Annotated in this window: 53 protein-coding genes and 3 tRNA genes (1 of these 56 running past the window's edge); 16 read left to right on the top strand and 40 right to left on the bottom strand. The window is 64.4% G+C overall.

What is annotated here, in order from left to right; all coding sequences use genetic code 11:
* Positions 1-97 precede the first annotated feature (97 nt).
* Positions 98-835, top strand: coding sequence for a hypothetical protein (locus QJT78_RS16810; protein ID WP_244433235.1), 738 nt, complete (start codon positions 98-100; stop codon positions 833-835).
* Between the two features lie 13 nt (positions 836-848).
* On the opposite strand, the gene mtnK is transcribed toward QJT78_RS16810, so the two are convergent.
* From mtnK to QJT78_RS16940, 26 genes are all read right to left on the bottom strand, one after another.
* Positions 849-2,135: an S-methyl-5-thioribose kinase gene (gene mtnK, locus QJT78_RS16815; protein WP_028149066.1), complete on the bottom strand. Its 1,287-nt coding sequence runs from the start codon at positions 2,133-2,135 to the stop codon at positions 849-851.
* An 89-nt stretch (positions 2,136-2,224) separates the two neighbouring features.
* Complete coding sequence (locus tag QJT78_RS16820; RefSeq protein ID WP_028149065.1) at positions 2,225-2,572, bottom strand: hypothetical protein; 348 nt, start codon at positions 2,570-2,572, stop codon at positions 2,225-2,227.
* Between the two features lie 95 nt (positions 2,573-2,667).
* Positions 2,668-2,943, bottom strand: coding sequence for a DUF1467 family protein (locus QJT78_RS16825; protein WP_038943027.1), 276 nt, complete (start codon positions 2,941-2,943; stop codon positions 2,668-2,670).
* An 11-nt stretch (positions 2,944-2,954) separates the two neighbouring features.
* Positions 2,955-3,359, bottom strand: a complete 405-nt coding sequence (mce, locus tag QJT78_RS16830; RefSeq protein WP_028149063.1) for a methylmalonyl-CoA epimerase — start codon at positions 3,357-3,359, stop codon at positions 2,955-2,957.
* A gap of 41 nt (positions 3,360-3,400) precedes the next feature.
* Positions 3,401-5,071: a ribonuclease J gene (locus QJT78_RS16835; protein WP_028149062.1), complete on the bottom strand. Its 1,671-nt coding sequence runs from the start codon at positions 5,069-5,071 to the stop codon at positions 3,401-3,403.
* The gene (locus tag QJT78_RS16840) at positions 5,071-5,877 is read right to left on the bottom strand and encodes a biotin--[acetyl-CoA-carboxylase] ligase (protein WP_028149061.1); all 807 of its coding nucleotides are present in this window, start codon (positions 5,875-5,877) and stop codon (positions 5,071-5,073) included. The genes QJT78_RS16835 and QJT78_RS16840 overlap by 1 nt, the downstream gene beginning before the upstream one ends.
* A gap of 1 nt (position 5,878) precedes the next feature.
* Positions 5,879-7,315: an NADH-quinone oxidoreductase subunit NuoN gene (nuoN, locus tag QJT78_RS16845; RefSeq protein WP_028149060.1), complete on the bottom strand. Its 1,437-nt coding sequence runs from the start codon at positions 7,313-7,315 to the stop codon at positions 5,879-5,881.
* Between the two features lie 22 nt (positions 7,316-7,337).
* A complete protein-coding gene (locus QJT78_RS16850) occupies positions 7,338-8,846 on the bottom strand; it encodes an NADH-quinone oxidoreductase subunit M (protein WP_028149059.1) in 1,509 nt (502 codons plus the stop codon).
* Positions 8,847-10,925 carry an NADH-quinone oxidoreductase subunit L gene (nuoL, locus tag QJT78_RS16855; protein ID WP_028149058.1) on the bottom strand — a complete coding sequence of 693 codons (2,079 nt, stop codon included), beginning with the start codon at positions 10,923-10,925 and terminating at the stop codon, positions 8,847-8,849.
* 8 nt (positions 10,926-10,933) lie between these two features.
* Positions 10,934-11,242: an NADH-quinone oxidoreductase subunit NuoK gene (nuoK, locus tag QJT78_RS16860; protein WP_008547737.1), complete on the bottom strand. Its 309-nt coding sequence runs from the start codon at positions 11,240-11,242 to the stop codon at positions 10,934-10,936.
* Positions 11,239-11,877 carry an NADH-quinone oxidoreductase subunit J gene (locus QJT78_RS16865; protein WP_028149057.1) on the bottom strand — a complete coding sequence of 213 codons (639 nt, stop codon included), beginning with the start codon at positions 11,875-11,877 and terminating at the stop codon, positions 11,239-11,241. Before QJT78_RS16865 ends, nuoK begins: the two co-directional genes overlap by 4 nt.
* Positions 11,878-11,886: 9 nt before the next feature.
* On the bottom strand, positions 11,887-12,375 hold the full coding sequence (gene nuoI, locus QJT78_RS16870; protein WP_028149056.1) for an NADH-quinone oxidoreductase subunit NuoI: 489 nt from the start codon (positions 12,373-12,375) through the stop codon (positions 11,887-11,889).
* A gap of 14 nt (positions 12,376-12,389) precedes the next feature.
* Positions 12,390-13,457 (bottom strand): NADH-quinone oxidoreductase subunit NuoH, encoded by a 1,068-nt coding sequence (nuoH, locus tag QJT78_RS16875; RefSeq protein ID WP_028149055.1) that lies wholly within the window; start codon positions 13,455-13,457, stop codon positions 12,390-12,392.
* Positions 13,458-13,461: 4 nt separating this feature from the next.
* Positions 13,462-15,537 (bottom strand): NADH-quinone oxidoreductase subunit NuoG, encoded by a 2,076-nt coding sequence (gene nuoG, locus QJT78_RS16880; RefSeq protein WP_028149054.1) that lies wholly within the window; start codon positions 15,535-15,537, stop codon positions 13,462-13,464.
* Between the two features lie 5 nt (positions 15,538-15,542).
* The gene (nuoF, locus tag QJT78_RS16885; RefSeq protein ID WP_014494861.1) at positions 15,543-16,868 is read right to left on the bottom strand and encodes an NADH-quinone oxidoreductase subunit NuoF; all 1,326 of its coding nucleotides are present in this window, start codon (positions 16,866-16,868) and stop codon (positions 15,543-15,545) included.
* Positions 16,869-16,883: 15 nt separating this feature from the next.
* Positions 16,884-17,084 carry a hypothetical protein gene (locus tag QJT78_RS16890; protein ID WP_028149053.1) on the bottom strand — a complete coding sequence of 67 codons (201 nt, stop codon included), beginning with the start codon at positions 17,082-17,084 and terminating at the stop codon, positions 16,884-16,886.
* A complete protein-coding gene (nuoE, locus tag QJT78_RS16895; RefSeq protein ID WP_028149052.1) occupies positions 17,084-17,695 on the bottom strand; it encodes an NADH-quinone oxidoreductase subunit NuoE in 612 nt (203 codons plus the stop codon). Before nuoE ends, QJT78_RS16890 begins: the two co-directional genes overlap by 1 nt.
* A gap of 10 nt (positions 17,696-17,705) precedes the next feature.
* The gene (locus QJT78_RS16900) at positions 17,706-18,668 is read right to left on the bottom strand and encodes an FkbM family methyltransferase (RefSeq protein WP_028149051.1); all 963 of its coding nucleotides are present in this window, start codon (positions 18,666-18,668) and stop codon (positions 17,706-17,708) included.
* A complete protein-coding gene (locus QJT78_RS16905) occupies positions 18,668-19,864 on the bottom strand; it encodes an NADH-quinone oxidoreductase subunit D (RefSeq protein ID WP_028149050.1) in 1,197 nt (398 codons plus the stop codon). The genes QJT78_RS16900 and QJT78_RS16905 overlap by 1 nt, the downstream gene beginning before the upstream one ends.
* Positions 19,865-19,866: 2 nt before the next feature.
* Entirely contained in the window at positions 19,867-20,478 is a 612-nt protein-coding gene (locus QJT78_RS16910) for an NADH-quinone oxidoreductase subunit C (protein ID WP_028149049.1), read from the bottom strand.
* An 11-nt stretch (positions 20,479-20,489) separates the two neighbouring features.
* Positions 20,490-21,077, bottom strand: a complete 588-nt coding sequence (locus tag QJT78_RS16915) for an NADH-quinone oxidoreductase subunit B (protein WP_038943028.1) — start codon at positions 21,075-21,077, stop codon at positions 20,490-20,492.
* Complete coding sequence (locus QJT78_RS16920; protein ID WP_007603535.1) at positions 21,068-21,433, bottom strand: NADH-quinone oxidoreductase subunit A; 366 nt, start codon at positions 21,431-21,433, stop codon at positions 21,068-21,070. The genes QJT78_RS16915 and QJT78_RS16920 overlap by 10 nt, the downstream gene beginning before the upstream one ends.
* 248 nt (positions 21,434-21,681) lie before the next feature.
* Complete coding sequence (locus tag QJT78_RS16925; protein ID WP_038953082.1) at positions 21,682-21,912, bottom strand: hypothetical protein; 231 nt, start codon at positions 21,910-21,912, stop codon at positions 21,682-21,684.
* A complete protein-coding gene (locus QJT78_RS16930; RefSeq protein ID WP_049807573.1) occupies positions 21,912-23,048 on the bottom strand; it encodes a PepSY-associated TM helix domain-containing protein in 1,137 nt (378 codons plus the stop codon). The genes QJT78_RS16925 and QJT78_RS16930 overlap by 1 nt, the downstream gene beginning before the upstream one ends.
* Before the next feature lie 22 nt (positions 23,049-23,070).
* On the bottom strand, positions 23,071-25,323 hold the full coding sequence (locus QJT78_RS16935) for a TonB-dependent siderophore receptor (RefSeq protein WP_038943029.1): 2,253 nt from the start codon (positions 25,321-25,323) through the stop codon (positions 23,071-23,073).
* A gap of 175 nt (positions 25,324-25,498) precedes the next feature.
* Entirely contained in the window at positions 25,499-26,014 is a 516-nt protein-coding gene (locus tag QJT78_RS16940) for a MarR family transcriptional regulator (RefSeq protein ID WP_038943030.1), read from the bottom strand.
* A 183-nt stretch (positions 26,015-26,197) separates the two neighbouring features.
* Here QJT78_RS16940 and QJT78_RS16945 point away from each other — a divergent pair, with 183 nt between their 5' ends.
* From QJT78_RS16945 to pepT, 6 genes are all read left to right on the top strand, one after another.
* Positions 26,198-27,385 carry an aromatic ring-hydroxylating dioxygenase subunit alpha gene (locus QJT78_RS16945; RefSeq protein WP_028149046.1) on the top strand — a complete coding sequence of 396 codons (1,188 nt, stop codon included), beginning with the start codon at positions 26,198-26,200 and terminating at the stop codon, positions 27,383-27,385.
* Between the two features lie 116 nt (positions 27,386-27,501).
* Positions 27,502-28,803 (top strand): MFS transporter, encoded by a 1,302-nt coding sequence (locus QJT78_RS16950; RefSeq protein ID WP_281460267.1) that lies wholly within the window; start codon positions 27,502-27,504, stop codon positions 28,801-28,803.
* Positions 28,804-28,946: 143 nt separating this feature from the next.
* Complete coding sequence (locus QJT78_RS16955; protein ID WP_028149044.1) at positions 28,947-29,150, top strand: hypothetical protein; 204 nt, start codon at positions 28,947-28,949, stop codon at positions 29,148-29,150.
* 159 nt (positions 29,151-29,309) lie between these two features.
* Positions 29,310-29,386: transfer RNA gene (locus QJT78_RS16960), tRNA-Asp, on the top strand.
* 185 nt (positions 29,387-29,571) lie between these two features.
* Positions 29,572-29,916, top strand: a complete 345-nt coding sequence (locus QJT78_RS16965) for an HU family DNA-binding protein (protein WP_049807574.1) — start codon at positions 29,572-29,574, stop codon at positions 29,914-29,916.
* Positions 29,917-30,020: 104 nt separating this feature from the next.
* On the top strand, positions 30,021-31,271 hold the full coding sequence (pepT, locus tag QJT78_RS16970; RefSeq protein WP_028149042.1) for a peptidase T: 1,251 nt from the start codon (positions 30,021-30,023) through the stop codon (positions 31,269-31,271).
* 164 nt (positions 31,272-31,435) lie between these two features.
* On the opposite strand, the gene QJT78_RS16975 is transcribed toward pepT, so the two are convergent.
* On the bottom strand, positions 31,436-32,152 hold the full coding sequence (locus tag QJT78_RS16975) for a cation transporter (protein ID WP_028149041.1): 717 nt from the start codon (positions 32,150-32,152) through the stop codon (positions 31,436-31,438).
* A 187-nt stretch (positions 32,153-32,339) separates the two neighbouring features.
* Between QJT78_RS16975 and QJT78_RS16980 the strand changes: the two genes are divergently transcribed.
* From QJT78_RS16980 to QJT78_RS17000, 5 genes are read left to right on the top strand one after another with little or no spacing between them, the layout of a single operon-like run.
* Positions 32,340-32,702, top strand: coding sequence for a hypothetical protein (locus QJT78_RS16980; protein ID WP_028149040.1), 363 nt, complete (start codon positions 32,340-32,342; stop codon positions 32,700-32,702).
* A gap of 55 nt (positions 32,703-32,757) precedes the next feature.
* A complete protein-coding gene (gene ihpA / locus QJT78_RS16985; protein ID WP_038943032.1) occupies positions 32,758-34,032 on the top strand; it encodes a divalent metal ion exporter subunit IhpA in 1,275 nt (424 codons plus the stop codon).
* Positions 34,029-35,006 (top strand): divalent metal ion exporter adaptor subunit IhpB, encoded by a 978-nt coding sequence (gene ihpB / locus QJT78_RS16990; protein WP_028149038.1) that lies wholly within the window; start codon positions 34,029-34,031, stop codon positions 35,004-35,006. The genes ihpA and ihpB overlap by 4 nt, the downstream gene beginning before the upstream one ends.
* Positions 34,999-38,211, top strand: a complete 3,213-nt coding sequence (locus QJT78_RS16995; RefSeq protein WP_028149037.1) for a CusA/CzcA family heavy metal efflux RND transporter — start codon at positions 34,999-35,001, stop codon at positions 38,209-38,211. Before ihpB ends, QJT78_RS16995 begins: the two co-directional genes overlap by 8 nt.
* Positions 38,212-38,213: 2 nt before the next feature.
* Positions 38,214-39,188, top strand: coding sequence for a cation diffusion facilitator family transporter (locus tag QJT78_RS17000; RefSeq protein WP_028149036.1), 975 nt, complete (start codon positions 38,214-38,216; stop codon positions 39,186-39,188).
* A gap of 211 nt (positions 39,189-39,399) precedes the next feature.
* Here the strand turns inward: QJT78_RS17000 and QJT78_RS17005 are convergent, their stop codons facing one another.
* Both QJT78_RS17005 and QJT78_RS17010 read right to left on the bottom strand, forming a co-directional pair.
* Positions 39,400-40,260, bottom strand: a complete 861-nt coding sequence (locus QJT78_RS17005) for a methyltransferase domain-containing protein (protein WP_028149035.1) — start codon at positions 40,258-40,260, stop codon at positions 39,400-39,402.
* Positions 40,261-40,439: 179 nt separating this feature from the next.
* Entirely contained in the window at positions 40,440-40,631 is a 192-nt protein-coding gene (locus QJT78_RS17010) for a hypothetical protein (RefSeq protein ID WP_014494837.1), read from the bottom strand.
* Between the two features lie 448 nt (positions 40,632-41,079).
* Between QJT78_RS17010 and QJT78_RS17015 the strand changes: the two genes are divergently transcribed.
* A tRNA-Val gene (locus tag QJT78_RS17015) sits at positions 41,080-41,156 on the top strand.
* Positions 41,157-41,248: 92 nt separating this feature from the next.
* Here the strand turns inward: QJT78_RS17015 and QJT78_RS17020 are convergent.
* From QJT78_RS17020 to QJT78_RS17045, 6 genes are all read right to left on the bottom strand, one after another.
* Positions 41,249-41,653 carry a GFA family protein gene (locus QJT78_RS17020; protein ID WP_038943038.1) on the bottom strand — a complete coding sequence of 135 codons (405 nt, stop codon included), beginning with the start codon at positions 41,651-41,653 and terminating at the stop codon, positions 41,249-41,251.
* A gap of 69 nt (positions 41,654-41,722) precedes the next feature.
* The gene (lon, locus tag QJT78_RS17025; protein WP_038943039.1) at positions 41,723-44,146 is read right to left on the bottom strand and encodes an endopeptidase La; all 2,424 of its coding nucleotides are present in this window, start codon (positions 44,144-44,146) and stop codon (positions 41,723-41,725) included.
* Positions 44,147-44,470: 324 nt separating this feature from the next.
* Positions 44,471-45,742, bottom strand: a complete 1,272-nt coding sequence (gene clpX, locus QJT78_RS17030; RefSeq protein ID WP_014494834.1) for an ATP-dependent Clp protease ATP-binding subunit ClpX — start codon at positions 45,740-45,742, stop codon at positions 44,471-44,473.
* Between the two features lie 462 nt (positions 45,743-46,204).
* Positions 46,205-46,837, bottom strand: coding sequence for an ATP-dependent Clp protease proteolytic subunit (locus QJT78_RS17035; RefSeq protein WP_014494833.1), 633 nt, complete (start codon positions 46,835-46,837; stop codon positions 46,205-46,207).
* 401 nt (positions 46,838-47,238) lie between these two features.
* Positions 47,239-48,600, bottom strand: a complete 1,362-nt coding sequence (gene tig, locus QJT78_RS17040; RefSeq protein WP_028149033.1) for a trigger factor — start codon at positions 48,598-48,600, stop codon at positions 47,239-47,241.
* A 174-nt stretch (positions 48,601-48,774) separates the two neighbouring features.
* Positions 48,775-48,859: transfer RNA gene (locus QJT78_RS17045), tRNA-Leu, on the bottom strand.
* A gap of 154 nt (positions 48,860-49,013) precedes the next feature.
* Between QJT78_RS17045 and QJT78_RS17050 the strand changes: the two genes are divergently transcribed.
* Positions 49,014-50,330 (top strand): multicopper oxidase domain-containing protein, encoded by a 1,317-nt coding sequence (locus QJT78_RS17050; protein ID WP_028149032.1) that lies wholly within the window; start codon positions 49,014-49,016, stop codon positions 50,328-50,330.
* 4 nt (positions 50,331-50,334) lie between these two features.
* On the opposite strand, the gene QJT78_RS17055 is transcribed toward QJT78_RS17050, so the two are convergent.
* Complete coding sequence (locus QJT78_RS17055) at positions 50,335-50,772, bottom strand: GNAT family N-acetyltransferase (protein WP_038943040.1); 438 nt, start codon at positions 50,770-50,772, stop codon at positions 50,335-50,337.
* Entirely contained in the window at positions 50,772-52,271 is a 1,500-nt protein-coding gene (locus tag QJT78_RS17060) for a bifunctional ADP-dependent NAD(P)H-hydrate dehydratase/NAD(P)H-hydrate epimerase (RefSeq protein ID WP_028149030.1), read from the bottom strand. Before QJT78_RS17060 ends, QJT78_RS17055 begins: the two co-directional genes overlap by 1 nt.
* Positions 52,272-52,654: 383 nt before the next feature.
* Between QJT78_RS17060 and QJT78_RS17065 the strand changes: the two genes are divergently transcribed.
* Together QJT78_RS17065 and glnA are read left to right on the top strand one after the other, a co-directional pair.
* Positions 52,655-52,993, top strand: a complete 339-nt coding sequence (locus QJT78_RS17065; protein WP_007603495.1) for a P-II family nitrogen regulator — start codon at positions 52,655-52,657, stop codon at positions 52,991-52,993.
* 152 nt (positions 52,994-53,145) lie between these two features.
* Positions 53,146-54,555 (top strand): type I glutamate--ammonia ligase, encoded by a 1,410-nt coding sequence (gene glnA / locus QJT78_RS17070; RefSeq protein WP_028149029.1) that lies wholly within the window; start codon positions 53,146-53,148, stop codon positions 54,553-54,555.
* A 113-nt stretch (positions 54,556-54,668) separates the two neighbouring features.
* On the opposite strand, the gene QJT78_RS17075 is transcribed toward glnA, so the two are convergent.
* From QJT78_RS17075 to QJT78_RS17085, 3 genes are all read right to left on the bottom strand, one after another.
* Positions 54,669-55,805 (bottom strand): asparaginase, encoded by a 1,137-nt coding sequence (locus QJT78_RS17075; RefSeq protein ID WP_080586557.1) that lies wholly within the window; start codon positions 55,803-55,805, stop codon positions 54,669-54,671.
* Between the two features lie 81 nt (positions 55,806-55,886).
* Positions 55,887-56,648, bottom strand: a complete 762-nt coding sequence (locus QJT78_RS17080; RefSeq protein WP_028149027.1) for a slipin family protein — start codon at positions 56,646-56,648, stop codon at positions 55,887-55,889.
* Positions 56,645-56,954, bottom strand: the end of a protein-coding gene (locus tag QJT78_RS17085; RefSeq protein WP_028149026.1) for a nodulation protein NfeD. The gene runs 1,094 nt beyond the window's last position; the window shows 310 of its 1,404 coding nt (coding positions 1,095-1,404); its start codon lies beyond the right edge, outside the window — the gene reads right to left on this strand; the stop codon is at positions 56,645-56,647. The genes QJT78_RS17080 and QJT78_RS17085 overlap by 4 nt, the downstream gene beginning before the upstream one ends.

The raw sequence follows: 56,954 nt of genomic DNA on the forward strand, positions 1-56,954 counted from the left end.
CTGAAGCTCTTGCCCGGGAAACAAACTCAAACTAACAGTCCCTTGTCCTGCCTCGCGGGTGGAGGAATTTGACTGACCACACCCGGAGGAATTTGAAGTGACCCGCGGGGATCTTGACGAAACGTGGTGGGCGGTCCGGGGCCATGACACTCCGGATAATTTCGTCGAACGACTGCTCAGCATCCCCGTCGGAGCGGTCGCACGGGGCGCAGGTGCGGGTTTCGAAGCCAGGGTTTCCCAGGGCACCGGTCTGCCACTGCCCGAGAGCTGGAGCATCGCTACGGCGAAGAATTCGCCGTTCATCACGTCGGTCTACGCCGAGACCCCGCGCGATCTCGCGGCGGTGCTCGGCTTCTATCGCGCCGAGCTCGGCAAGCGTGGCTGGATCGAGACGGTGGTCGAACCGGACCGGGCCGTGATCACCTTCACGACGGCCCGTGGACCGGTCCTGCTCCGGCTTTCCCGTCAGGACGACAGGACAATCGCCGAACTTTCGCTGCGCAAGCCGGGTATCGCGAATGCCGGCCTCCTGCCGAGGCCGAGGCAGGCAAAGCTGATGCTCGGCAACAAGTCGGACGAGGCGGCGGTCATCACCGTCGCCGGCCAGACCGTCAAGCTGGCGGCGCACGCCGGCGAGAAACTGGCGCACTCCGACTCCGCCGCAGCCGAAATACCTGAAGGCCAAAAGATCGATCTGCCGCCCGGCAAGTACAAGGTCACCCTCAAGGTCGAGGACGGCATGGCCCAGAGCCGGGAGTTCGAGGTCGCGGCCAACGAGACCTGGGGTCTGCTGGCCGGCACGGACGGCGTCCTGCTGCCGATGCGGCTATATTGAAGCGCATCGGCCCCTAGCCATTCGCAAACTCCGGCATCCGGTCCCGCAGCTTTCGTGCGGCGCCGGTGACGTCGGCGATCGTCCCAAATGCCCCCGCCTCCACCATCATCGCCCGCGCGAGCCGCACGGCGCGGGCTTCGCTGATCGCGCGCTTCTTCGGGTCCTCGATCAGCTCGAAGTCGATGTTGTGGGCCAGGCCGAAGATACGGCGGAGGGTTTTGGCGGCGGCGAAGCCGACGGTGTCAGTGAATAGCCGCTGCATGTAAGCCTGCCGCTCGGCTTCCAGGCGTGCGGCGCCCTTCTCGCCGGCGAAGAGCGTGACCGGATAGGCATCGCCGGTGGCGCCAGCGCGCCAGAGATCGAGGAACTTGCGGGCGAACTCGCTCCAGACCTGCTCGACCGTCTCCAGCACCCAGCCTTCGAACGCCTGCCGTTCACCCGGCGTGCGCTCGTGACCCGCCGAGGCAAAATAGGCCATCAGGAGGTTCGCAAGCACGGCGCCGACGTCGAATCCCATCGGGCCGTAGAACGCGAATTCGGGATCGATCACGCGCGTCTGGCTCTCCGTCACCATGATCGAGCCGGTGTGGAGATCGCCGTGGAGCAGTGCCTCGGGGCTTGCCATGAACTTCAGCTTCAGGCGGGAGATCACGACGTGCAGGTCCATGTCGTCGCGCAGCTCCGCGGCCAGGCCGTCGAGATAAGGCGCGGTCCAGCGGTTCTGCTCGGCAATGCGGTAGGGATCGGTGAAGATCAGATCCTCGGTGATCTTGCAGAGCGCGTGGTTGCCGGCAAAGGCGGCGATGCCCTGCTTCTTCTCGGCCGCCGACAGGGCGAGGTCGGAGGTGAAGAACAGGGTGCGCGCCATGAAGGTGGTGATGTCGTCCACGAAACCGGGATATTGCGTTGCGGCGACCATCCCCTTGCGCATGATGATGTGGGGCTCGAGCAGCTCCATCACCGTCAGCGCCAGTGTCTCGCTGTGGTGCAGCAGGGCCGGCACGAGGCCGGGCGCGAGCTGGGCCTGCTTCGACAAGGCGAGATATTCGTAATGGGCCCGCGACAGCGGCAGCGGCCAGCTCTCGCCGACGAGGCGGACGTAGGGCAGCGCCTGCTTCACGGCGACGCCGCCGCGCGCGCCCTTGACGATGAAGACGAGATTGAGATTGCCGTCGCCGACCTCGGTGATGCTCCAGGCGGCCGGCTCGCCGCCAAGCAGTGCCTTCAGGTCGGGAATGCCCGCGAGATAGTCCCGCAAGGCCGCCTCATGCAGAATCCGGTAGTCCCCCGCGTCGGCCATGACGATCCCACCCCATGGTATTTGAGCATGATCTTATCGGAAAACCGCTTCACACTTTTCCGGATCATGCTCTTGGCATGGCCGGATCGTTACTCCCGCTCCAGGAAGCTCGAGCCGATCTCGGCCTTTCTTTTGATGGGATCGTAATCACAATAAACGCTGTCCGCCACCAGCGTGTAGCTGGCGCTGACGGTGTATTTGTCCAGCTTGACCGAGTTCAGGCCGATCACCGAGGTGCTCTTGCCCCCGTTCCACTTGAACGGCGTCGAGCTCTTGGCCTGCTCGCAGGCCATCACGGCTTCGTTGAAGACAGAGCCCTCGACGAACGCCTTCAGCGTTCGGACCTGCACGGCCATCTTCCACTCGAAATAGCCGATGACGCCAAGGCCGGCGACGATCAGCACCAGAAGCGCGATGACGATCCGCTGAAAAGTCATTCGTTTCCCCCAAAACAATATTGCCGGCAAAAATCGTCTTATTGTTTGAGCATGATCCGCTCGGAAAACCGCTGCACACTTTTCCGGATCATGCTCTAGAACGGCATTCCCATCAATTTGGACAAGCGCTCGATCGAAAGATAGCCGGCATGATAGGCCGCGATGCCGATCCCGTAGATGATCGCCGAGATGATCGTGGTCCAGATCAGCTTGCCTCTCATCCGCGTCAGGACCGGTGCGCCGGGGTCGGTGCCGGGCGCGCCGACGCCGTCCTCGTGCTGGCTGCGCACGCCGAACGGCAGCGTCAGGAACAGCGCGATCCACCAGATGACGAAGTAGATCGCAAGCGCGGTCGATATCTGGATGGCCATGATCCGGCGCCCTACGCCTGCTCGATTTCGACCAGTGCCCCGGAAAAATCCTTCGGGTGCAGGAACAGCACCGGCTTGCCGTGCGCGCCGATCTTCGGCACGCCGTCGCCGAGCACCCGCGCGCCCTCCTTCACCAGCGTGTCGCGCGAGGCGATGATGTCGACGACCTCGTAGCAGATGTGATGGATGCCGCCGTCGGCATTGCGCTCGAGGAACTTCGCGATCGGCGAGGCCTCGCCGAGCGGCTCGATGAACTCGATCTTGGTATTGGGCAGGGTCGCGAACACGGTGGTGACGCCATGCTCGGGCAGCGCGACCGCCTCCGAGATCTGCGCCCCGAACGCCGCGCCATAGATCTTCGCGGACTTGACGGCGTCCTTGGTCGCGATCGCGACGTGATTGAGGCGACCCAGCATGTTTCTTCTCCCTCAGCGCATGATCCGAAGACCATGCTCAACTACACCGTCAGGACGTGTACCAGACAGGGGGGCTTTTTGCCCCAATGTTCGTTGATGACGGCCCGGACAGCGCGTCGCACCGACTCAGCCAGGGCATCCGCATCGCGGCGGCGCGCCTTCGGCAGGCCCTCGATGGTGGAGACCACGGCGTCGAAGACGAGGTCGTCGAAGGGCTCGCCGTCCCGGTTCTTCTCGGGAATGCCGACGAGATCGACCTCGGGGTCGTCGGCAAGCTCGCCCTGCTCCGTCATCGCGACCGCGACGAAGGCGCAGCCGGAGAAAGCCATGCGGCGGCGCTCGACCACGGCGCGGGACTTGGAGTCCTCCAAGATCGTGCCGTCCTTGTAGATCCGGCCGGAGGGCACCTCGCCGATGATGCCGGGATCGCCCGGGCCGAGCTTGATCAGGTCGCCGTTGCGAACGACCAGGACGCGCGGCACGCCGGCGGCGCGCGCGAGCTTGGCATGCTCGTTCAGGTGCAGCGCCTCGCCATGGACGGGGATCAGGAGCTGCGGCTTGGTCCAGGCGATCATGTCGCGCAATTCGTCGCGGCGGGGATGGCCGGAGACGTGGACCAGATGGTCGCGGTCGGTAAGGACCTCGACGCCCTGCAGCACGAGATTGTTGATGATCGAGCCGACGGCCTTCTCGTTGCCCGGGATGGTGCGCGAGGAGAAGATCACGCTGTCGCCGCGGTTGAGCGTGATCTCGGGATGGTCGTCATTGGCGATGCGCGCCAGCGCCGCGCGCGGCTCGCCCTGGCTGCCGGTGCACAGCGCCAGCACCTTGTCCTGCGGAAGATGGCCGTAGACCTCGGGCGAGCGGAAGTTCTGCACGCCGTCGAGATAACCGGTCTCGCGTGCGACCTGCACCACGCGCTCCATGGCGCGGCCGACCACGACGACCTCGCGATCGGCAGCCCTGGCCGCGGCGGCGACGGCCTTGATGCGCGCGACGTTGGAGGCAAAGGTCGTCACCGCGACGCGGCCCTTGGCGGCCTTGACCAGGTCGATGATGGTTCGCGCGACCTCGGCTTCCGAGGGCGAGCGGCCGTCACGCACGGCGTTGGTGGAATCACCGATCAGGGCGAGCACGCCCTCCTCGCCCAGTTCGCGCAGCCGCTTCTCGTCGGTCGGGCTCCCCAGCGTCGGGGTCGGGTCGATCTTCCAGTCGCCGGTGTGCAGCACCGTGCCGGCGTCAGTGTGGATCGCCAGCGCGTGCGCTTCCGGGATCGAATGCGCGACGGGAATGAACTCGACGTTGAACGGGCCGATATCGACACGGCCGCCCGACGGCACCACCGTCACCGGGATTTTCGGCGCGTTGCGCTCGGCGGCGCATTTGGCCTCGAACAGCGCCGCGCTGAACTGCGTGGCATAGATCGGGCATTTCAGCTTCGGCCAGAGGTCGATGATGGCGCCGAAATGGTCCTCATGGGCGTGGGTCAGCACGAGACCCATCAGGTTCTTGCGTTCCTTCTCCAGAAAGCTGATGTCGGGCATGATCAGGTCGATGCCCGGCAGATGCTCCTCGTCGCCGAAGGAGACGCCGAGATCGACCGCCAGCCAGGCGCGCTGCTGGCGGTTGCCGAGGCCGTAGATCGACAGATTCATGCCGATCTCGCCGACGCCGCCGAGCGGCGCAAATACCAGTTCGTCAGGCTTCGCCATCACGCAGCTCCCACGGAGGCGGCCGAACCGAAGAACACCTCGCCGGCCGCCACCGGGAGGCGTCGGCCGTCAACGGTGCGGACGATCAGGCAGCCGGTGTCGTCGATGGTGTCGAAAATGCCTTCCAGCGTCATCGTTCCCGTGTTGATCGCGACCCGTTCGCCGAGGCCGCAGGCGCGCTCCAGCCACAGCTTGCGGATCTCCGCAAAGCCGCGGCCATTGTCCCAGATGCCGAGGAACTCGACCCAGGCGTCGGACAGCGCCGAGAACAGCTCTTCCGCGCTGATCTGGACGCCGAGCGCGGCCAACGACACGGCCGGCGTCGGCGTGCCCTCCGGCGCCGCCACGACGTTGGTGCCGATCCCGACGACGACGGCGAGACGATCGCCGATGGCCTCGGCTTCGAGGCCAATGCCGACCAGCTTCTTGCCGCCCGCGAGGACGTCATTCGGCCATTTCAGGGCGTATCTGGGCCGGTCAGGACCAAGCCGGAGCGCGGCCTCGAGGCTGACCTTCTCCAGGGCCGCCTCTTCCGCAAGCCCCGCTGCAAACCCGATGGTGGCGGCAACCGCAGGCGCAATATCGAGCACCTCGAGGACGCTGGCGGCGAGATTGCCCTTTGGCGCGATCCAGGCGCGCTGGCGGCGGCCGCGGCCGGCGGTCTGATCCGACGTCACAAACCACATCGGGCCGGGTTCGCCGGCCCGTGCGCGCTCGATCGCGTCGGTGTTGGTCGAGCCGGTCCGTTCGAAAGCGGCGAGCTTGTAGCCCGCCGAGAGTGCGCGAGGACCGAGCGCGAACCCCATCCTAAAACAGCGACTTTGCCGCGGCGGAGGCGACGCTCACCACCGGGCCCGCGAACAGTGCGAACAGGATGTTGAACAGGCCCGCGACCGCCAGCACCGTCTTCACCTCGACGCGCACCGGATCGACCTGGCCGGCCGGCTCGTCGAAATACATCGTCTTGACGATGCTGAGATAGTAGTAGGCACCTACCACGCTGGTCAGCACGCCGATGACGGCGAGCGTAAACAGGTTCGCCTTGATGGCGGCGACGAAGACGTACCATTTGGCGAAGAAGCCGGCGAGCGGCGGGATGCCCGCGAGCGAGAACAGTAGCATCGCGAACATGAAGGCGAGCAGCGGGTTGGTCCGCGACAGGCCGGCGAAATCGCTGATCTGCTCCACGGCCTGGCCGTTGCGCTTCATCGCGAGGATGATCGAGAACGAACCGAGCGTCATCGCCACGTAGATCACGATGTACATCAGGACGCCCTGCGCGCCCTCGACCGTGCCGGAGGCGAGGCCGACCAGGGCAAAGCCCATGTGGCCGATCGAGGAATAGGCCATCAGGCGCTTGATGTTGGTCTGGCCGATCGCGGCGAAAGAGCCGAGCGCCATCGAGGCGATCGCCACGAACACCAGGATCTGCTGCCACTGCGAGACGATGCCGGGGAATGCGGTCAGCGTGACGCGGGTGAAGACGGCGAGCGCGGCCACCTTCGGCGCCGAGGCGAAGAAGGCCGTCACCGGCGTCGGCGCGCCCTCGTAGACGTCAGGCGTCCACATGTGGAACGGCACGGCCGAGACCTTGAAGCACAGGCCGGCGAGCAGGAAGACGAGGCCGAACACCAGGCCGATATTCGAGACCGTCGCCGCCGCCGCGATGCCGGTGAAGCTGACCGTGCCGGTGAAGCCGTAGACCAGCGAGGAGCCGTACAGCAGCATGCCCGACGACAGCGCGCCGAGCACGAAGTACTTCAGGCCGGCTTCGGTCGACTTGGCGTTGTCGCGGTTCGAGGCCGCCACGACATAGAGCGCGAGCGACATCAGCTCGAGGCCGAGATAGAGCGAGATCAAATCGCCGGCCGAGATCAGCACCATCATGCCGAGCGTCGAGAGCAGCACCAGGATCGCGTATTCGAAGATCCGGCGCGACGGGTCCGACAGGAACTCGGTCGACAGCACCAGCGTCACCGCCGAGCCGATCAAGGCCAGTATCTTCATGAAGCGCGCGAAGTCGTCGACGATGAAGCTGCCGCCGAAGGTGACGTGCTTGCCCGCAGGCTGCGCGTAGACGAGCACGCCGACCACGACCAGCAGCAGGACCGCAAGCGTGGTGACGGTCCTGGTGGTCTCCTGCCCGCGATAGGCCCCCAGCATCAAGAGTGCCATCGCGCCGACCGCGAGAACAATCTCGGGCAGCACCGGCGCCAGTTGATAACCTGCAGTCTCAAAGCTCATGGCGATATCCTGACCTGCCCGATCACTGGAGCAGTGCGGCGGCCTTCACGGCCGTCACAGCGGTGTTGTAATTGTTGACGAGTTGCTGGACCGAGACGGCCGACATATCGAGCACCGGCTTCGGGTAGACGCCGAACAGGATGGTCAGCGCGATCAGCGGGAACAGCGTCACGCACTCGCGGAAAGTGAGATCCTTCATGCTCGCCAGCGACGGCTTGACCAGCGCCCCGAACACGACCTTGCGATAGAGCCACAGCGCATAGCCCGCCGACAGGATCACGCCGAAGGTGGCGAAGAACGCCGTCGGGATCGAGACCTTGAAGGTGCCGAGCAGCGTCATGAACTCGCCGACAAAGCCGGAGGTACCGGGCAGACCGACATTGGCCATGGTGAAGACCATGAAGGTCAGCGCGTAGAGCGGCATCCGGTTGACGAGGCCGCCATAGGCGGCGATCTCGCGGGTGTGCATGCGGTCGTAGACGATGCCGACGCAAAGGAACAGCGCGCCGGAGACGATGCCGTGCGAGATCATCTGGAACATGCCGCCGGCGACGCCCTGCATGGTGCCGGCGAAGATGCCCATGGTGACGAAGCCCATATGCGCCACTGACGAGTACGCAATCAGCTTCTTCATGTCCTCCTGCATCAGCGCGACCAGCGAGGTGTAGATGATAGCGATGGCCGAGAGCGTGAAGATCAGCGGGGCGAAGTCGTGCGAGGCCAGGGGGAACATCGGCAGCGAGAAGCGCAGGAAGCCGTAGCCGCCCATCTTCAGCAGGATCGCAGCCAGCACCACCGAGCCCGCGGTCGGCGCCTCGACGTGAGCGTCGGGGAGCCAGGTGTGCACCGGCCACATCGGCATCTTCACCGCGAACGAGGCGAAGAAGGCGAGCCACGCCCAGGTCTGCAGCGACCGCGGCACGGCGGTGTGCATCAGGGTCGGGATGTCGGTGGTGCCGCCGTTCCAGTACAGCGCCATGATGGCGAGCAGCATCAGTACCGAGCCGAGCAGCGTGTAGAGGAAGAACTTGAACGACGCGTAGACCCGGCGCGGACCGCCCCAGACGCCGATGATCAGGAACATCGGGATCAGGCCGCCCTCGAAGAACAGGTAGAACAGCACGAGATCGAGCGCCGAGAAGGTGCCGATCATCAGCGTTTCCAGGATCAGGAACGCCATCATGTATTCGCGGACGCGGTTGGTGATCGCCTTCCAGCTCGCGATGATGCAGAACGGCATGATGGCGGTGGTCAGGATCACCAGCGGCAGCGAGATGCCGTCGACGCCCATGTGGTAGGTGATGCCGGTGGCGAGCCAGTTCGCCTTCTCGACGAACTGGAAGTCGGCGCTCGACGGATCGAAGCGCATCACCAGGATCACCGACACCGCGAAGGTGATCAGCGTGGTCCACAGCGCGATCCAGCGCGCATTGCGCCGGGCCGCCGCGTCATCGCCTCGGCTGAGATAGACGATCAACGCGCCAACCAGCGGCAGGAACGTCGTGACCGAAAGGATTGGCCAGGTTGTCATTTACTGGCCTCCAAAGCCGAACATGAACCAGGTGATCAGGCCGGCGGCGCCGATCAGCATGGCGAACGCGTAGTGATAGAGATAGCCGGTCTGGATCTTCACCACGTTGCGGGTGACGTCCAGCACGCGGGCCGAGATACCGTCGGGGCCGAGGCCGTCGATGATGAAGCCATCGCCCTTCTTCCAGAGCTGATAGCCGATCCACTTCGCCGGACGGACGAAGATGAGATCGTAGAGCTCGTCGAAGTACCATTTGTTGAGCAGGAACTGGTACAGCATCGGCTGGGTGTTCGCGAGCTCGACCGGCAGATACGGCCGGCGGATGTAGAACAGGTACGACACCAGGAAGCCCAGCACCATCATCACCGTCGGCAGGAAGGCGATGGTCTCGGGGATGTGGTGCATCTCCTCGATGATGTGCGGGTTCATCTTCACGGACTCGCGGAAGAACTCCTCGACGCCGTGACCGGCGAACAGCTCCTTGAACGGGAAGCCCGCGACGATCGAGCCGACCGCGAGAACGCCGATCGGGACCAGTATCCACATCGGAGCCTCGTGCGCGGCCTCGTAGTGATGCTCGTCATGGGGCTCGCCGTGGAAGGTCTTGAAGATCAGGCGCCAGGAGTAGAACGAGGTCAGGCCGGCGGCGACGACCGTCATCAGGAAGCCGTACATCGCGAACGGATTATGCGAGGCGTAGGCGGACTCGATGATCGCGTCCTTGGAGAAATAGCCCGCCGTCAGCGGGAAGCCTGTGAGCGCCAGCGTGCCGATCACCATCACCGCATAGGTGTAGGGGATCTTGCGCCAGAGGCCGCCCATGTTGCGGATGTCCTGCTCGTGGTGCATCGCGTAGATCACCGAGCCGGAGCCCAAGAACAGCAGCGCCTTGAAGAAGGCGTGCGTGAACAGGTGGAACATGCCGACCGAATAGGCCCCTGCTCCCATCGCCACGAACATGTAACCAAGCTGCGAACAGGTCGAGTATGCGACGATGCGCTTGATGTCGTTCTGGACGAGGCCGATGGTCGCGGCGAAGAACGCCGTGGTCGCGCCGAAGAACATCACGACGGCCTGCGCGTTCGGGGCGAGCTCGAACAGCGGCGACAGGCGCGCCACCATGAACACGCCGGCGGTGACCATGGTCGCGGCGTGGATCAGCGCGGAGACCGGGGTCGGGCCTTCCATCGCGTCCGGCAGCCAGGTGTGCAGCAGGAACTGCGCCGACTTGCCCATCGCGCCCATGAACAGCAGCAGGCAGGTCAGGGTCAGCGCATCGGCATGCCAGCCGAGGAAGTCGATGGTCTTGCCGGTCAGGCTCGGCGCCTGGTGGAAGATGGTCTCGAAATCGGTCGAGGCGGTCAGCATGAAGATCGCGAAGATGCCGAGCGCGAAGCCGAAATCGCCGACGCGGTTGACCACGAAGGCCTTGATCGCCGCCGCGTTCGCCGACGGCTTCTGGTACCAGAAGCCGATCAGCAGATAGCTGGCGAGACCCACGCCTTCCCAGCCGAAGAACAGCTGCACGAGGTTATCGGCCGTCACCAGCATCAGCATGGCGAAGGTGAACAGCGAGAGATAGCCGAAGAAGCGCGGGCGATACGGATCCTCGTCCATGTAGCCGATGGAATAGAGGTGCACGAGCGAGGACACGGTCGTCACCACCACCAGCATCACGGCGGTGAGCGTGTCGACCCGCAGCGTCCAGTAAACCTGGAGGTCACCCGACATGATCCAGGGCAACAGCGGAATCCGCATGTCGTGGTGCATGAAGCCGACATCGACCAGCGTCATCCAGGACAGCGCCGCCGAGACGAACAGCAGCGCGGTCGTGATCAGCTCGGCACCGCGCGAGCCCGCAGCCGGCGGCTCGACCGGGCCATGGCCGTGGTCATCATGACCGTGATCGTCGTGACCATGGTCGTCATGGGCCGCCGACGCGTGCGCGTCGCCGTGGCCATGATCGCCGTGATGCTCGACCTCGTCGCCCGAGGGGTTGCGGGCATGCGCGCCGAACAGCGCAATCAGGCCAGCAAGGATGGCGCCCAGCAGAGGCAGAAAGACAATCGCCTGAACCATGACTGAGCTCAGCCCTTCATCAGATTGACGTCCTCAACCGCGATCGAGCCGCGGTTGCGGAAATAGACCACCAGGATGGCGAGACCGATCGCGGCTTCCGCAGCCGCAACAGTCAGCACCAGCAATGCGAAGACCTGGCCGACGATGTCGCCGAGGAAGGTCGAGAATGCCACGAGGTTGATGTTGACCGAGAGCAGGATCAGCTCGATCGACATCAGGATGACGATGATGTTCTTGCGGTTCAGGAAGATGCCGAGGATCCCGAGCGTGAACAGGATCGCGCCGACCGCCAGATAATGTCCGAGCCCGATCGTCATTTCACCCACTCCGCCGCGTCGCTGTCCTGGAGCCCCTGCCCCGACGCCACCTTGCGCATCGCCATCGCCATCTCGGGCGTGCGTGCATTCTGAACGTTGATGTCCTGCCGCTTCACGTTCGCCTTGTGGCGCAGCGTCAGCACGATGGCGCCGATCATGGCGACCAGCAGCACCATGCCCGCGAGCTGGAAGTAGTGGATGTATTTCGTATAGAGCACGAGCCCGAGCGCCTCGGTGTTGCTGACATTGGTCGGGATCGCCGCCGTGATCGTCTTGGAGACGCCGGGGTTGATGACCCAGAAGCCGACGGTGAGCAGCAACTCGAACAGGAAGATGCCGCCGATCACGAGGCCCACCGGCAGGTACTCGATGAAGCCCTCGCGCAGCTCGAGGAAGTCGACGTCGAGCATCATGATCACGAACAGGAACAGCACCGCGACGGCGCCGACATAGACGACGATCAGGATCATCGCGAGGAATTCGGCGCCCATCAGCACGAACAGGCCGGAGGCGTTGACGAAGGCCAGGATCAGGTACAGCACGGAGTGCACGGGATTGCGCGAGACAATCACCATCACCGCCGAGGCGACGCAGACGCCTGCGAAGAGATAGAAGAACAGCGCGGGAAGGATCATGCTCTCATCTCACCGGTACGGCGCGTCGAGCTCGATCGCTTTCGCGATCTCGCGTTCCCAGCGGTCGCCATTGGCGAGCAGCTTGGCCTTGTCATAGAACAGTTCCTCGCGGGTCTCGGTCGCGAACTCGAAGTTCGGACCTTCGACGATGGCGTCGACCGGACAGGCCTCCTGGCAGAGGCCGCAATAGATGCACTTCACCATGTCGATGTCGTAGCGCACGGTGCGGCGGGTACCGTCATTGCGGCGCGGGCCGGCCTCGATGGTGATGGCCTGCGCCGGGCAAATGGCTTCGCACAGCTTGCAGGCGATGCAGCGCTCTTCGCCGTTCGGATAGCGGCGCAGCGCATGCTCGCCGCGGAAGCGCGGCGAGATCGGGCCCTTCTCGAAGGGATAGTTCAGCGTCGGCTTCGGCTGGAAGAAATAGCGCATGGCGAGGAAGAACGCCGAGACGAATTCCGACAGCAGGAGCGAGCGTGCAGTGGCGTTGACATTGATACCCATGACGGCCCTCACTTCGGCGCGATGCCGGCGAAATGCAGCACGCCAGCCACCACGACCACCATCGCCAGCGACAGCGGCAGGAAAACCTTCCAGCCGAGGCGCATCAATTGGTCGTAGCGGTAGCGCGGCACGATCGCCTTTGCCATCGCGAACAGGAAGAACATGAAGAACACTTTGAGCGAGAACCAGATGATCCCCGGCACCCAGTTGAAGGGCGGCAGATCCACCGGCGGCAGCCAGCCTCCGAGGAACAGGATCGTCGCCAGCGCGCACATTGTGACGATCGCGACATATTCGCCGAGCATGAACAGCAGATACGGCGTCGAGCCGTATTCGACCATGAAGCCGGCGACGAGCTCTGATTCAGCTTCCACGAGGTCGAACGGCGGACGGTTGGTTTCCGCCAGCGCCGAGACGTAGAAGATCACGAACATCGGGAACAGCGGCCACACATACCAGTTCAGGATGGTGAGCTGCGGCACCCCGATCAGGCTGGCAAGGCCACGCGCATGCTGGGCCTCGACGACGGCCGACAGGTTCAGCGTGCCGGCGCAGAGCAGCACGGTGATGATGACGAAGCCGATCGAGACCTCGTAGGACACCATCTGCGCCGCCGAGCGCAGCGCGGCCAGGAACGGGTATTTCGAGTTCGACGACCAGCCGGCCATGATGATGCCGTAGATCGACAGCGACGAGATCGCGAAGATGAAGAGCACGCCGACATTGATATCGGAGATCACCCAGCCGAGATTGGTCGGGATCACCGCCCAAGCCGCGAGCGCGAGCACGCATGAGACCAAGGGAGCAAGGAGAAACACGCCCTTGTTGGCGCCGGACGGGATGATCGGCTCCTTCAGCACGAACTTCAGCAGGTCCGCGAAGGACTGCAGCAGGCCCCAGGGGCCGACCACGTTCGGGCCGCGGCGGATCTGCACCGCCGCCCAGATCTTGCGGTCGGCGAGCAGGATGTAGGCGATCGCGACCAGCAGGACGACGAGCACCAGGACGCTCTCCGCGACCATGATGATCAGCGGCCAGAGGAAACCGGTCCAGAATGCGCTTTCGAAGAATTCCATCGGCTCACTCCGCTGCGGTCAGCATCTGCCCGGAGGCAAGCCGCGAGCATTCCGCCATCACGGCGGACGCACGCGCGATTGGGTTGGTCAAATAGAAGTCCTCGATCGCCGGCTTGAACGGCGCCTTCTCCGGCGAGCCGCCCTTCCCCGCCAGCTTCTTGATCTGGTCGGCGGCGCCGGCCTCGATCTGGTCGAGGCGGATCAGGTGCGGCACGGCCTTGAAGATCGCCTGGCGCAGTGCCGACAGCGAGTCGTAGCCGAGCTTCTTGCCGAGCGCCTCCGACAGCGCGCGCACGATCGCCCAGTCCTCGCGGGCTTCGCCCGGCGGGAACGCGGCACGGCCGGTCATCTGCACGCGGCCTTCGGTGTTGACGTAGATCGCGGATTTCTCGGTATAGGCAGCCGACGGCAGGATCACGTCGGCGCGATGCGCGCCGCGGTCGCCATGGGTGCCGATATAGACGACGAAGGTGCCATCCGACGGCTTGATCTCGTCGGCGCCGAGCAGGAACAGCAGGTCCAGCGTGCCGAAGGTCGTCATCTGTGCGGCGTTCAGTCCGCCCGCACCGGCGACAAAGCCGATATCGAGCGCACCGACGCGCGAGGCGGTCTCGTGCAGCACGCCGAAGCCGTTCCAGCCGTCCTTCACCGCGCCGACATCGAGCGCGAGCTTGGCGGCAGCGGCGAGAATGGCGGCGCCGTCGTGACGCGAGGCCGCGCCTGCGCCGACCAGGATGATCGGGTTCTTGGCGTTCTTCAGCACGTCCATGAAGGAGTGCTTGCCGGCCGCGAGCTCGCCGAGCGTCTCGGTGCCCGCACCCAGATGATCATAGTCGTAGGTCAGGTCGACCTTGGCGCCGATCACGCCGACCTTGAAGCCGCCGGCGCGCCAGCGCTTGCGGATGCGGGCGTTGAACACGGCCGCTTCCTTGCGCGGATTGGCGCCGACGATGAGCAACGCGTCGGCCTGCTCGACGCCGACCAGCGTCGGATTGAAGATGTAGGAGCCGCGGCCGAGCGCGGGATCGAAGGCGTCGCCGCCCTGCACGGCCAGATTGCCCGAGCCGTACTTGGCGAGCAGGTCCTTCAGCGCGAACATCTCTTCGACACCGGCGAGGTCGCCGGCGATCGCGCCGATGCGCTTGCCGTCGGTGCGCGCCGCTTTCGCGGCGATCGCGGCAAAGGCTTCCGGCCAGCTCGCCGCCCGCAGCTTGCCGGCTTCGCGGATATAGGGCCGGTCGAGGCGCTGGGTGCGCAGGCCGTCGACGACGTGGCGGGTCTTGTCGGAGATCCACTCCTCGTTCACGGCCTCGTTGATGCGCGGCAGCACGCGCATCACCTCACGACCGCGGGTGTCGACGCGGATCGCCGAGCCGACGCCGTCCATGACGTCGATCGACTGGGTCTTGCCGAGCTCCCACGGGCGCGCCGCAAATGCATAGGGCTTCGAGGTCAGCGCGCCGACCGGGCAGATGTCGACCAGATTGCCCTGCAATTCGGACGTCAGCGCGTGCTCGAGATAGGTCGTGATCTCCATGTCCTCGCCGCGGCCGGTGGCGCCCATCTCGGGCGCGCCGGCGACTTCCGCCGAGAAGCGGACGCAGCGCGTGCACTGGATGCAGCGGTTCATCGAGGTCTTGACCAGCGCGCCGAGGTACTTGTCCTCGACGGCGCGCTTGTTCTCGGCGAAGCGGCTGGTGTCGACACCATAGCCCATCGCCTGGTCCTGGAGGTCGCACTCGCCACCCTGGTCGCAGATCGGGCAGTCCAGCGGATGGTTGATCAGAAGGAATTCCATCACGCCTTCGCGCGCCTTCTTCACCATCGGCGAACGCGTGGAGATTTCCGGCGGCTCGCCCTTGGGACCCGGACGGCAATCGCGCACGCCCCAGGCGCAGCTTGCGACCGGCTTCGGGCCGCCCTTCACTTCGACGAGGCACATCCGGCAATTGCCGGCGATCGACAGACGCTCGTGATAGCAGAAGCGCGGAATCTCGGCGCCGGCGGCCTCGCATGCCTGAAGCAGCGTGTACTCGGCCGGGACATCGATCTCTTTGCCGTCGATGATGAGCTTGGTCATGTCTCTTACTCCGCCGCGACCATGTTCACGGGATCGCGGACGCCGATATCGTCGATGTCAGCCTTGTGCGAATACTGGTCGATGCGCGCTTCGATCTCGTGACGGAAATGCGCGATCAGGCCCTGGATCGGCCAGGCGGCTGCGTCGCCGAGCGCGCAGATGGTGTGGCCTTCGACCTGTTTCGTCACCTCCAGCAGCATGTCGATTTCGCGCTTGTGGGCGCGGCCGTCAGCCATGCGGGTCAAGACGCGCCACATCCAGCCCGTGCCCTCGCGGCACGGCGTGCACTGGCCGCAGCTCTCGTGCTTGTAGAAATAGGAGATGCGGGCGATCGAGCGGATCAGGTCGGTCGACTTGTCCATCACGATCACCGCCGCAGTGCCGAGGCCCGAGCGCAGCTTGCTCAGGGAGTCGAAATCCATCGGCGTGTCGATGATCTGCTCGGCCGGCACCATGCGCACCGACGAGCCGCCGGGGATCACGGCCTTGAGGTTGTCCCAGCCGCCACGGATGCCGCCGCAATGCTTCTCGATCAGCTCACGGAACGGAATGCCCATGGCCTCTTCGACGTTGCAGGGCCGCTCGACATGGCCGGAGATGCAGAACAGCTTGGTGCCGACATTGTTCGGACGGCCGATGCCGGCGAACCAGGCCGCGCCGCGCCGTAGGATGTCGGGCGCAACCGCGATCGACTCGACGTTGTTGACGGTGGTCGGGCAGCCGAACAGGCCGACATTGGCCGGGAACGGCGGCTTCAGGCGCGGCTGGCCCTTCTTGCCTTCGAGGCTTTCGAGCAGCGCGGTCTCCTCGCCGCAGATATAGGCGCCGGCGCCGTGCGCGACGTAGATGTCGAACGGCCAGCCGTTGACATTGTCCTTGCCGACGAGCTTTGCCTCATAGGCCTGGTCGATCGCGGCCTGGAGATGCTCGCGCTCGCGGATGAACTCGCCGCGGACATAGATGTAGCAGGCATGCGCGTTCATCGCGCAGCTCGCGATCAGACAGCCCTCGATCAGGAGATGCGGATCGTGCCGCATGATCTCGCGATCCTTGCAGGTGCCGGGCTCGGATTCGTCGGCGTTGACGACGAGATAGCTCGGCCGGCCGTCGGTCGATTCCTTCGGCATGAACGACCATTTCAGGCCGGTCGGGAAGCCGGCGCCACCGCGCCCGCGCAGGCCCGACGCCTTCATCTCGTTAATGATCCAGTCACGGCCCTTGTCGATGATATTCTTCGTACCATCCCAGGCGCCGCGGCGCCGCGCGCCCTCGAGCCCCCAGTCGTGGAGGCCGTAGAGGTTCTTGAAGATGCGGTCCTTGTCCTCGAGCATTTCAGTGCTTTCCGATCAACGATTGGACTGCTTGTAGGCAAGTCCGGCGGCGCAGACGGCGAAGGTCAGCGCCCAGAGTAGGCTGCTCTCCTGCGTCGCGTTCATCACGAAGCGCTGCAGCAGGAACATGAAGGCGGCCGCGACCGCGGCATGCATGGCGACGAAGCCCCATTTGTTCACGGCCTCGTTCCCTCCAATTGCGGGGAGATCACGCATCAGGTGATCTCCTTCAGCGTGGTCGGCCCACCCGTCGGCGCCGAGAACTGGCGGCCGTTCTGCGGACCGGGCTTCGGCGGATTGCCCGAGGCGAAACCATCGAGCACCTTGCCAAAGGTTTCCTTGGTCAAATCCTCATAGGTGTCCTTGCCGATCAGCACCATCGGCGCATTCACACAGGCACCGAGGCACTCCACCTCTTCCCAGCTGAAATTGCCGTCCTTGGACAGATGGAACGGCTCGTGGTGGATGCGGTGCTCGCAGACGTGGATGAGATCCTCAGCACCGCGCAGGCGGCACGGCGTGGTGCCGCAGACCTGGACGTGGGCCTTCTTGCCGACGGGGGCGAGCTGGAACATCGTGTAGAAGGTCGCGACTTCGAGCACGCGGATATAGGGCATGTCGAGCAGGTCGGCGACGGCCCGGATCGCAGCTTCCGAGACCCAGCCGTCGTGCTGTTCCTGGACGCGCCAGAGGATGGCGATGACAGCGGAGGCTTGCCGGCCGGCCGGATATTTCGCGATCTGCTGCTTGGCGAATGCGAGGTTCTCCTCCGTGAACGCAAAGCTCGCGGGCTGGACTTCCTTCGGTGCTAATCGGCGAACGGACATCTCTATTCTCTCACTGCATACGGCGCGCTGTTTTCGCATTCAGGGCATCGATCCTGTCCTGCCAGAATGCGCTTGCGGTGCCGAAAACGTTGTAGCCGACATGGGTCGAGACCTTGATGCGGTCGAGGATCGACAGCTCGGTCACGGTCTCCATCCGGTTGCTGCGCGGATCGAACACGATCAGCTTCAGCGGCGTCTGTTCGAGGATAAAGCGCGACACCGCATGAGAGCGGTCGCTGCCGTGCTCCTCGCACATGATGACGCTGTCGGTCTCAAGCAGCCGTGCGCCGCCCTTGATCGCCTCGATCTCGACGCCCTCGACGTCGAGCTTGATCAGGTACTTGCCGTGGGCCGCCACCTTGCCGTCATCGATGAGATTGTCGAGCGCGAGAACCGGCACGTCCTCGCCGCCCGCCGACGGTGCGCCGGCGATGCTGAAGGCCTCATGCTTGGTGCCTGACAGCCGCGCGGTGCCGCGCGCCGCACCGATGGCGCATTTCAGGGTCTCGAAGCGGTTGCCGTTGACGCGGGCGTTGTTGGCAAGCTTCGGATAGTTCTGCCCCGACGGCTCGATCGCGATCGCCTTGTGCGATCCGAACGGCTTGCTCGAGACCAGCACCGACCAGTAGCCGTAATTGGCGCCGCAATCGAGCAGCGTGTAGTCGACGTCGATGGAGTCGGCGAACAGGACCTCCAGCTCGTCCTCGTAATTGTAGGAGCGGTTGAGCAGCTTGCTCCAATAGCCGTCGCCGTAGGGGAATTCGAACACGGCGTCGGGATTGAGCCTGATCGCGATGTTGCGCTCGGGCAGCGTCTTCCGCAGCAGGTTCGCGCAGGCGATGTAGCCCATGTGCGAGAAATGCGAGGAGATCTTCGATCCCGTCACCAGCGCCAAGGCAGCCGTCCGCTCCCACAGGTTGGCCCCTTCAAGGGCCCCCGAGGCACGGTCAAACTGGATTGGCGCCTGCGCCATCACCGATCGACCTCTCCGAACACGATGTCGAGCGAGCCCAGGATCGCCGAGACGTCGGCGAGCAGATGGCCGCGGCAGATGTGGTCCATCGCCTGCAGATGCGCAAAGCCCGGCGCGCGGATCTTGCACTTGTAGGGCTTGTTGGTGCCGTCGGAGATCAGATAGACGCCGAACTCTCCCTTCGGCGCCTCGACCGCGGCGTAGACCTCGCCGGCCGGCACGTGGACGCCCTCGGTGTAGAGCTTAAAGTGATGGATCAGCGCTTCCATCGAGCGCTTCATCTCGCCGCGGCGCGGCGGCGCGACCTTGTTGTCTTCGACGACGACAGGCCCCTTCCCGTCGGCTGCGTTCAGCTTCTGGATGCACTGCTTCATGATGCGCACGGACTGGCGCATCTCTTCCATGCGGATCAGGTAGCGATCGTAGCAGTCGCCGTTCCTGCCGATCGGGATGTCGAAATCCATCTCGGCGTAGCACTCATAGGGCTGCGACTTGCGCAGGTCCCAGGCCGCGCCCGAGCCGCGCACCATGACGCCCGAAAAACCCCACTCCCAGGCTTCCTTCAGCGGCACCACGCCGATGTCGACGTTGCGCTGCTTGAAGATGCGGTTGGCGGTGAGAAGACGGTCGAGATCGTCCACGACCTTCAGGAACGGATCGCACCAGGCCTCGATGTCGTCGACCAGCTTCTGCGGCAGGTCCTGATGCACGCCGCCGACGCGGAAGAAGGCTGCGTGCATACGGCTGCCGGAGGCGCGCTCGTAGAACACCATCAGCTTCTCGCGCTCTTCGAAGCCCCACAGCGGCGGGGTCAGCGCGCCGACGTCCATCGCCTGCGTGGTGACGTTGAGGAGGTGCGAGAGGATGCGGCCGATCTCGCAATAGAGCACGCGGATCAACTGGCCACGGCGCGGCACCTCGATGCCGAGCAGCTTTTCAGCGGCGAGACAGAAGGCATGCTCCTGGTTCATCGGCGCGACGTAGTCGAGCCGGTCGAAGTAAGGGATCGCCTGGAGATAGGTCTTCTGCTCGATCAGCTTCTCGGTGCCGCGGTGAAGCAGGCCGATATGGGGATCGACGCGGGCAACGACCTCGCCGTCAAGCTCCAGGACCAGACGCAGCACGCCGTGCGCAGCCGGATGCTGGGGCCCGAAGTTGATGGTGAAATTGCGAAGCTGTTCGGGTTGCTCGTTCATGATCAGACCTTCGGTCCCGCCTTCTCGTCACCGGGAAGCGGATAGTCCGCCCCTTCCCACGGCGAAAGGAAATCGAACTTGCGGAATTCCTGGTTGAGCCGGACGGGCTCGTACACCACCCGCTTCTCCTGGTCGTCGTAGCGGACCTCGACGAAACCGGTGGTCGGGAAATCCTTGCGCAGCGGATGGCCCTCGAAACCGTAATCGGTCAGCAGGCGGCGCATGTCGGGGTGCCCGACGAAGAACACGCCATAGAGGTCGTAGGCCTCGCGCTCGAACCAGTCCGCACCCGGGAACACGTCGATCAGCGACGGCACCTGCGTGGTCTCGTCGGCCTGGGCCTTGAGCCGGATCCGCGTGTTCAGGGTCGGAGACAGGAAGTGATAGATCACGTCGAAGCGTTTTTCGCGCGACGGATAGTCTGCGGCCGTGATGTCGGTGAAGTTGATGAACCGGCATTTCGGATCGTCGCGGAGGTACTTGACCACCTCGACGATCTTGCTGACCTCGACATCCACCGTGAGCTGGTTGAAGGCAACCGAATGACCGATGGCGGCGCCCGGAAGCGCGCTAACGATCATCTGCCCCAGTGCGTCGAGCTTGGCGTCGTCCATGACGTAAAACCTTAACGTTCGATGGTGCCGGTGCGGCGGATCTTCTTCTGCAGCAGCAGCACGCCGTAGAGCAGCGCTTCCGCCGTGGGCGGGCAGCCCGGCACGTAGATGTCGATCGGCACGATCCGGTCGCAGCCGCGCACGACCGAGTAGGAATAGTGGTAGTAGCCGCCGCCATTGGCGCAGGAGCCCATCGAGATGACGTAGCGCGGCTCGGGCATCTGGTCGTAGACCTTGCGCAGCGCAGGCGCCATCTTGTTGGTCAGCGTGCCAGCGACGATCATCACGTCGGACTGGCGCGGCGAGGCACGCGGGGCGAAGCCGAAGCGCTCGACGTCGTAGCGCGGCATCGAGACCTGCATCATCTCGACCGCGCAGCAGGCGAGACCGAAGGTCATCCACATCAGCGAGCCGGTACGGGCCCAGGTGATGAGGTCGTCGGTCGCGGCCACGAAGAAGCCCTTGTCGGACAGCTCGGAGTTGACCTCGAGGAAAAACGGATCGTTGGCGCCAACCGGCCTGCCGGTCGACGGATCAAGGATGCCCTTGGGGGCCGGCGCGACGACCGGACCCGAGGCCGTTGCAGGGTTCAATCCCATTCCAGTGCTCCTTTCTTCCATTCATAGGCGAACCCGACCGTGAGCACGCCGAGGAACACCACCATGGACCAGAAGCCGGTCGCGCCAAGCTTGCCGAACGCCACCGCCCAGGGAAACAGGAACGCCACCTCGAGGTCGAAGATGATGAAGAGGATGGCGACCAGATAGAAGCGGACGTCGAACTTCATGCGAGCGTCGTCGAAGGCGTTGAAACCGCACTCATACGCCGACAGCTTTTCCGGGTCCGGCTGCTGGAACGCCACGATGAAGGGCGCGATCAGCAGCACGAGGCCGATGAGGCCCGCTACCCCTATAAAGACGACGAGTGGAAGATAGTTCTGCAGAATGCCGCTCATTGACGAGCCCTTTTTCCCGCAGCCTCGGGACAGCCACGGATTCGTCCAGTTTGGAATTGTTCTGAGCCTTAGCGCAGTGCACCAATGGGCGCAAGACACGCTCTTTTTAGGCCCTTTGCCGCCCCCAGAACGATAGAAATCCCGGAATCGCCCCGCGGCTGGTATGGAGCAGATCGCCAATCCCAGCAAGGGCGGCCACAGTTTTGCAGGGCAGCCGTTCGAAGATTGCGGCACACGGGCCGAGGCAACTATTTGCCGCGTGTCGTCTGCGATAATTGCCCGGTTTTCTGGGTGCGGCAGCGCACCCAAACCCAGGCAACGACCAGCACCGGGGCTCCCACCGTCACCCAGGCGACATACTGGCCGACCGTTCCCCAGAGCAGCGCAGCCAGCAGGCCGGTGATGGTCGCAGCCGCGAGCAAGATGGGTGCAGCAAAGACACGTATCCACAGGCCCGAGCGGTCAGAGGAGCCATGCATCACGACGGGACCGGGGTTCGTCTGGCGAATGCGTCGCTCCGGGCGGGCGCGCGCTTGCGCCGCCGTGCCAGCCAGAGATAGAGGCCGCTGCTGATCACAACGATCGTAAGAATGTCGAGCAGGGCCCAGATCACCTTGAGCGGCATCCCGCCATAATCGCCGAAATGCAGCGGCTGCGAGATCAGGAGCGCCTGGAGATAGACCGGCAGCGCCCGGCTGTCGGCGACCTCCCCTGTTTCGCCGTCGAGCAGGACCGGCTTGAGCAGCCGCGCCGTCAGCGCCGTGTCGCCGCGCATGAAGGCGGCGAAGTGGTGCGAGGACGTGAACGGCGTTCCCGGAAACGCGATGAAGGCAACCTCCATCCCGGGCGCCGTCTGCCTCGCACGCGCCACGACGTCGTCGAGCGAAGCCAGATGCGACGGCGGAGGCTTGCCGGCATAGGGCGCGACCATGCTGGCAAGCTCAGTGGCCTTCCACTGGTTGAGCATCAGTTCGGCCCAGGTGTTGACGACGCCGGTGAGACCAACCACCAGCGCCCAGGCCACCGTCACGACGCCGATCAGATTGTGCCAGTCGAGCCAGCGCACGCGGCGCGAGGCGTGGCCGCGAATAGTGGCAAAGCGCAGCCGACGGGTGAACGGCCAGTACAGCACCACGCCGGAGATGATGGCGATGGCGAACAGCAGGCCCATCCCGCCGAGGAACAGTTTTCCGGGCTGGCCGGCAAACATGTCGGTATGCAGCTTGAGCATGATCAGCATCGGCCCGATGCCGACCGGTCCGAGCAGCTTGGTCGACACCGCATCGAACGCGCGCACGGTCGTGTTGTCAGGCAGCCCGTCGACGGCGCTGTTGGTGAACGCGGTCACGATCCCGGGCTCGTCCTTGTCCCAGGCGATATATTGCAGCACCCGGCCGGGATCGGCGGCGAGCGCGGCGTCGGCGACGGCTTGCGTCGTCGTACGCGCCGCGCCCGCATGAGCTTCGGGCTGGGGGGCATAGCCCAGGAGCTCATCGATCTCGTGATGGAAGATCAGCGGCAGGCCGGTCAGGCAGAGCAGCAGCAGGAAGGCGGTCGAGATCAGGCTGGTCCAGGTGTGGACCACGGACCAGAGCCTGACCGTGCGCGCCTTCACGAGGCCCTCCCCTCGCCGGTGCCTACCACTTGTAGGAGACGCTGGCGGTGACGCGCCGGCGGTCGCCGTAGAAGCATGACGAGGCCGCCGCGCAGCTTGCGACGTAGATCTTGTCGGTCAGGTTGATCACGTTGATTGCCGTGCGCCAGTTCTGCCACTCGTAGTGGACCGCGAGGTCGCCGAGCACGACCGCGGGAACCTCGAGGGTGTTGGCGGCGTCCGCCCAGGAGGCGCCGACATAGCGCACGCCGCCGCCGAAGCCGAATCCCGCAAGCGGTCCATCCTTGAAGGTGTAGTCGGCCCAGCCCGAGACCAGGAGCTCAGGCGTGTTGGTCGGCGTCTTGCCGACCAGCGCCGGGTTCAGGTCCCTGCTGGTGAAGAGATGATAGGCCGTGAAGGCGCCGATGAACTTCAACTCCTTCGTCGCATTTGCGACCGCTTCGAGCTCGATGCCGCGCGAGGTCACCTCGCCGGTTTGGTTCTGCAGCGTGGTGATAACCGGATCGGTGGTCGGGACGTTCTGGCGCTTCAGATCGAACAATGAGGCGGTGAAGTAGCCGTCGAAGCCCGTCGGCGCGACCTTCACACCGATCTCAGCCTGCTGGCCGGTCTCCGGCTGGAACAGCTGGTTTTGCGCGTTGAGGCCGATGATCGGGTTGAAGCTCGTTGCGTAGGAGATATAGGGCGCGATGCCGTTGTCGAAATTGTAGATCAGGCCGGCGCGACCGCTGAACTGGCTGTCATTGTTGCTGGCGAGCGTCGCCCCCGTGTCACGGGCGGCCTGCGTCGTCTCGACCCAATCGTTGCGGCCGCTCAGCACCAGCGTGAAGTTACCGAGCTTCATCTGGTCCTGGAGGTAGGTGCCGGCCTGCTTCTGCGTGATCAGGAAGTTACGGAACGGCGGGCCTGTGAGCGGGATGTTAATGCCGTAGACCGGATTGAGCACATTGATCGGAGGAACGGTGCCGAAGTTGAAGGCCTGATAGTCGTCGATCTGATAGCCCTTCAGATCGACCCCGAACAGCATCGTGTGCCTGACAGGACCGGTGTTGAAGCGATATTCCAGCTGGTTGTCGAGATCGGCCTGGTTGGCGGTATCCTTCGCATACCAATTGTAGCGACCGAGAGAGGCCGCATTGATATTGTCCCAGCCGTTGCCGATGTAACCGCGATAGGTCAGGTCGATATGCGCAAATCGCGCATTCTGCCGGAAAGTTAGATCGTCGGTGAGATTGCGTTCGAACTGATAGCCGAGCATCTCCTGCTCGCGCGTGAACTTATCGACGCTGGGATCGCCGGCGAAGAAGCTGGTCGGGATCTTGCCGAACGGCGCGTTGGTCACCGTGCCCTGGTAAGGCAGGAAGTTGATGCCGCGGGTGTCGGTCTTCGACGCCGAAGCAAGCACCGTGAAGGTGGTGTCGGCATCCGGCTTCCAAGTGAAAGACGGCGCGATGAAGTAGTTGTTGTCGGGCGTGAAGTTGACCTGGGTCGGGCCGTTCTGCACCTGGCCGACGACGCGGTAGAACAGCTTGCCGTTTTCGGGCTGCGTCGCGACCGGGCCGCCGACATCGAAGCCGACATAGGCGTTGCCGAAATTGTTGACCCCGGTCTCGACGTAGCGGATCGGCTCCGTCGGCGGCATCTTGCTGATGACGTTGACGATGCCGCTCGGGCTCGATCCGCCGTAAAGCACTGCCGACGGACCGCGCAGCACCTCCACGCGCTCCATGTTGAACGGCGGAATCCGCCAGCTCGCATACGCCGTGTAGAACAGCTGCATGCCGTCGAGGAACAGTCCGATGTCGTCGGACTTGAAGCCACGGATCAGCCACCAGTCGTTGCGGGTGTCCGCACCAAAGGTCCCGGCGCGCACGCCCGCGGTGTAGCGCAGGACCTCGTCGAGCTTGTTAGGCTTCTGGTCGCGGATCTGCTCGGCGCCGATCACAGAGACCGACTGCGGCGTCTGCATGATCGGCGTGTTGGTCTTGGTGCCGGACGAGCTGCGGGTGGCAACGTAGCCGTTCACCGGTCCGCGCGGCGTTTCGACGAAGCCGACATTGCGTTGCTGAAGCGGTCTGCGGCTGGCGGCGGTCTGCGGCGACGGCCGCGCCGCGCGGCGCACGGCGGCAGCGGGCGCGCGGCGGCGCGTTTCCGGCGCGTTGACGGTGACCGACGGCAGGTTTTGCGCACCGCCTTGCGCCGAGGACTGCGCAAGCGATGCCTGCGGTACAACTGCGAAAGCAGACGCGGTCGCCAAGACGACCGACCGCAGCATACGAAGACTGTTCAACGCGCACCCCAACATGTCTGTTTGCTTGCGTCATGCCGTCGTTCCCCCAACGGCAGGCGCTTGCAGTGACGCTTAGGTGAGCGCGCGCGAATTCCCTAATTGAAAACCTCTTAGAAGGGTTCTTAGAAATGATCCAACATTCCCGGAGATTTCCGAGAGATCAGCGTGAAACTTTCTCGGCTTCGAGCATCTTCTCGGCTGTCGCCGTGAGACGGTCGATCTGCGCCAGCAGCGTCTCGAACTCGTCCTTGCTCAACTGTTCCAGCAATTGCCGATTGCGCTCCTGCGCGCCTTCGACGATCGCATCATGCGCGGCGAGCCCTGCCGCGGTCAGCGCGACCAGCACCTCGCGGCTGTCCTTCGGGTTCGCCGACTTCGCGATCAGCTTGCGCGAGACGAGTTCCGCGAGCGCGCGGCTGATCTGGCCCTTGTCCTGGCCGACGGCTTCGGCGAGCCGCGCCACGCTCATCGGCGGACGGCGACCGAGCGAGGCGACGAGACCGAACTCGACCGAGGACAGTCCGGCGAGGCGCTTGTAGCGCAGGATCGCGCCGCGCTTGAGCAAATTGGCGAGCACCATCAGCCGTGACGACAGCATCACGGTGATCGGCGCCGGCGAGTGGCTTTCGTCCGCATCGGGCGACGCGTGCCCGTCCCTGCTCGATGTCTGGCTCATGATCCACCTCTGCCAAGAAAGCCGGGGCGTGCCAAGCGCTGGTAGCGCAACCTCCCCAACCTGATTCCAAATGCGATTAAGAGGCATTCTCGAATATCGTTGATATTGTCATCGAATTATTTTTCACTGGGTCAACGCATCAAAACGACCCGGCCACCCAAGGCCAGCGGCGGGAGGAACAGCATGACGATCACCCAGCGGGATCGCGATCTCGGCACCGCCTATGCGATGAAGCCGGCGCACACGCGCACCGAGCTCACCTCGGTCGCGCGCGGCGCGCCGATGGGCGAGCTGCTGCGCCGCTACTGGCATCCGGTCGGGCTGGTCAGCGATGCCACCGACACGCCGAAAAAGGTCCGCGCGCTCGGCGAGGATCTGGTGCTGTTCCGCGACAAGCACGGCCGCGTCGGCCTGTTGCACGCGCGCTGCTGCCATCGCGGCACCACGCTCTATTACGGCAAGGTCGAGGAAGACGGCATCCGCTGCTGCTATCACGGCTGGAAGTTCGACGCCGAAGGCCGCTGTCTCGAGCAGCCCTGCGAGCCCGACGGCGGCCAGTTCAAGGACAAGGTCCGCCAGCCCTGGTACCCGGTCGAGGAGCGCTACGGGCTGATCTTTGCCTATATGGGCCCGGCCGAGAAACGCCCGGTGCTGCCGGCTTACGAATGCCTGGAAAACATGGACGAAGGCGAGTTCGTAGAGGCCGACGATTCCTCGATCGGCGGCGGCGGCCCCGCGATCATCCCCTGCAACTGGCTCCAGCATTTCGAGAACGTGGTCGATCCCTATCACGTGCCGGTGCTGCACGGCTCGTTCTCGGGGCCGCAATTCACCAACATGATGGCCTCGATGCCGGAGGTGAAGTTCGACAAGACGCCGCGCGGCATCGCCGTGCGCTCGATCCGCAAGCAGGACGACGGCAAGGTGTTTTACCGCGTCACCGAAGCCGCCCTCCCCACGCTACGTGTCGTGCCGAACCCGCGCGTGGCGCAATTCGCCCGCGTCGAGTCGATCGGCTGGACGCTGCCGATCGACGACACCTCGTTCCGCATCTACGTCGCCGGCCGCGTCAAGACTTCCGGCGACATCGGCCGCATGCGCTCAAAGTTCAACGGCAAATTCTGGTGGGACATGACGGAAGCCGAGCACCAGCAATTCCCCGGCGATTACGACGCCCAGGTCGGCCAGGGCCCGCAGACCATCCACTCCGAGGAGCATTTCGGCCAGAGCGACCGCGGCATCCTGATGATCCGGCGCATGCTGAGCGAGCAACTGGAGGCGATGGACGCAGGGCGCGATCCGATCGGCGTGTCGTTCGCAAGTGCTGCGCCGGTCGAATTCGAAGCGGGGAATTACATCCGCGAAGGCTGAGTTTTTGGCGCGTTTTCTTCACGCGAACCGGTATCCACTTCGCTCGAAAACGCTCTCGACCAGCCCCACGAAGGGCTGGACCGGCAACGATAACAAAGACAAATTGGGGGGATGCGATGGTCGATGTGACGTCACAGATGTCGGTGCAGACGACTGCGGCGGCAAAGCCCCCGGCGCGACGCTATTACGTGCTGGGCCTGCTCACCATCATCTATGCGCTGAACTTCCTCGACCGCACGATCTTCAACGTCCTGATCGAGCCGATCAAGAAGGAGTTTCAGCTCAGCGATACCATGATGGGCCTGCTCGCGGGCTTCGGCTTCGCGCTGTTCTATTCCCTGCTCGGCATTCCCATCGCGCGCGTCGCCGACCGGCTCAACCGGCGCAACATCGTCGCGGTGGCCTTTGCGTTCTGGAGTGCGATGACGGCACTGTGCGGGGCAGCCTCGAGCGTGACCTCGCTGGCGCTGGCGCGCATCGGCGTCGGCATCGGCATCGGCGAATCCGCCGGCTCGCCCGCCTCGCAATCGATCGTCGCCGATCTCTTCACCAAGAACGAGCGCCCGCGCGCGCTCGGCATCTACGCCATCGGCACCTATCTCGGCGTCTTCCTCGGCTATTTCATCGGCGGCTACGTCAACCAGCACTATGGCTGGCGGATGGCGTTCTACGTCGCCGGCCTGCCGGGCATCCTGCTCGCATTGATCCTGTGGCTGACGATCTCCGAGCCGAAGCGCGGCGCGATGCAGGAGAGTTTCGTGCCCGAGCCGCTCGGGCCGACACTGCGCTTCCTGGCCTCGCAGCAGAGCTTCATCATCGTGCTGATCGGCTTCTGCCTCACCACCTACACGAATTACGCAACGGCGGCCTGGATCCCGCCGTTCCTGGCCCGCGTGCACCATCTGTCGAGCGCCGAGATCGGCACCTATGCCGGCACCTTCAAGGGGCTCGCCGGCATGGCCGGCACCCTGCTCGGCGGCTTCGTGGTGGCGCAGATCAGCCGCCGCGACGACCGCTGGAAGCTGTGGGCGCCGGCGATCACCTCGGGGCTGGCCGGCCCGGTGTTCGCGCTGTGCATGCTGACGCAGGATTTTTCGATGATGGTCGCCATGCTGGCGCTGACCTCGTTCCTGGTCGGCTTCCATCTCGGACCGATCTTCGCGATCGCGCAGACGGTGGCCAAGCCGAGCATGCGGGCGCTCGCCTCCGCCCTGATCGCGCTGACCGCCACCTGCTTCGGCCAGGGCGTCGGCCCGCTTGCCGTCGGCATGGTCAACGACGCCCTCAAGGGCAGCTATGGCGCGGACGCCGTGCGCTATTCCCTGCTCTCGGCGGCGGTCACGACCACACTGGGCGCCCTGCTGTTCGTCTGGGCGGCCCGCACGATCCGGGGCGATATCGGCCGGGCGGCGGCCTGAGACCCCGTTCCGGCCGCCAGCCCGGCGAAACCGAGCGGGCGTATTAATGAAACCATTTTGCGGAACCCGCGAAACCATCCGGAAACAGATCGTCCTTAAGACATGAGCCCATAGACGGCGGCTAAGCCCGTCGGGAGGCTCATATGAACCACTCAATTCACTCGGCTGATCGTGGCACCCACCTGAAGATCGTGGTGGTGGCGCTGGTTGCTGGTATTCTGGTCGCCGGCTTCGGGATCGCAGCCCGCACCAATGCCGATTACAGTCAGACCGCCCAATCCGCCCACGTGATCAAGGCCGGCAAGCCGGTCGCCGTGACCAGCGCGGGCACGTCGGAGATTCGCTGACACGCCCTGTTTCGGGCTGACCGAGGCCGCCGCCTGGCGGCCTTCTTCGTTTTCCAGAGCAATGCTTAGCCGATGCGTCCTGACAAAGCGCAACGTCCTTGACTTCACCAAGCCCCGCCTTTAAGTCCCCCCTCGTTCCGCGCGCTTTCAGCGAACCACGCGGGAGTAGCTCAGTTGGTTAGAGCGCCGGCCTGTCACGCCGGAGGTCGCGGGTTCGAGCCCCGTCTCTCGCGCCATTTTGGCAATCCCTTCATAGTCTTAGCCCGAACTTCTCGATGCCTTTCGCGGCATTGCCGGCGTCTGCCGGGAACTCGTGGCATAGTCAGCCCGCGCCCGAATCGTCTACGCCTCCCAGGAGTTAGAGGGATCCCCACGATTGACCGGCTTTTCCGGGGCTTCCCTGTCATTGAGGAGGCCAGACATGGCTAAGAAGGATTCGGCTAAGAAGGATTCGGCCAAGAAGGATTCGGCGAAGAAGGCAGCCGCTCCCGCCACCATCACGCTCAAGCACCTCGCCGCTGACATCGCGGAGAGCCAGGACCTCTCGAAAAAGCACGCCGAGGCCGTCCTGACCGACATGGTCGATCTGATCGCCAAGCACCTCAAGAAGGGCGACCGCGTCCGCATCGTCGGGCTCGGCATCCTCCAAGTCCGCAAGCGCGCCGCCCGCACCGGCCGCAACCCCACCACCGGCGAGGCGATCCACATCAAGGCCAGCAAGAAGGTCGCCTTCCGCCCGGTCAAGGAGCTCAAGGAAGCGATCTAGGAGCTACGTTTCGTTAAGCCTGATCCGCTTCGTTCCGGCCGCATCACGGCCCGCTTTTCTGATATACCGCCTGCTCCCCAAAAGACCCGGCGGTTTGACCAGAAATGTCCTCCCTCTCCTTTTCGCACACCGTGACCGAACGCTTCCTGCGCTACGTCACCATCGACACCCAGTCCGATCCGGAATCCCCAGCCTCGCCCTCGACCGAGAAGCAGAAAGATCTCGGCCGCGTGCTCGCCGCCGAGCTGAAGGCCATGGGCGTCGCCGACGCGCATCTCGACGACTTCGGCTACGTCTACGGAACGATCCCGGCCAACACGACCAAGAAGGTGCCGGTGATCTGCTTCTGCTCGCACATGGACACCTCGCCCGACGTGACCGGCAAGGACGTCAAGCCGCAGCTGGTGAAGGACTATCGCGGCGGCGATATCACGCTGCCGGGCGATACCAGCCAGGTGATCCGCTTCGCTGAACATCCCGCGCTGAAGAACCAGATCGGCAACGACATCATCACCACCGACGGCACCACGCTGCTCGGCGCCGACAACAAGGCCGGCGTCGCCGAGATCATGGATGCCGCGCATTTCTTCATCAACAACCCCGATGTGAAGCACGGCACCATCAAGATCCTGTTCACGCCGGACGAGGAGATCGGCCGCGGCGTCGACAATGTCGACCTGAAGAAGCTCGACGCCGATTTCGGCTACACCATGGACGGCGAGAGCGCCGGCAGCGTCGAGGACGAGACCTTCTCGGCCGACGGCGCCACCATCACCATCAACGGCGTCAGCGCCCATCCAGGCTACGCCAAGGGCAAGATGGAGCACGCGATCAAGATCGCAGCCGCCATCGTCGAGCGGCTGCCCAAGGAAGGCTGCTCGCCCGAGACGACGTCAGGCAAGCAGGGCTTCCTGCATCCGATCGGCATCGACGGCGCGCTGGAGCAGGCGACGCTCTCCTTCATCGTGCGCGACTTCACCGAGGAAGGGCTGAAGGAGAAGGAAGTCCTGCTCGAGAACATCGTCAAGGACGTGATGAAGGACTATCCGCGCTCGACCTACAAGTTCGAGGTCAGGGAGCAGTACCGCAACATGAAGCAGGTGATCGACCGTCACCCGCAGATCCTCGAATACGCCATCGAGGCGATCCGCCGCGCCGGCCTGCGCCCGATGCGCACCGCGATCCGCGGCGGCACCGACGGCTCGCGCCTGTCCTTCATGGGCCTGCCCTGCCCCAACATCTTCGCCGGCGAGCACGCGTTTCATTCGCGGCTCGAATGGGTCAGCCGGCAGGACATGGAAAAGGCGGTGCAGACGATCGTGCATCTCGCGATGATCTGGGAGGAGAAGGCGTAGGAACGCCGCACCTCCCGGCAGCAGCGCAAATAATTCCGAGCCCTGCGGAACGATCCAGTGCGGTGCGCGTTAGCGCCTCAAGTCCCAAGGATGAGAATGTGAGCACATAAGGCCTCAGCCGGTCAGCCCCGGGCTGGGGCCTTTCCGCGTCTGGATCGCCCCCCTCAGGCAGTCACGGCAGCTTGCCCGCCGCGATACTCTGCCCATGCCTGCCGCAAAATTTGCAGCGACGAGGTCAGGAAGATTCCAGCCATTACCGCGGCGACAGCCAGATCGGGCCATGCCGTCGCGGTTCCGAATACGCCGATGGCGGCGACCATCACGATGACGTTGCCGATGGCGTCATTGCGCGAGCAGAGCCAAACCGAGCGCACGTTGGCGTCGCCGTCCTTGTAGCGCGCGAGCAGGAGAACCGAGGTCAGGTTCGCCGCCAGCGCGGCCAGGCTCATAGCTCCCATCAGCTCCGCACGCGGGAGCCCCAGGACCAGGGTCTGATAGAGCGTTGACCCGAACACCCAGGCGGCCATGGCACTGAGCGACAACCCCTTGAACAACGCGGCGGTGGCACGCGTCTTGATGCTCGCGCCGATCACCGAAAGACTCAGGCCGTAGGTGACCGTATCGGCGAGGAAGTCGAGAGCGTCGGCCTTGAGAGCCTGGGAGCCGGCCAAATGGCCCGCCGTCATTTCACTCACGAACATCGTGGCGTTGATGACGATGACCGTCCACAGCACGCGCTTGTATCGCGGATCGAGCCCGTCGAAGACCGGAACGCCCGCCGAGCAGCAGTCGGCGCAGCCTGACGCGGCGACTTCCTCCACACGGGGTTTGGCGGCTTCCCCACAGCACGCATCGTGCGAGCAGCAAGACTCTTCCGGCATTCCGAGCTCCCTCTCGTCGTTTCCATCTTACCATGGGACCGTAACGATGGCGATGAACGGACGTCGCTGCTTGCAATCGCATGGATACATGCGGGTGCGACGTTCAGTTCCCCACACGTAACATTGTTGCGGGTCGACACTGTTCCGGTCGCCATGCTACGAACCCGGACGTAACCAGAGTGACTTCGTGACTGCGATCCGCCGCCCGATCAGATTGTTTCGCCTGCGCAACTGGCGCGGGCTGTTGGCTGCGTGTCTCGCAATCAGCTACCTGCTGTCGGGCGTGTTGCATACGTGCCAATGCCTGGACGTGACCAATCCGTTCGGCCAGCTGGAAATCGCTGCGTCGCCGGGACCCGATTCCGGAGACACGGATAACAAGACGCTGGCAGCCCATCACTGTCATGGCTGTTTCTCGGTGGTCTTCGCGCAACTGCTGCTACCTGACGCAATGTCGGAGTTGGTGGCCGCGTCAAATCCGCCTCGCCTGACGGTGCTTGCAGGCGTCGTGCCTGACACCGACTCTCCGCCCCCCAAACATCTGACCTGAACTGATCAGCCGGGCGCCCGTGCGCCTACGATGCTATTGTTCACAGGTCACCTTTATGTCTTGCAGACGGACTGCCGCGCGCCTTGCCTGCGCGATGGCGATTTTCGTCAGCCCCTGGCTGACGCAGCACGCGCACGCCCAGACCCTGTCCATGCGCGCCGCGCTGTCGCGCGCGCTGGCCGCGAGCCCGCGGCTCACCGCGGCGGAGCGCGACGTCGGCATCGCCACCGGCCAGCGCATCCAGGCGGGCGCGCTGCTCAACCCGGAGCTGTCCTATGAACAGGACAATTCGTTCGGCTCCGGCATCTATCGCGGCACGAGATCGGCCGAGACCACGCTCCAGATCAGCCAGGCCTTCGAGCTGTTCGGCAAGCGTGATGCGCGGATCGCCGCGGGCGCCGCCGGCATCGAGGTGGCCGCGATCCAGCGCAAGGCCGTCAGGCTGGAGGTGCTGTCGGAGACTGCGATCGCCTTCCTCAGCGTGCTCGGCGCGCAGCGGCGCATCCAGATCCTCGACGAGCAGATCGCCGCGATCGACCGCCTGACGCCGCTGCTGCGCCGCCGCGTCGAGGCCGGCGCCTCCTCGCCGGCAGAGACCGGCCGCGCCGAGGTCGCGTCCGCCCTGGTGAAGGCCGACCGCGAACGCTTCAAGGCAACGCTGGCGAGCGCCCGGCGCGAGCTTGCGGTGCTGATGGGGGATCCCGCGGCAAAATTCGGCGAGGTCTCCGGCCGGTTCGACACCACGGGAAAGACGCCGACGTTCCAGTCGGTGGTCGCCGCCATCGATGCCAATCCGCAGCTGGTGCGCTGGACGGCAGTGTATGCCCAGCGCAATGCCGAGCTGTTGATGGCGCGCTTAAGGCCCTATCCCGACGTGCGGATCGCGGCGGGATGGCGCCATTTCAACGAGACCAATGACGACGCGGTGCGCCTCACCGTCTCGGTGCCGATTCCCGTGTTCGACCAGAACCAGGGCAATATCCTCTCGGCGCAGGAAAGCCTCGCCAAGACCAGGGCCGAGCGCGAGGCCAACCGCAACACGCTGATCGTGATCGCCGGCCGCGCCTACGACTCGCTCCAGGGCTCGCTGCGCGAGCTCGCGGTGCTGCGCGAGACCGCCATCCCCAAGGCCACCGAGGCCTCGGAGGCGATCGCGCAAGGCTACGGCCAGGGCCGCTTCACCCTGCTCGAAGTGCTCGACGCCCAGGCGAGCGTCACCCAGGCGCGGCTGCGCGAGCAGGAGGCGCTGCAGAACTTCCATGTCGGCGTTGCGACCATCGAAGGCCTCGTCGGCAATCCCTTTGCGCTGGCCCGGGAGAGCGCGCGATGAAGACATCCTCCACCATTCTCGTCGCCATCGTGGCCGCAGCACTCGGCGCTTACGGCTATTCCCTGCTCGCCCCTGCCGGGGTCACGCGCACCGAGCATGCCGAGCATTCCGAACAGAAGAAGCCGAACGACCATGTCGAGCAGGACGAGCACGGCGCCGACCGCATCCGCATCTCAGACGTCAAGCTGGCGGCGGCCGGTGTCACGCTGGCGGAGGCCGGGAGCGCGACGCTGACCGATACGCTGTCCTTCAACGGCATCTTGCGCGCCAACCAGGAAGCCGTCGTGCAGGTGACGCCGCGCTTTCCGGGGGTCGCCAAATCGATCCAGAAGCGCATTGGCGACAGGGTCGGCAAGGACGATCTGCTCGCCGCGATCGAGAGCAACCAGAGCCTCACCGTCTACGAGCTGAAGGCGCCGATCGCCGGCACCATCATCGAGCGGCAGATCTCGCTCGGCGAATACGCCTCCGAGCAGAAGCCGGCCTTTGTGGTCGCCGACCTCTCGACGATCTGGGTCGACCTGTCGATCTACCGGCAAGACCTCCGGCGCGTCCGCCTCAACGACGAGGTGCTGATCGATCCCGACGACGGCCGCGGCGAGATCAAGGGCACGATCTCCTACATGGCGCCGATCGGCAGTAGCGAGACCCAGACCGCGCTCGCCCGCGTGGTGCTGCCAAATCCGGACGGGCGCCTGCGTCCTGGCCTGTTCGTCACGGCGCGGCTTGTGCTCGCAAAACGCAACGTCGCCGTGGCGGTACGCACAGGGGCGATTCAGATGCTGGAGAACAAGACGGTCGTATTCGTCCGCGAAGACGACGACAAGATCGAAGCCCGCCCCGTGGAAACAGGCGATTCCGATTCGAAATTCGTGGAGATCCGTGCAGGCCTATCGGCCGGCGAACGCTACGTCGCCGAGAACAGCTTCGTTGTGAAAGCCGAGATGGGGAAGGGAGAGGCCGACCATGATTGACGCCCTCCTCGCCCTCGCCATCCGCCAGCGCTGGCTGGTCGTCCTCATCGCGCTCGCGGTCGGCGCCTTCGGCGCCTGGAACTTCACGCGTCTGCCGATCGATGCCGTGCCTGATGTCACCAACGTCCAGGTCCAGATCAACACCCGTGCGCCCGGCCTATCGCCGCTCGAATCCGAGCAGCGGATCACCTTTCCGATCGAGACCGCGATGGGTGGCCTGCCCAAGCTCGAATATACCCGGTCGATCTCGCGGTACGGTCTCAGCCAGGTCACCGTCGTGTTCCAGGACGGCACCGATATCTATTTCGCACGCCAGCTCGTCAACGAGCGCATCCAGCAGGCACGCGACCAGTTGCCGGCCGGCGTCGAAGTTGCGATGGGGCCGATCTCGACCGGCCTCGGCGAGATCTACGTCTACTCGGTGGAAGCGAAGCCGGGCGCGAAATCGCCGACCGGCCTCGAATTCACGCCGACGGAATTGCGTACCATCCAGGACTGGATCATCAAGCCGCAATTGCGCACCATCCCCGGCGTGATCGAGGTCAACTCGATCGGCGGTTACGAGCGGCAATTCCACGTGCTGCCGATCCCCGCCCGTCTGATGGCCTACAAGCTCGGTTTCCGCGACATCATGACGGCGCTGACCGCCAACAACGCCAATGTCGGCGCCGGCTATATCGAGCGCAACGGCGAGCAATATCTCGTCCGAGCGCCCGGCCAGGTCGCCAATATCGACGACATCAAAGACATCGTGATCGGCTCGCGTGGCGGGGTGCCGGTACGTATCCGTGACGTCGCCGACGTGCAGGAAGGGCACGAGCTCCGCATGGGCGCGGCGTCAGCCAACGGCAAGGAGACCGTGCTCGGCACCACCATGCTGCTGATCGGCGAGAACAGCCGCACCGTAGCCCAGCGGGTGGCGGCTCGACTCAACGAGATCGCAAAATCGCTGCCTGAGGGCGTGATCGCACACGCGGTTTACGACCGCACGCATCTGGTGGAAGCCACCATCGAGACCGTCGAGAAGAACCTCGTCGAGGGCGCGGCGCTGGTGATTGCAGTGCTGTTCCTGATCCTCGGCAACATCCGCGCCGCCCTGATCACCACCTTCGTCATTCCCCTCTCTATGCTGTTTACGATATCGGGCATGGTCGAAAGCAGGGTCAGCGCCAATTTGATGAGCCTGGGCGCGATCGATTTCGGCATCATCGTCGACGGCGCAGTCATCATCGTCGAAAACTGTTTGCGGCTGCTCGCCGTCGAGCAGAGCCGGCGCGGACGGCTGCTGTCGCTGGAGGAACGGCTGGAGACGATTCACGCGGGCGCGCGCGAGGTCATCAAACCGAGCCTGTTCGGCACGTTGATCATCGCGGTCGTCTATCTCCCAGTCGTCACCCTGACGGGCACCGAGGGCAAGATGTTCACGCCGATGGCGCTGACCGTGCTGATGGCGCTCGCGGGCGCGGCGCTGCTGTCGGTCACGTTCGTCCCGGCTGCGGTGGCGATCTTCGTCACCGGCAAGGTCTCGGAGAAGGAAAACATCTTTATGCGGGCGGCAAAGCGGTTCTATTTGCCGCTGCTCGAGCGTGCCATCCGCTACCGCGGCACCGTCGCGTTCGGTGCCGTCCTGATCGTCGCCGGCAGCATCTTCGCCGCGACGCGCATGGGTGGCGAGTTCATCCCGAGCCTGGACGAAGGCGACATTACCATCGAGACCATCCGAATTCCCGGCACCAGCCTGACCCAAAGCGCCGACATGCAGATTCGGCTGGAGAAGGCGGTCAAGCAGGTTCCAGAGGTGGCGACGGTCTTCTCCAAGATGGGCACCGCCGAAATCGCCAACGATCCGATGCCGCCGAATGTCGCCGACACCTTCGTGACGCTGAAGCCGCGTGAGGAATGGCCCGATCCCGCCAAGCCGAAGAACGAGGTGATCGAGGACATCGAGCGCACCGCCAACACCCTGCCCGGCACGGCCTATGCGATGACCCAACCGATCCAGATGCGCTTCAACGAGCTGATCGCCGGTATCCGCAGCGATGTCGGCGTCAAGATCTTCGGCGACGATCTCGACGTGCTGGCCGGCATCGCCCAGCAGGTCAACGGCGTGGTCCGCGGCATCGAGGGTGCCGCCGACGTGAAGACCGAGCAGGTCGCAGGCCTGCCGATCCTCACCGTCAAGCTCGACCGCCAGGCGTTGTCGCGTTACGGACTCAGTCTCAGCGAGGTGCAGAACCTGGTCGAGATCGCGATCGGCGGCAAGCCGGTCGGAAAGCTGTTCGAGGGCGATCGCCGCTTCGACATCGTGGTACGGCTGCCGGAAAACCTGCGGGCCAACCCCGATACGATCAAATCGCTGCCGATCCCGCTGCCGCCGGGCGACGATGTCCCCGCCGTCACCAAGACCGCCTGGCCGGGTGCATCGGGTTCGACGCCCCGCTACGTGCCCCTGTCCTCGGTTGCGACGATCGAGATCGCGCCCGGCCCCAACCAGATCAGCCGCGAGAACGGCAAGCGCCGCGTGGTGGTGATGGCCAACGTTCGCGGGCGCGACCTGCGCTCCTTCGTCGCCGAGGCCCAAGAGGCGGTGGCCGAGAAGGTCAAGCTGCCGCCCGGCTACTGGATCGGCTGGGGCGGACAGTTCGAGCAGCTGGTCTCCGCCACTAAGCGGCTGACCATCGTGGTGCCGGTGGCGCTGCTGCTGGTGTTCCTGCTGTTGTTCATGGGCATGGGATCGGCGGCGGATGCGGCGCTGGTGTTCTCCGGCGTGCCGCTGGCGCTGACCGGCGGGGTCGCCGCGCTGTTGCTGCGCGGTATTCCGCTGTCGATCAGCGCCGGTGTCGGCTTCATCGCATTGTCGGGCGTGGCTGTTCTCAACGGCCTCGTCATCATCGCCTTCATCGAGCGGCTGCGCGGCGAGGGGCGCCCCGTGGTCGACGCCGTACGCGAAGGTGCGCTGACGCGGCTGCGCCCGGTGCTGATGACCGCGCTGGTCGCCTCCCTCGGCTTCGTGCCGATGGCGCTCGCCACCGGCGCCGGTGCCGAGGTGCAGCGTCCGCTGGCGACCGTGGTGATCGGCGGCATCATCTCCTCGACCGTGCTGACGCTGCTGGTGCTGCCGGCGCTCTACGTGCTGTTCCGGCGTGACGCGGCAACCGAAACGCCTACAATGGCGCCTGATTTGGCGGCGTCCGGGGAGCGCTAGATTTGGGCAGCCACGACCATCACGGTCATCACCACCATGATCATGCCGGCCACGGGCATGATCACGGGCATGACCACGGTTCTGGCCACGCGCATGTCCATGCGCCCGCCAATTTCGGCACGGCGTTCGCGATCGGCATTTCGCTCAACACCGCGCTGGTCGTGGCGGAGGCGATCTACGGCTATATCGGCAACTCCACCGCCCTGCTCGCCGATGCCGGCCATAACCTCAGCGATGTGCTCGGCTTGGTCGTGGCCTGGTGCGCGTCGATCGCGGCAAGGCGCGCGCCGAGCGGCCGCTTCACCTATGGCTTTCGTGCCTCCACCATCCTGGCGGCGCTGGCAAATGCAGTGTTCCTGCTGGTCGCGACCGGCGCGATCGGCTGGGAGGCGATCTTGCGGCTGCGCGAGCCGGAGCCGGTCGCAGGCGTCACCGTGATGGTGGTCGCCGGTATCGGCATCCTCATCAACGGTTTTACGGCTATGCTGTTCGCGCGCGGACGCAAGGACGACATCAACATCGAGGGCGCGTACCTGCACATGGCGGCCGACGCCGCGGTCTCGCTCGGCGTCGTGGTCTCGGCGGCGCTGATCATCTGGACCGGCTGGCTCTGGCTCGATCCCGTCACCAGCCTCGTTATCTGCACCACCATCCTCTGGAGCACCACCAGCCTGCTGCGGGGCTCCATCGACATGTCGATGGCGGCCGCGCCGAAGGGCACCGACATCGCCGCGATCAAGATCTTTCTGCTGGAGCGGCCCGGCGTCTCGGGAATCCATGATCTCCACGTCTGGCCGATCTCGACCACCGAGACGGCGCTGACCTGCCATCTCGTGATGCCTACGGGCGCCGGCGATGCATTCCTGATGGAGACGGCGCAGATGCTGAGGGCGTCCTTCCGCATCGGCCACACCACGCTCCAGATCGAGACGCATCCCGACAATGGCTGCGCGCTGGCGCCGGATGATGTGGTTTAGGCGCTGCGTGGTGGCAACTCCAATCTCCGCTGTCGTCCCGGACAAGCGCAGCGCAGATCCGGGACCCATAACCACAGGGAATCGTTTGGCGAAGGCCCGGAGTTACCGGCTTCGCGCCGCAACTTCTCCCTGTGGTTATGGGTCCCCGCGTTCGCGGGGACGACACCGAGTGTGTGGCAGCGACCTTCGCCACAGCATTGAGTAGCAAACCCTACGCCGCCTTCGCCGTGACGATCCAGATCGCACCCTGCAGCGCTACGCTTTGTCCCTTCATGAACGGCGCGAGCATCTCGCGGATCGAGGCTTTTGCCGCTGCATACGTCTCCGGCGGATGGCCCTGCAGCGCGCGGCTGGCCGGGCCGATCTGGAGCGAGCCCTCGACCGCGGCATCGAGGCCACCGCCGATGGCGACATCCATCGCGAGATTGTGCGGCTCCATCGCCACGTCCACGAAGCCCGCCCCCTTCAGGATGCGCATCACGCGCTCTTCCGATGAGAAGGCGAACGGGCCCGGCTCTTCCGGCCCGACCGGCGGCATCTTCGGGACATGTTTGTAGACCGCCATCAGCGGCGCCATCATCCACGGATTTTCCTTCGGCTCGCGCCAGCAGGCGAAGGCGAGCCGTCCGGTCGGCTTCAGCGCGCGGCGGAGGTTGGTGAAGGACGCAATGGGATCGGCGAAGAACATCACGCCGAAGCGCGAGGCGAGCAGGTCAAAGCTCGCCGGCTCGAACGGATGGACGGTCGCATCCGCCAGCACGAAATCGAGCGGCAGGCCTTTTGGCGCAAACGCGCGCGCCTGCGCCAGCATCGGGTCGGAGACGTCGAGGCCAAGCGCGAAGCCATCAGGCGCCACAGCCTTCGCGAACGCGAATGTCGTCGCGCCGGAGCCGCAGCCGACATCGAGCACGCGCTCGCCCGGCTTCGGCCTGGCGCGATCGATCAGCACGTCGGCGATGGGTCCGAGCAGGCTCTCCTGGGCAGCGTGCCGATCGGCCCAGCGCTGCCCGCTCGGACCGTTCCAATAGGCGATCTGGTCGGCATTCTCTGCGTGTCCGCTTGGCTGTTCCATGGATCCCCTCCGGCAGCTTGGTCGAAAGACCCCGATGCCGAAAAGCAAGGACGCCGTCAACTGAGGCGGCCTGTTCGGTCCACCTGTCAGCGAGACGTTCTTGCGTTCACGCCGCACAGCACGGCGTCAGAGATTGACGGACGCTGAGGTCTTCAACTACCGACCTGCGCTACGCCGGATCATTCAGCCGCGAGCGAAACTCCGGTTCGCTTGGCGAGGACACGGCGAAAGTCGGCTGCCAGCTCGTCGTAATAGTTGGCAAGCTCCTCGTAGAAGGCCCGACCGGCCTCATCAGGAGCTTCTTGAGCCGCTTTCATGCAGTGGGCGGCTTTCGACTCGTACCTTTCCAGCTTGATGCGAAGATCACTCATCACGGCGATACTCCACGCTGCCACAGGGAGCCGTAACCGTGGTTCGGATGGCGATCAAAAAGATGACCGAAAAAGGGCAATTTTGGACCCTTATTTTGGACCCTTGGAGGGCGGCTCGTGGGCGTCCGATGCCAGGCGCAACGAGGCAGGACAGCCGCCAGCGGCCAAATCGGCGCGCCGTCAGCCGGAACTACCAAATTGGAATGATCGAGCCGCGGCGGCTCATGCGTCGCGCTTCGCGCAAACACGCCCGGCAACAATGTCGGTAGATGAGGTCCAGCAGAGCACACATTGGCCACCCCTCCATCGTGAATTGCGGTGGACATTGGCCGACTCGCGGGCGGACGCCTGTGACAATCATCACAAAGGCGGTCTTGCTCGAGCTCTGTTTGCTATGCGTTCGGGTCTTGCTCGAACACCCGCGGGAGGGCTAAAGAGGCGCCTTGGGGGGCGGTTAGCTCAGCTGGTTAGAGCATCTCGTTTACACCGAGAGGGTCCGCGGTTCGAATCCGTGACCGCCCACCAGCCTGCGCTCGCGCGGCGACGCAGGCTGCCACGCCGAATCCCAACGGGCGAAGGCGGGCTTTTTGCGGCGAGCTTCGGCTTGGCAAGCCAGCCTAATCCCCCGGCCTCCCCGGCAGCAGCGGCACCGCGTCGATCCACACCGCCGCCGACTGGCACCAGATCTGCCTCGCGGGCCGTAATTTGTCGCGCTGGCGGATTGAGCCCCAGCGGATGCCCCAATCGTCGGCCTGGTCGCCCTCGCCGCTGGTGAACAACGGGGAACCGCAGTCGCCGCAGAAGTGCTGGAAGCGCATCCGGCCGTTGTCGCCGCGCTTGCCGTAGACCTTTGGCGTGCCGGTGGTCAGCCTGACGTCGGCGTTGCTACAGAGCGCGGTCACCCGGAACGGCGATCCCGTCAGGGTCTGGCAGTCGCGGCAATGGCAGACCGACACCGTCTCGGGGTCGATCTCGGCCTCAAAGGTGATCTGCCCGCAATGGCACTGCCCGTCGATCCTCATCGCCCTGATCCCTACCCCCAAAACAAAAACGGCGCCCGAAGGCGCCGTTTTATCATCTTTCGCTGAACCTTAGTGAGCGGTCAGTCCGCCGGCGGCCTCGTCGCCGTCCGGCTTCACCGTGACCTTGGTGTCCTCTTCCCAGACGATCGGCACCGGCTTCTTCACCAAGGCCTTGGCGACGACGTCGTCCAGACGCGACACCGGGATGATCTCCATGCCGCCCTTGATCGCATCGGAAATCTCCGTGAGATCCTTGGCGTTGTCCTCGGGGATCAGCACTGTCTTGATGCCGCCGCGGGCAGCGGCCAGCAGCTTCTCCTTCAGCCCGCCGATCGGCAACACACGGCCGCGCAGCGTGATCTCGCCGGTCATCGCAACATCGTGGCGGACCGGAATGCCGGTCATGACCGAGATGATCGCGGTGGCCATCGCCACGCCCGCCGACGGACCGTCCTTCGGCGTCGCGCCTTCCGGCACGTGCACGTGGATGTCGCGCCGGTCGAACAGCGGCGGCTCGATGCCGTAGACGATCGCACGCGAGCGCACATAGGACGCCGCCGCCGAGATCGACTCCTTCATCACGTCGCGCAGATTGCCCGTGACCGTCATCTTGCCCTTGCCGGGCATCATGACGCCTTCGATCGTCAACAGCTCGCCGCCGACATCGGTCCAGGCCAGGCCCGTGACGATACCGACCTGCGGCTCGCTCTCGATCTCGCCGAAGCGGTACTTCGGCACGCCGAGCAACTCTTCCAGAGTCTTCTCCGTGACCTTGACCGACCTCTTCTTGGAGATCATCAGCTCCTTCACCGCCTTGCGCGCGAGTGTGGAGAGCTCACGCTCCAGATTACGCACGCCCGCTTCGCGGGTGTAGCGGCGGATCAACAGCAGCAGCGCGTCGTCGTCGATCGAGAACTCCTTGGAGTCCAGGCCGTGCTTGGACACCGCGTTCGGGATCAGATGCTTGCGCGCGATCTCGACCTTCTCGTTCTCGGTGTAGCCCGCGATGCGGATGATCTCCATGCGGTCCATCAGCGGTCCCGGAATATTGAGCGTATTCGCGGTCGTGATGAACATCACGTTGGACAGATCGTAGTCGACCTCGAGGTAGTGGTCGTTGAAGGTCCCGTTCTGCTCGGGATCCAGAACCTCGAGCAGCGCCGAAGACGGATCGCCGCGGAAATCGGCGCCCATCTTGTCGATCTCGTCCAGCAGGAACAGCGGATTGGACGACTTCGCCTTCCGCATCGACTGGATGATCTTGCCGGGCATCGAACCGATATAGGTGCGGCGATGACCGCGGATCTCGGCCTCGTCGCGCACGCCGCCGAGCGAGACGCGCACGAACTCGCGCCCCGTCGCCTTCGCGATCGACTTGCCGAGCGAGGTCTTGCCGACGCCGGGAGGTCCGACGAGGCAGAGGATCGGTCCGGTCAGCTTGTTGGCGCGCGACTGCACCGCGAGATACTCGACGATACGGTCCTTGACCTTCTCCAGCCCGTAGTGATCGGCATCCAGAACCGCCTGCGCCGATTCCAGATCCTTCTTCACCTTGGACTTCTTGTTCCACGGGATCGACAGCAGCCAATCCAGATAGTTGCGCACAACCGTCGCTTCCGCGGACATCGGCGACATCTGGCGCAGCTTCTTCAATTCATGCTGCGCCTTCTCGCGCGCTTCCTTGGAGAGCTTGGTCTTGGAGATCTTCTCTTCGAGATCGGCGAGCTCGTCGCGACCGTCGTCGTCGCCGAGCTCCTTCTGGATCGCCTTCATCTGCTCGTTGAGATAATACTCGCGCTGGGTCTTCTCCATCTGGCGCTTGACGCGCGAGCGGATGCGCTTCTCGACCTGCAGCACCGAGATCTCGCTCTCCATCAGGCCCAGCACCTTCTCGAGGCGCGTGGTGACCGACAGCGTCTCCAGAATTTGCTGGCGATCCGCGATCTTGACGGCGAGATGCGAGGCAACGGTGTCGGCGAGCTTGGCGAAATCGGTGATCGCCTGCACGACGCCGACGACCTCGGCCGAGATCTTCTTGTTGAGCTTCACATAGCTCTCGAAATCGGACACGACCGAGCGCGACAGTGCCTCCGCCTCGACCGATTTCGCATCGGTGTCGGCAAGCGCAATAGCGGTCGCTTCGTAGTATTCGCTGCGATCGGTGTATTTCTGCACGCGCGCACGCTCGAGCCCTTCGACCAGCACCTTCACGGTGCCGTCGGGAAGCTTCAAGAGCTGAAGCACGCTGGCGAGCGTACCGGTCTCGTAAATGGCGTCGGGCGCCGGATCATCGTCGGACGCGTTCTTCTGCGTCGCGAGCATGATCAGCGCGTCGTTCTTCATCACCTCTTCGAGCGCGCGGATCGACTTCTCGCGACCGACGAAGAGCGGAACGATCATGTGCGGGAAGACGACGATGTCGCGCAGCGGCAGCACGGGATAGGCGTGCGTTTCGCCATGGACGATGGTTGGCCGGGGTTTTGGATTAGTCATGGCCTTTTCCTTTTGCTTTGCCCCCTTGCACGCAGCCCGCCATGCTCATGCGCAACCGCCACAAGGTGCCGAGGTGATCCAGAAAACCGGCCTACCATTCTAAGGTTGGACCGGGCTTGCCGGATCGGAACTGAGGCGAATCTTGAAGAGAACTTTCGCTCGCCGTCGACATTAGGTGGCTATCGACCGGGGGGGTGTCAAGTCATTGAAAGACGCGCGCCATCAGGCGCTTACGCACGCGTATAAGCGACGCAACATCGGCTGCGGAGAACCATTCCGCAGCCGCTACTATCAAAGACGATTGGAGCGTTCCAGCGCCGTAAATCAGGCGCTGGCGTTCTCGACGGCGCGATCGGACCGATCGGCGTAGATGTAGAGCGGACGGGCCGTACCTTCCACGACTTCGCGCGAAATCACGACTTCTTCCACACCTTCCAGGCCCGGCAGGTCGAACATGGTCTCGAGCAGGATCGCCTCGAGGATCGAACGCAGACCACGCGCGCCGGTCTTGCGCTCGATCGCCTTGCGGGCGACCGCGCCAAGCGCCTCGTCGGCGAAGGTCAGCTCGATGTTCTCCATCTCGAACAGCCGCTGGTACTGTTTCACCAGCGCGTTCTTCGGCTCGGTGAGGATCTTCTTCAGCGAGGTCTCGTCCAGATCCTCGAGCGTCGCCACGACCGGCAGACGGCCGACGAATTCGGGGATGAGACCGTACTTCAGGAGGTCCTCAGGCTCGACGTGGCGGAAGATCTCGCCGGTACGGCGATCCTCCGGCGCGAGCACCTGGGCGGCGAAGCCGATCGAGGTCGACCGCCCGCGCGCCGAGATGATCTTCTCAAGGCCGGCGAACGCACCGCCGCAGATGAACAGGATGTTGGTGGTATCCACCTGCAGGAACTCCTGCTGCGGATGCTTGCGGCCGCCCTGCGGCGGGACCGAAGCCACCGTGCCTTCCATGATCTTCAGCAGCGCCTGCTGCACGCCCTCACCCGACACGTCGCGCGTGATCGAGGGATTGTCGGACTTGCGGCTGATCTTGTCGATCTCGTCGATGTAGACGATGCCGCGCTGGGCGCGCTCGACATTGTAGTCGGCGGCCTGGAGCAGCTTCAGGATGATGTTCTCGACGTCCTCGCCGACATAGCCGGCTTCGGTCAGCGTCGTGGCATCGGCCATCGTGAACGGCACGTCCAGGATGCGGGCGAGCGTCTGCGCGAGCAGCGTCTTGCCCGAACCGGTCGGACCGATCAGCAGGATGTTCGACTTCGCGAGCTCGACGTCGTTGTGCTTGGTCTGGTGGTTGAGGCGCTTGTAGTGATTGTGCACCGCGACCGACAGGACCTTCTTCGCATGGCTCTGGCCGATGACGTAATCGTCCAGGACCTTGCAGATTTCCTTCGGCGTCGGAATGCCGTCGCGCGACTTCACGAGCGAGGATTTGTTCTCCTCGCGGATGATGTCCATGCAGAGCTCAACGCACTCGTCGCAGATGAAGACCGTGGGACCCGCGATCAGTTTGCGGACTTCGTGCTGGCTCTTGCCGCAGAACGAGCAATACAGTGTGTTCTTGGAGTCGCTCGTGCCGACCTTACTCATTCATGTCTCCGTCCGCGGTTCGATCCCGCTCCGCTCGATCGCTCCATTCCGGCACGCAGGCCGTATGAAGTTCAAATAGAGCAAATTCCGTACCAAAAAAGACCCTACGCGTTACATCCCGTGCGAATCACGGTCACTCGATTCTCCGCGATCATAGCCGATCAATCGTAGCCAACCATGCTGTCACCCGACTATCAAGAATTCGCTAATCGAGGGGGCGCTGGCTACCCGTGACAATACCGTGATTTCACGTCTTGGCACGGACGAAGTGATCGAAATCGCCCCGGAGTTGCTGGATTGCCACGAAAAACAAGCACGAAAGCGGAACTTTCTGCCTGTCGCGGGGCGCAACACATCTTTTTGCGCCGCCGCGTAGTGCGCCGTTAACGTGAACGTCGCCCTGACGATCCCGGGGAAATCCCGATAGGTATTCCAGGGATCGATGTTGCAGGCCCGTTCGCGTTACTGCGGTTTCGCCGCCGGCTCCTCGGCGCGCTTGTCGATAACCTTGTCGACCAGGCCGAACTCCTTGGCGTCGTTCGCAGTCAGGAACTTGTCGCGTTCCAGCGCGTCCTCGATCGTCTTGTAGGTCTGACCGGTGTGCTTCACGTAGATCTCGTTGAGCCGCTTCTTCAGGTTCAGGATTTCCTGCGCGTGCAGCATGATGTCGGTGGCCTGGCCCTGGAAGCCGCCGGAGGGCTGATGCACCATGATGCGCGCGTTCGGCAGCGAGAAGCGCATGTCCTTCTCGCCGGCGGCGAGCAGCAGCGAGCCCATCGAGGCGGCCTGGCCCGTGCACAGCGTCGAGACCGGCGGGCGGATGAACTGCATGGTGTCGTAGATCGCGAGGCCCGACGTCACCACGCCGCCCGGCGAGTTGATGTACATCGAGATTTCCTTCTTCGGATTTTCCGCTTCAAGGAACAGGAGCTGCGCGACCACCAGCGTCGACATGCCGTCCTCGACCGGTCCGGTCAGGAAAATGATGCGCTCCTTCAACAGGCGCGAGAAGATGTCGTAGGCGCGCTCGCCACGGTTGGTCTGCTCGACCACCATGGGCACGAGGTTCATGTAGGTTTCAACCGGATCGCGCATGAGTCACCTAAGGTTTTAGGAGGCGGACATTGCCAGTCTTGGCTGCCAGTTTGGCTGGATTTGCCGGAAGGCCGATGGACGCCAGTGATGCAGGAAGTGGGTAGAGGTAGAACGCTTGGTATAAGACTTGGGTACAGGGCGTACCGACAGATATAGCCCAATTCGCGCCAGACAAGTGCGGAGCGAATTAAGGCTTAATCCTCGGGGCACTTGAAGCTGATTCTCGCAAACAGGCCCAGCCAGCCAGATGGCTAGCCGGGCCCTTCCGCTGATCATCCTTAATGGAAGACTGTCCTAGAGCCCCGTTCCGATGGAATCGGAACGGGGCTCTAGATTCTAAGTTTGACGCGTTTTCTTTACGCGAAGCGGTATCCACTTCGCTCGAAAACGCTCTGGAGCCTTCAGGCTGCGGTCTTTTCCGCGTCGTCGTCCTTGTACAGGTCCTCGCGCGAGACCTTCTTCTCGGTCACGTTGGCGAGCTCGAGGATGAAGTCGACGACCTTGTCCTCGTAGATCGGTGCACGAAGCTGGGCCAGCGCCTGAGCGTTGCTGCGGTAATAGTCCCAGACTTCCTTCTCGCGGCCCGGCATCGAGCGCGCGCGCTCGATCACGGCGCGGCCGACCTCGTCGTCGGTCACGGTAATCTTGTTCTTCTCGCCGATCTCGGAGAGCACGAGGCCGAGCCGCACGCGGCGGTCGGCGATCTTGCGGTACTCTTCCTTGGCGGCGTCTTCAGTGGTGTCCTCGTCAGCAAAGGTCTTGCCGGCGGAGTCCATCTCGGCCTTGACCGAGTTCCACATCAGATTGAACTCCTCGTCGACGAGCGACGGCGGCGCTTCGAAGCGATGCGCCTCGTCGAGGCGGTCGAGCAGCGCACGCTTGACGCGCTGGCGCGTCGCGCCGGCGAATTCGGCAGCCAGACGCTCGCGCGCGGCTTCCTTCAGCTTGTCCAGCGATTCGAGACCAAGCGTCTTGGCGAACTCGTCGTCGATCGCGACGTCCTGCGGCGCCTCGATCGAGGTCGCGGTGGTCTCGAACTCGGCCGGCTGGCCGGCGAGCTTGTCGTTCATGTAGTTCTTGGGGAACGACACTTTCAGCGTGCGCGTCTCGTCCGCGCCGATGCCGGTGAGCTGCTCCTCGAAGCCGGGGATGAAGGTATTGGAACCGATCACGACCTGGATGCCCTCGCCGGTGCCGCCCTCGAAGACTTCGCCGTTGATGGTGCCCTTGAAGTTGATGGTGACACGGTCGCCCGACTCGGCCTTGGCGCCCTCGGCCTTGGCAGCATAGCCGCGGTTGCTGTCGGCGATGCGCTTGATGGCCTCATCGACATCGGTGTCGGACACGTCGGCGACGGGCTTCTCGACCTGGAAGCTCTTGAAGTCGGCGAGCGCAATCGCCGGCACCACTTCGATCGCGACCGTGTAGGTCAGATCGGTCTTGCCGTTGAGCAGCTCCTCGACCTCGGTCTGCTCGGTCGGCATGGTGATCTTCGGCTCGGTCGCAAGGCGGAAACCGCGGTCCGTGAACAGCTGCGTGTTGGTATCGCGGATGGTCTGGTCGATGGTCTCGGCCATCACCGAGCGGCCATAGACCTTCTTCAGGTGAGCGACCGGCACCTTACCGGGGCGGAAGCCGTTGATGCGGACCTTGTCCTTGAGATCGACGAGTTTGGCACCGGCCTTGGCGTCGAGATCAGACGCGGGAACGCTGATCTTGAACTCGTGCTTCAAACCTTCCGAGAGGGTTTCTGTGACCTGCATGGCGTCCAATCTTCTTCTCGCTCGGCCCCGGCACGCATGCGTCGGGACGCTGTCATTAATCGAACCGGCGCAAGGCAAGACGCCTCAACGCCGGTGGTTCATCGGACCACTTCCGCCGGAAAAACTCCGTGAGGAAGAAGCCCTTCGGTAATCCGTGCAAACGCTGAAAGCGCTTGGTGCGGGCGGAGGGACTCGAACCCCCACAACTTTCGTCACTGGAACCTAAATCCAGCGCGTCTACCAGTTCCGCCACGCCCGCGTGAATTTGCATCAAGACCGGCCGCGATGCCGCGGGCGGCCGGGCTTATAGCATGTGCCTGACTGTTCGCAGCAAAAAAATGGCCCGATAGCGGCAGGCTTTAAGTAGGCGCGACGGCTGGACTTATCCAGCGCTTCATGGTCCGCATCGAGCCATGAAAACGCGGATCTCTGACCCGACCCGGCGCGAGGTTTTGGCCGGACTTGGAGCTGGACTTGCAGCCCCCGCAGCCGGGTTGATCGCCGGCGGCGCGGCCCCCGCTGTCACCGCCCAGCTCGCCCTGCAGGCAAGGCCGGCAACCCTGGCGCTCAAGCCGGGTCAGCCGGCGACACCGATCTGGGAGCTGGCCGCCGTAAGCCATATCGGGAACGTCCGTCTCAAGCGAGGCGACCGCTGCGAAGTGGTCTTTCGGAACGACCTGCCTGTCCCGCTTGCGCCGGTCTGGTACGGCCTGAATGGCCCGGCCGCGGCCGACCCGTTGCGAGGGCGTACGCCGACCGCGACGGATACGACTGAAACTTCAATTGTTTCAATACCGAATGCAGGAACTCTAGCAGCCGACTTCCGTCTCTTCGAAGACGGTCTGAAGCTGCCCGCGCGCCCGCTTCCGATCATCGCCGGCGAGACAAATCGCGTCCCCGTCGACCGCGACGAGGTCCTGTTGATCGAGGAATGGCGGCTGCGGCCGGATGGGACCGCGCTTCCGCCCGGCCGCGCCCCTGGGGACGCGACACCGATCTTTACCCTCAATGGACGGACCTCATTCGAACTCTCAGCCGCGGCCGGCGAGCGGCTGCGGCTGCGCTTTATCAATGCCTCACAACGTTCTGTTCTGGCGATCAAATTGGAAGGCCATGAGGTCCAAGTGATGGCCCTGGACGGACAGCCGGCCGAGCCATTCCCGGCGCGCAACGGCGCCCTGGTGCTCGCCCCCGGCGCACGCGCCGACGCCTTCGTGGATGCGGCCACATCGGCCCCATTCCTGTTGCATGACGGCAAGGAGGCGCGCCAGGTCGGGAGCCTCAGGATATCAGGCAAGCCCGAGCGGCGCGCGCCGCTGTTGCCGCCACAGCCGCTCCCCCTGAACGACCTCCCAGAGAAGCTCGACCTCAAAGGCGCCCTGCGGTTCGATGTCGCGCTCGGCGCGCCCGAGGCCGGCTGGGCACGGCCTGCAAGCTTCTCCGTCTCCTCCAATCCCGCCTTCCGCGCCAGGACCGGCCGCACCGTCGTGCTGGCCCTCAAGAACCCCGGACCGGTTACGATGGTGTTTCACCTGCACGGCCATCATTTCCGCCTGCTCGACAAGCTCGACGACGGCTGGAAGCCCTACTGGCTCGACACGCTCGCAATCGAGCCCGGCCAGACCCAGCGCATCGCGTTCGCGGCGACCTCACCCGGACCCTGGCTGATCGAATCCGTCGTGACCGACTGGGCCGCGCCGCGGCTGGTGCGCTGGTACGCGGTGGAGTGAGCGACTACCGCCGCGTCCAGAGGTAGCGAGCGTCAGGCTCCCGCTCCTCGTTCCGCGCCCCGTCGGTCTGTTCAACCAGTGCGAACCCGCGCGCCTCATAGAAGCGCCGCGCTGGCGCGTTGCGCAGGAAAGTCCAGAGCTCCAGCCGGTCGCTGGCCCGCTTGGCGACATCAAGGAGTTCTGTGCCGACGCCGCGCCCCTGTGCGACGGGCAGCACATAGAGCTGCTCAACCCAACCTTCGTGGAAGGCGATCATCCCGCTCAGGACGTCATCATCGAACCGCCCCCACACACGGCACGTCGTGAACACGCGCTCGCGGTAGAACCAGCGGCCCTCATCGGGCGTGTGCAGCCCAACGAGCCTCGGCATCGCTTGGTCGAACGCAATCCGATGGACCTGCGCGGCCGCGCCCATATCGGTGAGCGCGAGCTGCCTGAGCACTAGTACTCCACCCCGAGCGCATTATAAATGCGCCGGTGCACGGCCGGCAGCGTCTCGGTCAGGTCCTCCGCGATCAGGCCGGGCCCCGCCTCGCTTCCCGCCTCGCCATGCATCCAGACGCCGATGCTGGCGGCCTCGAAGGCCGGCACGCCTTGCGCCAGGAGCCCTGCGATGATGCCGGCGAGCACGTCGCCGGCGCCGGCGGTGGCGAGCCAGGGGGGCGCGTTGGCGGCGATGGTGGCGCGGCCGTCAGGGGCGGCGATCGTCGTGTCCGGCCCCTTCAGCAGCACGACCGCACCACAGCGCTCGGCCGCGGCGCGCACGCGCTCCAGCTTCGAGCGGCCCGGATATTTGTTGCTGAGGTCGGAGAACAGGCGCGGAAACTCACCCTCGTGCGGGGTCAGCACCACCGCACTGTCCTGAGAGGACTTGATCGATTCAAACAGCCGTTCGGGGTTTGCCGCAAAGCTCGTCAGCGCATCCGCGTCCAGCACCAGATGCCGCTGCGCGTGAAGCGCGGTGTGGACCAGATCGCAGGTGCGATCGCCGACGCCCGCGCCGGGTCCGATCAGGCAGGTGTTGTAGCGCTTGTCGCCGAGCAGCCCTCCGAACTCGACCGCTGTGTCGCAGGCGCGAACCATCACCGCGGTGAGCGCGCTGGCATTAATCGCAAGCGCATCGCGCGGGGTCGCCAGCGTCACGAGGCCCGCTCCGGCCCGCAAAGCGCCACGGGCGGCGAGCCGCGCTGCGCCAGTCGCGGCGGCATCGCCCGAGACCGCCAGCACGTGGCCCCGCGCGTATTTGTGGCCGTCGATGCGCGGCACCGGAAAGGCCGTACCCCATAAATCCGGATCGTTCTCGAAGGTCCGCGGCGCGATCTCGTCCAGCACCTGTGCATCGATGCCGATGTCGGCGACGCGCACGTGGCCGCAATGCATCCGGCCGGGCAGCAACAAATGCGCCGGCTTCTTGCGGAAGAAGGTGACGGTCTCGGTGGCGTTCACCGCCGCGCCCATCACGGCTGCGCTGGTGCCGTTGATGCCGCTCGGCAGGTCGACCGCGAGCACTGGGGCGCCGTTGGCGTTGATCGCTTCGATCATCGCATGCGCCTCGCCGTCGACCGGGCGACTGAGGCCCGCGCCGAACAGCGCATCGATGATCAGCGCGGGCTTGCCGATCGCCTGCGGATTGAACGGCAGCACCGGGTGCTTCCAGCCGCGCGCCGCGGAGGCCGCGTCACCTTGGAGCTGGTCGCGCTCGCACATCAGGATCACCGAGACGTCGCGCCCTTGCGCGGCGAGCTCGGCGGCTGCGACAAAACCGTCGCCGCCATTGTTGCCGGGACCGGCCACGATCAGGATCGGCCCCTCCTCCACCAGCGCATTGGCGGCCTCTGCGACCGCCTGTCCCGCGCTGAGCATCAGCTTGAAGCCGGGCGTGCCTGCCGCAATACTGAGCTGGTCGGCGCGCTGCATTTCAGCGTTGGTCAGAACTTCCATGCCACTTCCCTGGTCCAAACGCCTTTTCAACAGGCACGTTCCGTACAGACCCACCCGGCAGAACAACGATTTGCACAGATATTGAACCGATTGCCTATTTCGTAGTCTGCGGTATTTTGAGCCAGTCGGCTCCACCTATCAGAGATGCGCGTTAAAAGGCTGATAACGCTCCAATAATCAGGGCATTTGCAACTTGGCATAGACCCTGCTTTCGAGGAAGCCGCTTCGGTTCGTCGTGCTCACTGGCAATCTATCAGGGTGTGGCCGGCCGTTGTTGCCGGGCTGGTCAGGCATCCCGGCATAGCGAAGACAAGATCGTGCGTTAAGAAAAGCGCATCCTGACGAAGACGTTGCTATTTGATCGAAAGGCCGGGAGGCGCGCAGTGAAAAAAATCGAAGCCATCATCAAGCCATTCAAGCTCGACGAGGTGAAGGAAGCGCTTCAGGAAGTCGGCCTGCAAGGCATCACCGTGACCGAGGCCAAGGGCTTTGGCCGGCAGAAGGGCCACGCCGAGCTTTACCGCGGCGCAGAATACATCGTCGATTTCCTCCCCAAGGTGAAGATCGAGATCGTGATCGGCGACGATCTGGTCGAGCGCGCCATCGACGCGATCCGCCGCGCCGCGCAGACCGGGCGCATCGGCGACGGCAAGATTTTCGTCTCCAATATCGAAGAGGCGATCCGCATCCGGACCGGCGAATCCGGGCTGGACGCTATCTGAGCCGGGTGCTATCCCGCATTTTGCGACACTCCGACAAGAAAAAGGCTGCTTCGGCGGCCTGATTTTGTTTGTGCGCTCGCGCGCGAACTCGCCAAAAGCGAGAACAATCCTGCTCACCTGGAAACCGACCCGCAGAGCCAAAAGGGGTATGCATGAAGACCGCCAAAGACGTCCTGAAATCGATCAAGGACAACGACGTCAAATACGTCGACCTGCGCTTCACCGATCCGCGCGGCAAGTGGCAGCATGTGACGTTCGACATCAGCATGATCGATGAGGACATTTTCGCCGAAGGGACGATGTTCGACGGCTCCTCGATCGCCGGCTGGAAGGCGATCAACGAGTCCGACATGTGCCTGATGCCGGATCCGGTGACCGCGACGATCGACCCGTTCTTCGCCGAGACCACCATGGTCATCACCTGCGACGTGCTCGAGCCGACCACCGGCGAGCCCTACAACCGCGACCCCCGCGGCATCGCCAAGAAGGCCGAGGCCATGGTGAAGTCGATGGGCGTGGGCGACACCGTGTTCGTCGGCCCCGAAGCCGAGTTCTTCGTGTTCGACGACGTGCGCTTCTCCGCCAACCCCTACAGCACCGGCTTCCGTCTCGACTCCTCGGAGCTGCCGACCAACTCCGACACCGAATATGAAGGCGGCAATCTCGGCCACCGCGTCCGCACCAAGGGTGGCTACTTCCCGGTGCCGCCGCAGGACTCCGTGCAGGACATGCGCTCCGAAATGCTCGGCGCCATGGCCAAGATGGGCGTCAAGGTCGAGAAGCATCACCACGAAGTCGCGTCCGCCCAGCACGAGCTCGGCATGAAGTTCGACACGCTGACGCTGATGGCCGACCACATGCAGATCTACAAGTACTGCATCCACCAGGTCGCGCACATCTACGGCAAGACCGCCACCTTCATGCCGAAGCCGGTCTATGGCGACAACGGCTCGGGCATGCACGTGCACCAGTCGATCTGGAAGGACGGCAAGCCGGTGTTCGCCGGCAACAAATACGCCGACCTGTCGGAGACCTGCCTCCACTACATCGGCGGCATCATCAAGCACGCCAAGGCGATCAACGCCTTCACCAACCCGTCGACCAACTCCTACAAGCGTCTGGTCCCGGGCTATGAGGCCCCCGTGCTGCTCGCCTACTCCGCGCGCAACCGTTCGGCCTCCTGCCGCATCCCCTACACCGCTTCGCCGAAGGCCAAGCGCGTCGAGGTGCGCTTCCCCGATCCGCTCGCCAATCCCTATCTCGGCTTCGCCGCGATGCTGATGGCCGGCCTCGACGGCATCAAGAACAAGATCGATCCGGGTCCGGCGATGGACAAGGACCTCTACGACCTGCCGAAGGAAGAACTGAAGCAGATCCCGACGGTGTGCGGCAGCTTGCGCGAGGCGCTCGAAAACCTCGACAAGGACCGCGGCTTCCTCAAGAACGGCGGCGTGTTCGACGACGACTTCATCGACAGCTACATCGAGCTGAAGATGACCGAGGTCGAGCGCTTCGAAATGACCCCGCACCCGGTCGAGTTCGACATGTACTATTCGGGCTAAGCCGCTCGAACTCTCTGCGACAAGCAAAAGGCGCTCCGCGAGGAGCGCCTTTTCGTTTTGGGAGCGCAGGGTGGATTACGGCTACCCCACGCTGCAAGATACGACCTGCCCAATCACCACGTTGCAGTGAAGGCGCGCTGGAGCTCGGCCGGAGCCGTCACCCCGCCCGCGATCAGCAATTGAGTGAGAACACGGGCCTTCTGCGGATTGAGGTCCTCGGACACGACGAAGCCGTTCTTGTCGTCGTCAACCTCGACATTCCTGGTGACGAAGCCGGATCGAACCCGCGTCGAGCGGACGACGACGATGCCCTTCTTCGCCGCCGCTTCGAGCGCATCGAGAGCCTGCTTCGACGTGTTGCCGTCGCCGACGCCGGCCAGCACGATGCCCTTGGCGCCGTGCGAAATGGCATCCTCGATCGGAACGGCGTCCATGTTGGCATGCGAGTAGACGATCTCGACGCGCGGCAATTGCTCGCCCGCCGGGAGCGGATAGGTCGCGCGCTTGGAGCTGGCGGCCTGGGTCATGAAACGGATGCCGCCGGCGGTGTCGACATAGCCGATCGGGCCGTCATTGGGGGAGCTGAACGTCTCGATGCTCGTGGTGTTGGTCTTGGTGATCGAGCGGGCGCTTTGGATCTTGTCGTTCAGCACGGCCATCACGCCGCGGCCGCGAGAGCGCGGATCGGCCGCCACCTGCACCGCTTCGTACAGATTGCCGGGACCGTCCGCACTCACCGCCGTGGCCGGGCGCATCGACCCGACGATCACCACCGGCTTGTCGCCGCGTACGACATTGTCGAGAAAGAACGCGGTCTCCTCGAGCGTATCCGTGCCGTGCGTGATGAGGATTCCATCGGCTTCATTCTTGTCGAAGGCGTCCTGGATGCGGCGGGCCAGGGCAAACCAGACCTTGTCGTTCATGTCCTGGGATCCGATCGACGAAATCTGCTCGGCGTTCAGCTTCGCGAGCTTGTCCAGGCCCGGCACCGACTGCATCAACTGTTCGCCAGTGATCTGGCCGGATTTGTACGCGCCGGTCGCACGCGCGTCGGCCTGGCCTGCGATGGTGCCTCCCGTCGCAAGCACGAGAATGCGCGGCAGGCCGGCCGCCGTCGCGTCCTTGCCCGGTTCTGCGGCCCGCGCCGCATCGATCCCCCATGAGCAAAGTGCGAGGGCGACCAGCGGGACGGTGAGCATCAATGTCCGATTTCGGCGGCGGCTTGCTGGTCTGGCGGCATGCTTCGTCATCGAATTTTCCTCCCGTTTAAGTTGGGAGCGATATTCGACACCTCCATTAGGGCCGAAGATGGGTCATCCTGCCGCTTATGGCTACGGGTTGTCGCGCCGCGGCAAAAGATGGTCGAGCAGGCCCATCGGCAGCGGAAAGACGACGGTAGAGGACCGTTCGCCCGCGATGTCGTGCAGGGCGGCGAAATAACGTAGCTGCATCGCCTGAGGCTCCTGCGCGAGAATCCGGCCGGCTTCGACGAGCTTTTCGGCAGCCTGCTGCTCGCCCATCGCATTGATCACCTTGGCCCGCCGCAACCGCTCCGCCTCGGCCTGTTTGGCAATCGCGCGCACCATGGTTTCATTGAGATCGACGTCCTTGATCTCGATGCCGGTGACCTTGATGCCCCAGACGTCGGTCTGCTTGTCGAGGATTTCCTGGATGTCCGCGTTCAACCTGTCGCGCTCGGCAAGCATCTCGTCGAGCTCGTGCTTGCCGAGCACCGAGCGCAAGGTGGTCTGGGCGAGCTGGCTGGTGGCGGCCATGTAATCGCCGACCTTGATGATGGCCCGTTCGGGGTCGACGATGCGGAAGTACAGAACGGCGTTGACCTTGACGGAGACGTTGTCCCGCGAAATCACGTCCTGCGGCGGCACGACCTGCACCATCACCCGCAGATCCACCTTCACGAGTTGCTGCACGATCGGAATGAGGATGATGAGGCCCGGGCCCTTCACGCCGGTAAAGCGGCCGAGCGTAAAGATGACGCCACGCTCGTATTCACGCAGGATTCGAATAGCCTGGGACAGGAACATGATGACAAGCAACGCGAGCGCCGCATAGGTCAGATATTCCAGCATCATGATGTACCTCCCTCGCCTGTTGGTGCGCGGCGTATCAGCAGCGTCAGGTCGACGATGTTGGCGACTTCGACCGTCTCTCCGGGCTTGAACGTTTCGGCGCCGCGCGCCTGCCAGCGCTCACCGTGGGCGAAGACATGACCTTCGTTCCCATTCCAGTCGAGAACCTCGGCGGGCAAGCCTCGCATGGCCTGCGCGCCGACCAGTGCAGGAGCCCTGCCGACGCGCCGAAGCGAACCAAGCACGACGAGCGCAAAGCCGACGAACACTGCCGCGGTGATGCCAATCACCCACCACGACAGGTGGTAG

This window comes from Bradyrhizobium sp. Mp27 (genome assembly GCF_029953005.1).
GTDB lineage: Bacteria > Pseudomonadota > Alphaproteobacteria > Rhizobiales > Xanthobacteraceae > Bradyrhizobium > Bradyrhizobium barranii.

Coding starts and splice junctions, on each gene's coding strand:
- pepT (WP_028149042.1), top strand. CDS start 30,021: ATGTCCTCCCTCTCCTTTTCGCACACCGTGACCGAACGCTTCCTGCGC.
- QJT78_RS16850 (WP_028149059.1), bottom strand. CDS start 8,846: ATGACAACCTGGCCAATCCTTTCGGTCACGACGTTCCTGCCGCTGGTT.
- tig (WP_028149033.1), bottom strand. CDS start 48,600: ATGCAGGTCACAGAAACCCTCTCGGAAGGTTTGAAGCACGAGTTCAAG.
- QJT78_RS17035 (WP_014494833.1), bottom strand. CDS start 46,837: ATGCGCGATCCGGTTGAAACCTACATGAACCTCGTGCCCATGGTGGTC.
- QJT78_RS16865 (WP_028149057.1), bottom strand. CDS start 11,877: ATGATCCTTCCCGCGCTGTTCTTCTATCTCTTCGCAGGCGTCTGCGTC.
- QJT78_RS16920 (WP_007603535.1), bottom strand. CDS start 21,433: ATGAGCGGCATTCTGCAGAACTATCTTCCACTCGTCGTCTTTATAGGG.
- QJT78_RS17075 (WP_080586557.1), bottom strand. CDS start 55,805: ATGACGAAGCATGCCGCCAGACCAGCAAGCCGCCGCCGAAATCGGACA.
- QJT78_RS16975 (WP_028149041.1), bottom strand. CDS start 32,152: ATGCCGGAAGAGTCTTGCTGCTCGCACGATGCGTGCTGTGGGGAAGCC.
- QJT78_RS16925 (WP_038953082.1), bottom strand. CDS start 21,912: ATGCATGGCTCCTCTGACCGCTCGGGCCTGTGGATACGTGTCTTTGCT.
- nuoK (WP_008547737.1), bottom strand. CDS start 11,242: ATGACGATCGGGCTCGGACATTATCTGGCGGTCGGCGCGATCCTGTTC.
- nuoL (WP_028149058.1), bottom strand. CDS start 10,925: ATGGTTCAGGCGATTGTCTTTCTGCCTCTGCTGGGCGCCATCCTTGCT.
- mtnK (WP_028149066.1), bottom strand. CDS start 2,135: ATGGCCGACGCGGGGGACTACCGGATTCTGCATGAGGCGGCCTTGCGG.
- nuoH (WP_028149055.1), bottom strand. CDS start 13,457: ATGGAATTCTTCGAAAGCGCATTCTGGACCGGTTTCCTCTGGCCGCTG.
- QJT78_RS16965 (WP_049807574.1), top strand. CDS start 29,572: ATGGCTAAGAAGGATTCGGCTAAGAAGGATTCGGCCAAGAAGGATTCG.
- QJT78_RS16900 (WP_028149051.1), bottom strand. CDS start 18,668: ATGGCGCAGGCGCCAATCCAGTTTGACCGTGCCTCGGGGGCCCTTGAA.
- lon (WP_038943039.1), bottom strand. CDS start 44,146: ATGACTAATCCAAAACCCCGGCCAACCATCGTCCATGGCGAAACGCAC.
- QJT78_RS16890 (WP_028149053.1), bottom strand. CDS start 17,084: ATGCGTGATCTCCCCGCAATTGGAGGGAACGAGGCCGTGAACAAATGG.
- QJT78_RS16905 (WP_028149050.1), bottom strand. CDS start 19,864: ATGAACGAGCAACCCGAACAGCTTCGCAATTTCACCATCAACTTCGGG.
- mce (WP_028149063.1), bottom strand. CDS start 3,359: ATGCTGGGTCGCCTCAATCACGTCGCGATCGCGACCAAGGACGCCGTC.
- QJT78_RS16950 (WP_281460267.1), top strand. CDS start 27,502: ATGGTCGATGTGACGTCACAGATGTCGGTGCAGACGACTGCGGCGGCA.
- QJT78_RS16955 (WP_028149044.1), top strand. CDS start 28,947: ATGAACCACTCAATTCACTCGGCTGATCGTGGCACCCACCTGAAGATC.
- nuoN (WP_028149060.1), bottom strand. CDS start 7,315: ATGAGCTTTGAGACTGCAGGTTATCAACTGGCGCCGGTGCTGCCCGAG.
- QJT78_RS16835 (WP_028149062.1), bottom strand. CDS start 5,071: ATGGCGAAGCCTGACGAACTGGTATTTGCGCCGCTCGGCGGCGTCGGC.
- QJT78_RS16910 (WP_028149049.1), bottom strand. CDS start 20,478: ATGGACGACGCCAAGCTCGACGCACTGGGGCAGATGATCGTTAGCGCG.
- QJT78_RS17050 (WP_028149032.1), top strand. CDS start 49,014: ATGAAAACGCGGATCTCTGACCCGACCCGGCGCGAGGTTTTGGCCGGA.
- QJT78_RS16940 (WP_038943030.1), bottom strand. CDS start 26,014: ATGAGCCAGACATCGAGCAGGGACGGGCACGCGTCGCCCGATGCGGAC.
- ihpB (WP_028149038.1), top strand. CDS start 34,029: ATGAAGACATCCTCCACCATTCTCGTCGCCATCGTGGCCGCAGCACTC.
- QJT78_RS16915 (WP_038943028.1), bottom strand. CDS start 21,077: ATGGGATTGAACCCTGCAACGGCCTCGGGTCCGGTCGTCGCGCCGGCC.
- QJT78_RS16935 (WP_038943029.1), bottom strand. CDS start 25,323: ATGCTGCGGTCGGTCGTCTTGGCGACCGCGTCTGCTTTCGCAGTTGTA.
- QJT78_RS17080 (WP_028149027.1), bottom strand. CDS start 56,648: ATGATGCTGGAATATCTGACCTATGCGGCGCTCGCGTTGCTTGTCATC.
- ihpA (WP_038943032.1), top strand. CDS start 32,758: ATGTCTTGCAGACGGACTGCCGCGCGCCTTGCCTGCGCGATGGCGATT.
- QJT78_RS17020 (WP_038943038.1), bottom strand. CDS start 41,653: ATGAGGATCGACGGGCAGTGCCATTGCGGGCAGATCACCTTTGAGGCC.
- QJT78_RS17010 (WP_014494837.1), bottom strand. CDS start 40,631: ATGAGTGATCTTCGCATCAAGCTGGAAAGGTACGAGTCGAAAGCCGCC.
- nuoG (WP_028149054.1), bottom strand. CDS start 15,537: ATGACCAAGCTCATCATCGACGGCAAAGAGATCGATGTCCCGGCCGAG.
- QJT78_RS16840 (WP_028149061.1), bottom strand. CDS start 5,877: ATGGGGTTCGCGCTCGGTCCTCGCGCACTCTCGGCGGGCTACAAGCTC.
- clpX (WP_014494834.1), bottom strand. CDS start 45,742: ATGAGTAAGGTCGGCACGAGCGACTCCAAGAACACACTGTATTGCTCG.
- glnA (WP_028149029.1), top strand. CDS start 53,146: ATGAAGACCGCCAAAGACGTCCTGAAATCGATCAAGGACAACGACGTC.
- nuoF (WP_014494861.1), bottom strand. CDS start 16,868: ATGCTCGAGGACAAGGACCGCATCTTCAAGAACCTCTACGGCCTCCAC.
- nuoE (WP_028149052.1), bottom strand. CDS start 17,695: ATGTCCGTTCGCCGATTAGCACCGAAGGAAGTCCAGCCCGCGAGCTTT.
- QJT78_RS17060 (WP_028149030.1), bottom strand. CDS start 52,271: ATGGAAGTTCTGACCAACGCTGAAATGCAGCGCGCCGACCAGCTCAGT.
- QJT78_RS16945 (WP_028149046.1), top strand. CDS start 26,198: ATGACGATCACCCAGCGGGATCGCGATCTCGGCACCGCCTATGCGATG.
- QJT78_RS16820 (WP_028149065.1), bottom strand. CDS start 2,572: ATGACTTTTCAGCGGATCGTCATCGCGCTTCTGGTGCTGATCGTCGCC.
- QJT78_RS16825 (WP_038943027.1), bottom strand. CDS start 2,943: ATGGCCATCCAGATATCGACCGCGCTTGCGATCTACTTCGTCATCTGG.
- QJT78_RS17005 (WP_028149035.1), bottom strand. CDS start 40,260: ATGGAACAGCCAAGCGGACACGCAGAGAATGCCGACCAGATCGCCTAT.
- QJT78_RS16995 (WP_028149037.1), top strand. CDS start 34,999: ATGATTGACGCCCTCCTCGCCCTCGCCATCCGCCAGCGCTGGCTGGTC.